Raw genomic sequence first — 56,349 nt, forward strand, 5'->3', positions numbered from 1 at the left:
GCATCTGAAACGGTAACAAAAGCGCCAGTGGCAGGAGCAATCACAGTAGTGAATAATAAAACTGGTGTGAAAGATGTAGTGACAGTGACAGGAGTCAAAACAGGCGACGTAGTCAAAGTATATGACGCAGCAACAAAAGGAACGGAACTAGGAACAGCAACAGTGGGAGAAAATGCGGTAGAAGCAAAAATAGAAATTGATCAAATCGCAAAAGACGCAAAAACAAAAGGAAATGTATACGTAAGTGTACAAAGTAAAGGTGAGTTAGAAAGTACGCGTACAGTGAAAGCATATGATGCAGAAATCACAGTAACGCCAGCGGCGTCAGTAATTAAAACAGCGAACAACGCAACAGGAGAAGAAGACACAATCACAGTAAGTAAGTTAGAAGCCGGTGATGTAGTCAAAGTATATGACGCAGCAAAAGAAGGAAAAGAAATCGGAACAGCAACAGTAAAAGCAGATGAAGCAGAAGCTGTAATTACGAAAAAAGATTTATTCGTAGCAACAGGTGGTACAGTGTACGTAACAGTGACAAAAACGAATAAAGAAGAAAGTGCTCGTGTGGCAGTGAAATATGCATCTGAAACGGTAACAAAAGCGCCAGTGGCAGGAGCAATCACAGTAGTGAATAATAAAACTGGTGTGAAAGATGTAGTGACAGTGACAGGAGTCAAAACAGGCGACGTAGTCAAAGTATATGACGCAGCAACAAAAGGAACGGAACTAGGAACAGCAACAGTGGGAGAAAATGCGGTAGAAGCAAAAATAGAAATTGATCAAATCGCAAAAGACGCAAAAACAAAAGGAAATGTATACGTAAGTGTACAAAGTAAAGGTGAGTTAGAAAGTACGCGTACAGTGAAAGCATATGATGCAGAAATCACAGTAACGCCAGCGGCGTCAGTAATTAAAACAGCGAACAACGCAACAGGAGAAGAAGACACAATCACAGTAAGTAAGTTAGAAGCCGGTGATGTAGTCAAAGTATATGACGCAGCAAAAGAAGGAAAAGAAATCGGAACAGCAACAGTAAAAGCGGATGAAGCAGAAGCTGTAATTACGAAAAAAGATTTATTCGTAGCAACAGGTGGTACAGTGTACGTAACAGTGACAAAAACGAATAAAGAAGAAAGTGCTCGTGTGGCAGTGAAATACGCATCTGAAACGGTAACAAAAGCGCCAGTGGCAGGAGCAATCACAGTAGTGAATAATAAAACTGGTGTGAAAGATGTAGTGACAGTGACAGGAGTCAAAACAGGCGACGTAGTCAAAGTATATGACGCAGCAACAAAAGGAACGGAACTAGGAACAGCAACAGTGGGAGAAAATGCGGTAGAAGCAAAAATAGAAATTGATCAAATCGCAAAAGACGCAAAAACAAAAGGAAATGTATACGTAAGTGTACAAAGTAAAGGTGAGTTAGAAAGTACGCGTACAGTGAAAGCATATGATACAGAAATTACAGCCGCTCCAAATGCAAATAATATTGTTGTATTAAATAATGATGCTGGTGAAGATGATATTGTTCGAGTGACAAGCTTAAAAGCAGGAGATGTAGTAAAAGTATATGATGCGGCAAAAGAAGGTAATGAGCTGAAATCAGCAACCGTTGCTGACTCAAAAACGGCAGTAAATGTTAAAATTCCTCAATTAGGTGAGGAAGCAGGAAAAATATACATTACAGTAACAAACGTGAATAAGGAAGAAAGTGTACGTGTAGCAAAAGATTTTATAGGCGAATAAAAGGGTAGAATATTAAAAATTAGTAGTTAAATAGAGAGCGCCAGGAAGATGTAGATCTCTTGGCGTTCTTTTTTGGGGTTAAGTAATATAGATAGTAATAAAAATTTCGTTTTGAAAAATGGAGATATTTAAATTTGAGGGCAGAATGCTTTTTCTATAAATGAAATAGCTGAATCTTATTTTATATTTGTTATACTTTTTATATCTTTTTGTATGTTAATTATTTGACAGACAATTTCGAAATGTTATAATATGGATATGTTAAAATTTCTATTTTCTTAAAAGACATGGGAGTCATATGAGAATTGTGAAAGGATGAGGGGGAGTGACACATAGTATGTATCACCACACAGCAATTAATGTATTAAGTCTTTTACAAAACATGTCAAATAATAAAATAAACGATATGAAATTAGATGCGGAATTCAAAAAAATAGAGAAACAATTCCAAATAAGGTATGAAGAGCTCGTTGATTTATACAATCGAATGGTATTATTTCAAATAAATATAGAAAAAAATGGCGGTATGCGAGCATATGAAAAATCGGCAATTACATGGCTGAAATCTGAGTTAGAACTATTATATGAAGTGTATCAATTTTGTCAACGTCACGGTTTAAACATCGCAAATATTTCAAAATATGTTAGTAAAAGTGAATTGAATATTTTTCCGAAAACAGAAAGCCAATTACAAAATACGTATTATAAATTAAAAAAACAAGAGATGTCGTTTGAAAATATTGAAAAACAAAAACCAGGTCGGAAACGAAAATATAAACCTGTGAAAGAGAAGATTGTTGAGACGAAACAAGAAAGAAAACAAGAAGTAAAAGAAGACGTTCAAAGTAAAGGGGATGAAAAAAATCTCGTAACAGTTATATCGGGTATCGTTGACAACTTTGAAACAATTAGTCAATGTAGTGAAAGGGAAGAAGACGAACTACATCAGTTTATGGAAGGTATTTATAAGCTTTCTAGCATGGCAGCAGGGCGTTCTAGAGAAGTAAAGAATACACGTAGTCTAGAAGGTGAATTACAGTCGTTACAACTAGAAAATGAAAGGCTAAAACGAGAAAAAGAAGAGCTTGTACAAGATATTAAAGATATGACGCAGCTTTTAATTCATTTCATTACAAGTTCTGATATCAATCAAATTCGTAAATTACCAACTTTCGTACAAGATTGTAAAATGGAATTACATAAACTAGGGCTATATAATGCACAAGACGGTAAAATGAAAATTATGGTTGATCGTAGTGGACAAGTTATGACGGTAACACAGTAATAAAATTTGGGTACAAAATAAAAGGGAGATACATAGTGTATATGTATTTCCCTTTTATTTTGTGTGGAATCGTTCCAAAGAAGGAAGGTGAATTTTTGCAATTGTAGTAACTTAGAAACCATTTGCGGAATTTGGTTCGCTTGTGAAGCCATACTAAGCACAACTTCAGTTAATAATTTGAACTTGAAAAAACCACTCATCTCCTGCCGTGCGAAGCATTGATAGCGCCTCTTTGTTATTGCGAATCGCTATACGCATACCACTCGCTCTCGCATTCATACTTAAAATATTTGTACCGATACGCATAATAGATACTCCTTATCTTATAGATTCATATATGGTCTTAAAGCCAATAAACAGCTATGAAAAGAAAAAGGGACTTATGCTTATCTTCTAGTTGTATTTTAATATGGGAGGGATAGAGATAGGTAATGATCGCTTCTACGCAACGTGGATGCTCTCTTACGTCTAAAAAAAAGAAAGCTTTTACAAATAATTCATCTATATAGAAAAATAAACCTCTCCGCAAGCAGAGAGGTTTATTCATGAAACTAACTCAAATGGATTATTGTAATAATTTAGAAACCATTTGTGGAGTTTGGTTTGCTTGAGAAAGCATGCTGATACCAGCTTCGTTCAAGATTTTGAACTTAGTCATTTCAGACATTTCTTTCGCCATGTCAGCGTCTTCGATTTGAGAAGCAGCAGCAGCCATGTTTGTTGCTTGGCTAGTTACGTTGTTTAAGTTATGGTCTAAACGGTTTAATTGTGAACCGAAAGTTGCTCTAGCGTCAGCAATTGATTGGATAGCTGTGTCAAGCTTGTCTAATTCTGCAGCAGCCAGTTCATTAGTAGTTATATCATCGCCTAAGTTTGCAGTTGTTAAATCTTTTGTATTTAGGGATTGAATTACCAATGTATCTCCTGAAGCGTCAGAAAGTTGAACTGAGATATCAGCGTCACCACCAGCATCTGCATTTAAGAATGCCTTACCATTGAAATTTGTTTTTTCAGCAATATGGTCAATTTCCGCCTTTAATTGAGCATATTCTTTACCTACAGAAGTAACATCGGTTGTACCATTTGTACCACTTGATGCTTGTGTTGCAAGATCACGCATACGAAGTAAGATGTTTGACATTGATTGTAATGCTGAATCACCAGTACGTAATGCTGACATAGCGTCTTGTGTGTTACGAGCACCAACAACTAAGCCGCCCTCTTTTGCACGCATACGAGTAGCGATTGCTAGACCTGCAGCATCATCAGCCGCACTGTTGATTGATTTACCGCTTGATAAACGATTCATAGCTGTATTCATTTTGTCTTGGTTTTGGCGCATGTACTCTTGTGTACGCATGCTATTAATGTTTGTATTAATTCTCATAATTAAAAACCCCCATTTTTTTATATTGACTTTTCTGCAAATTGAAAAACGGTAATATGCGAAAAAATCAATTTCGAGATTTATTGTAATCCTTGTCATAGCGGGTGTCAACTAAAAATTCGAATTAATAAATATAAAAAAATAACAGTTTAACAATATATTCATTTTTTTATTACATAATTATTAAAAGGATTATTGCAAACTTTAAAAAAAAACTCTAATATTAGATTATCTTTGTTTACCGAAAAGGTGATATTATGATAGTTGGAAATATAGTAAAAGAAGTGCTTGCATATAAGAAAGGGCAAATTCAGCAAAAGCTAAGTAGTCCACAAGCATTTGTTAGTAGTCGTTTTCAAGAGAAGTTGCAGAGTGAACCTGCGAAGGAGACGAAGGCTACTACGCAGCCGGCAAACATAGAAGATATGAGTCAGCCGGTACAGTCTACGAAAATAGAAGCGGTTGTTAATAAACCGGTAGAAACTATTAATAAAGTAGAGGAAGCGAGTAAGCCTGAAGAAAAGGCTGAAACGAAGGAAGCAGATGAAGTGCAAGTTGCGCAAAAAGGGTTTGAACGACGTTTCCCAGAAACGAAAAATGAGGCTGCTGATACGTGGGAATTAACGAAGAAGTATAATATTCAAAAAATACGTTCTTCCAATGAAGGGAAGTATGAGGATATTATTGATCGTGTAAGTCGTACATATGGAATTCCGAAAACGTTAATTCAAAAAATGATTGAAGTAGAGTCTAATTTCAATCCGAAAACGGTGTCACATGCCGGTGCGATGGGACTTATGCAGCTTATGCCAGCGAATGTGAAGGAGATGGGTGTGAAGAATCCCTTTTCACCAGCTGAAAGTATTGAAGGTGGCGTGAAAGAGTTAAGCGGTTATTTAAAGAAAAATAACGGCGACTTAGTATTGGCGCTTGCTTCTTATAATGCTGGTCCTGGTAATGTGAGAAAGTACGGAGGCGTACCGCCATTTAAAGAAACGCAAGGATATATTAAAAAAATATTAAATATCGACGTTTCAAAATAAGAAGTTTCATATATAGAGAGAACATGAAATTTTCGTGAACATGATATGGGAGTTGGCTAGATTGAAATTACAAGATGATATTCCGTTAACAATTTATTTTGAAATCGGAAATACGAAAAAGAAAATTGAAGATTTGCTTCATATTACGAAAGGTACATTGTATCGTCTTGAAAATTCAACGAAAAATACGGTGCGTCTTATGCTTGAGAATGAAGAGATTGGAACCGGAAAGATTTTAACGAAGAATGGGAAGATGTACGTTGAAATCGTTGAATTGAAAAGGTAGGGAAGGGGATTGTCATGAGTGGCGAAAAATTAAGCCAAGAGCAAATTGATGCCCTGCTGAAGGCGGTAAATGAAGGCGAGGAAATGCCAGCTTTCGCACAAGAAGCAGGAAAGCAAGAGAAATTTCAAGAGTATGATTTTAATAGACCAGAGAAGTTCGGTGTTGAGCATTTACGTAGTTTGCAAGCGATTGCTTCTACTTTTGGAAAACAGACGTCACAGACGTTATCAGCGCGTATGCGTATTCCAATTGAACTAGAACCTTCAACAGTTGAGCAAGTTCCATTTACGAGTGAGTATGTGGAGAAAATGCCGAAAGATTATTATTTATATTGCGTAATTGATCTCGGTTTACCAGAGCTTGGAGAAATTGTTATTGAGATTGATTTAGCATTCGTTATTTATATTCATGAATGTTGGCTTGGCGGAGATAGTAAGCGTAACTTTACGATGCGCAGACCGTTAACGGCGTTTGAGTTTTTAACGCTTGATAATATATTCTTGCTTCTTTGTAAAAATTTAGAGCAATCATTTGAAAGTGTTGTTGCGATTGAACCGAAATTTGTAACGACAGAAACAGATCCGAATGCATTAAAGATTACGACAGCGAGTGATATCATTTCATTACTTAACGTAAATATGAAAACAGAGTTTTGGAATACGACGGTGCGTATCGGAATTCCATTCTTATCTGTTGAAGAAATTATGGATAAGTTAACGTCTGAAAATATTGTCGAACATTCTTCAGACAAGCGTAAAAAGTATACGTCTGAAGTGGAAGTAAAAGTAAATCAAGTGTACAAACCTGTTCACGTTGCGATTGGTCAGCAGAAAATGACAATGAGTGAGATTGAACAAATTGAAGAAGGCGATATTATTCCGCTTCATACGAAAGTTTCGGATGAATTACTTGGTTATGTAGATGGAAAGCATAAATTTAATTGTTTTATTGGAAAAGATGGAACGCGTAAGGCGCTCCTATTTAAAAGTTTTGTAGAGTAGGAGGATCCATATGAAGCATGAAGTATCTCCCGTGTCATTAATGGGATTAGAAGATTTTGCAGGAAAGCGAAATGAAGCAGGTAAAGCACATATTGATACTGTTTCAGATATTTCGATTGAACTTGGTGTAAAGCTTGGAAAGTCATCTATTACACTTGGTGATGTAAAGCAGTTAAAAGTTGGCGATGTTCTGGAAGTAGAGAAAAACTTAGGACATAAAGTAGATGTGTATTTAAGTAATATGAAAGTCGGCATCGGTGAAGCAATCGTAATGGACGAGAAATTCGGTATTATCATTTCTGAAATTGAAGCTGATAAGAAACAAGCGGCGCTTATGAAAGCGCAAAGTCAAATGCAAGATAAAGAGTAGAGGAGGAGTCATATGTCGTATATGACGACCTTATTTCAAGTCGTTTTACTGTTTGGTGCGCTCGGCTACGGTGCATATTATATGACGAAAAAGACGCGCAAACAGCAGTTTTTTAAGCAGGGTGAAAATGGCCATATTCAAGTAAAAGACGGTGTGTATTTAAATCATCAAACGAGTGCCTTTTTATTTGAAGTGGACGGAAAGCAAGTGTTCACTGTTATTAGTAATAACGGTGTGCAGTCTGTGCAATTAACCGGAACAGGAAATCAGTTTCAACAAGCACTAGAAGACGCGGTGAAGAGTGAAACGAAAAAAGTAGAGGATCCATCATGAGAATAAAGAAACAGTTATCATTATTAGCCGTTATTTTCGTATTTTCTATCGTTTTTTCAATTATTTTTGTAAATCCAGCGTATGCAGCCCCGAACGGTTTTATTAATTTCGAAAATGGAAAAGAGTTCACGAGTAATTCAAGTGTACAACTATTTGCGCTCGTTACCCTTTTGTCATTATCTTCTTCTATCGTTCTATTATTTACACATTTTACTTATTTTATGATCGTTCTAGGGATTACACGTCAAGGACTTGGGGTAATGAATTTACCACCAAACCAAGTGCTTGTTGGACTTGCATTATTTTTATCACTCTTTACGATGCAGCCTGTACTTGGGCAACTGAAGAGTGATGTGTGGGATCCGATGACGAAAGAGAAAATAACAGTAAGTCAAGCTGCGGAAACGACAGCTCCTATTATGAAAGAATATATGTCAAAGCATACGTATAAGCATGATTTAAAAATGATGCTGAAAGTACGCGGAGAAGAGTTGCCGAAAGATTTGAAAGATCTTTCACTATTTACGCTCGTACCATCCTTTACGTTAACGCAAATTCAAAAAGGTTTACTAACAGGGATGTTCATTTATTTAGCGTTTGTATTTATAGATTTGATTATTAGTACACTTTTAATGTACCTCGGGATGATGATGGTACCGCCGATGATTTTAAGTTTACCGTTTAAAATACTCGTTTTCGTATATTTAGGTGGATATACAAAAATCGTCGACATTATGTTTAAAACGGTCGCCTGAAGCGTTTGATGCTATGTGATAGGAGTCATATAAATGAATACGTCACCAATTATAGATATTTTTCAAACCTTTTTTTATAAAGGGGTTATGATTTTAATGCCGGTTGCCGGCGTAAGTATGATTGTCGTTATTATCATCGCTGTCATTATGGCGATGATGCAAATTCAAGAGCAAACGCTGACGTTTTTACCGAAAATGGCGAGTATTGTCCTCGTTATTATCATTTTAGGTCCGTGGATGTTCCAAGAGTTAACGACACTTATTTTAGATTTATTTGATAAAATCCCATCGCTATTGCGTTCGTACTAAGATAGGTGAACTGAAATGAATATGGAATTATGGGCGGCAACGTTTTTTGCGTTTTGCCGCATTACTTCATTTTTATATTTTTTACCGTTTTTCTCAGGACGATCCATTCCAGCAATGGCGAAGGTTACAGTTGGACTTGCCCTTTCAATTACAGTGGCTGATCAAGTGGATGTCTCTCACATCAAGACAGTTTGGGACGTTGCAGCTTATGCAGGAACGCAAATTGTAATTGGATTATCACTTTCAAAAATTGTAGAAATGCTGTGGAACATTCCGAAAATGGCCGGGCATATTTTAGACTTTGATATCGGTTTATCACAAGCAAGTTTGTTTGATGTAAATGCGGGCTCACAGTCTACTTTACTATCAACCATTTTTGATATATTTTTTCTCATTATTTTTATTTCACTTGGCGGCATTAATTATTTCGTTGCCACGATTTTAAAGTCGTTTCAATATACAGAGGCGATTTCAAAATTGCTGACGACTAGTTTTTTAGATAGTCTACTCGCAACGCTATTATTTGCGATCACATCAGCGGTTGAAATTGCTCTTCCGCTCATGGGAAGTTTATTCATTATTAACTTTGTTCTTATTTTAATTGCAAAAAACGCTCCGCAATTAAACGTTTTTATGAATGCATACGTAATTAAAATTACGTGCGGTATTTTGTTTATTGCGATGAGTGTACCGATGCTCGGTTATGTGTTTAAAAATATGACGGATGTATTACTTGAAGAGTATACGAAACTATTTAACTTTTTCTTAACGAAGTAGGGGGACGCGCATGGCAAAGGATAATAAAACAGAAAAGGCCACCCCGCAGAAGCGTAAAAAATCGCGTGAAGAAGGGAATATTGCCCGGAGTAAAGATTTAAATAATTTATTTTCCATTCTCGTATTAGCAGTTGTCGTTTATTTCTTCGGAGATTGGCTAGGGTATGAGATTGCGAATTCCGTAGCGGTGCTGTTTGATCAAATTGGAAAAAATACAGATTCAACCGAGTATTTTTATTTAATGGGGATTTTATTACTGAAAGTATCGGCTCCGATATTAATACTCGTATACGCTTTTCATTTATTCAATTATATGATTCAAGTCGGGTTCCTATTTTCTTCTAAAGTCATTAAACCGAAAGCATCACGTATTAATCCGAAAAACTATTTCACGAGACTGTTTAGTCGTAAAAGTTTAGTAGATATTTTGAAATCACTGTTTTATATGGGATTAATCGGTTACGTCGCTTACGTTCTTTTTAAAAAGAATTTAGAGAAAATCGTGAGCATGATTGGATTTAACTGGACTGCGTCACTTACTGAAATTATTAGGCAAATTAAATTTATTTTCTTAGCAATTTTAATTATTTTAATCGTTCTTTCTATTATTGATTTCATTTATCAAAAATGGGAGTACGAGCAAGATATTAAGATGAAAAAAGAAGAAGTGAAACAAGAGCATAAAGATAATGAAGGGGACCCGCAAGTAAAAGGGAAACGAAAAAACTTTATGCATGCAATCTTGCAAGGAACAATTGCGAAGAAGATGGATGGCGCAACATTTATTGTAAACAACCCGACTCATATTTCGGTCGTACTTCGTTACAATAAACACGTTGATGCAGCACCAATTGTCGTTGCAAAAGGGGAAGATGAGCTCGCATTATATATACGAACGCTTGCCCGTGAACAAGAAATACCAATGGTGGAAAACCGTCCGCTTGCTCGTTCTTTATATTATCAAGTCGAGGAAGATGAGACGATTCCAGAAGATTTATACGTAGCTGTAATTGAAGTTATGCGCTATTTAATTCAGACGAACGAACTTGAAGTATAATAGCGCGTTTGGAGGAGATCTCTTTGTTTAAGATAGAGTCTGCAAGAACCTATTTTTCTATCTTTTTAGCAGCGTCATTCGTAGTGGCGCTCTTAATTCCACTTCCACCATTTATACTTGATATCATTATCGTTTTTCTACTAAGTATGTCAGTGCTTATTTATATGCGAGCGACAAGTATTAACGAGTGGGATGAATTAAAGTCATTTCCAACGATGTTGTTATTAATCGGGATTTTCCGCGTATCGATTAACGTTTCGACGACGCGAGCGATTTTGACAGATGGAAATGCAGGTCATGTTATTGAAGAGTTCGGCCAGTTCGTAATTGGCGGAAACTTATTAATTGGTATCGTTATTTTTACAGTATTAATCATATTCCAGTTTATCGTTGCAAACGGTGCGTCTCGTACAGCTGAAGTAGCAGCTCGTTTTACACTTGATTCTTTACCAGGGAAACAAATGTCTATCGATGCTGATTTAAACCAGCGTATTATTTCAGAAAAAGATGCACAAGCAAAACGAAAAAAATTAAATATGGAAACAGAGTTTTATGGGGCGATGGATGGTGCCGGAAAGTTCATTAAAGGGGACGTTATTTTCGGGATTGTCATTTTATTCGTAAACATTATTTTCGGTTTAATTGTCGGCATGATGCAGCAAGGGATGAGCTTTGCAGATGCGGCTCTTCATTACACGCAGCTAACTGTCGGGGACGGAATCGTAAACCAAATTGGATCGCTAATGCTTGCAATTTCAACAGGTATTATCGTAACTCGTGTATTTGACGGCTCACCAGATACAGTAACAGAAGGTATCTTTAAAGAGTTATTAGCGCATGAAGTCGTTGTATATGCGCTCGGTGGTTTATTTATCGCAATGGGTATTTTTACTCCGCTACCGTTTCTACCATTCGCACTCGTTGGCGGAACAATTATCTTCTTAGGAATTCGTAATAAAAATCGAATAAAGAAAGAAAAAGAAGACGAGCTTCAAAAAGAAATAGAAATGATCCAAGGCGAAGATGAGCAACTGCAACAAGTGGAAGATTCATTCGGAGTATTTACGGACAAATATCCAATTATAGTAGAACTCGGTTTAGATTTAGCGGCACTTGTAAAGCAGAAAATTAACGGGGAAACAGCGCGTGATAAAGTTGTTCTTATGAGGAAGTCGATTATTACTGACCTTGGTATTAATGTTCCTGGAATTAACTTTAAAGATAATACGAGTTTTAGACCACGCGGACGTTACATTATTCGGATTAAAGGTGCGAAGGCGGCTGAAGGTGTTTTAAAATCAGGTTATTTATTAGCACTGAAAACACCAAACGTAATGGCTGATTTAGATGCAGAGCCAGCGAAAGATCCAATTTTCGGTGAAGATGGATATTGGATTTTAGAGCATATGGTGCAAGATGCACAAATGAAAGGCTATCAAGTGTTAGAGCCACTTAGCATATTAATTACACATTTAGATGTTGTCGTTAGACGTAATCTTCATGAATTAATTCAGCGCCAACATGTAAAAGACTTAATTAACTCGCTTGAAAATGATAATGGCGTTCTATTAGAAGAGATTAAGAAAAAAGAAATTGATTTATCACTCGTTCAAAATGTTATTAAACAACTTCTAAAAGAAGGTATTTCTATTCGTGATTTACCAACAATTATTGAAGGTATTATTGACGGCAAAGAAATTTATCAAAACCACGTGGATGGTGTAACATCATTTGTTCGTGAATGTATTTCAAAAGTTATTTGTGAAAATGCGAAAAATCCGGACGGAAAAATATATGCAGCGCTCTTCTCTGATTCAATCGAGTTAGATGCGGATGTTGTGAATAATTCATATCAAGGTTACTTATTAAACTGGGATTTAGATTTAGAAACACGTGTCGTTGAGCAAGTGCAGCGCGTCTTTAAGCAAGCACGTTTAATGGGAAGAGAGCCAGTGTTATTAACACGTAGAAAAGATTTTAGATTTGCGATTGTAAGACTGCTAGAACGTTATCAAGTGGAAGCACAAGTACTTTGTATTAGTGAATTAGCACCAGAAATTGTTGTGGATCAAATTGCCTATATTGAATAGTAGGGGGTGAAGTAATGGAAAGTACAGAAAAGAAAGAAGCGTTAATGCGAATAAAAGCAGCTTCGAAAAATGAATTGTATCGAAAGTTATTTGACCAATATGGTACAGATTATTATTACGTTGTCGATGAAAGTGTAAAACGAAATATACCGTTTTTTTGGAAAAAGGATTATGAAATGTTAGTTGCTTTTCCAGAAGAAAAACAGGAAGAAGTGAATGAAGGTACAGCTCAATTTCATGAACAGTTAATGGATGTTGTGAATGATCCTTCAGAACAAATTGTGAAGGCGAATGGAATTCAATCAGTACTGCACAATTTAGAAAACGTAACGACTTCTATGTCATACGCGGCGATGCAAACAGGAAATAGTGAAGAATGGGCAAGAAAAAAAGAGAAACTATTAAAGCTGTTTGAAAAAGGAATCGTCGTTGTGAAACCGATGAAAGAAACGGAAGTAACGAAAGTAACGAAAAAGAAAAAAGTTGTGAAACAAGTCGTTCCAGTAAAGAAAGAAGAAGTAGTTCCAAAGAAAGAAAATCAAGAATCTGTACCGTTTATTATTCAAAAAGTAATTCGGATGCTAGAACAAAACGATGTGGAACAATATTTCATTCATGCATATGCTGAAAAGTTAAAAATAAAGTTTGAAAATGCAACGATGATTACGGAAGAAGAAGTTATCAGGTACATATTGGAAGATATGAAATCTCATTTCAATACGGAAAACGTCTTTGAAAAAGAAGTACAAACAATTGCATTAATCGGTCCAACTGGCGTTGGTAAAACGACGACACTCGCGAAAATGGCATGGCAATTTCACGGTAAGAAAAAAACAGTTGGTTTTATAACGACAGATCATTCGCGCATAGGGACAGTACAGCAATTGCAAGATAACGTAAAGACAATTGGATCTGAAGTAATTGCTGTGCGTGATGAAGCTGCAATGACAAGAGCGCTTACGTATTTTAAAGAAGAAGCACGCGTCGATTATATTTTAATTGATACAGCAGGGAAAAATTATCGTACGTCAGAAACAGTGGAAGAAATGATTGAAACGATGGGACAAGTAGAACCAGATTATATTTGTTTAACGTTATCAGCTTCAATGAAAAGTAAAGATATGATTGAAATTATTACAAACTTTAAAGATATTCATATAGATGGTATTGTGTTTACGAAATTTGATGAAACAGCAAGTAGTGGCGAATTGTTGAAAATTCCAGCAGTATCATCAGCTCCTATTGTATTAATGACAGATGGCCAAGACATAAAGAAAAATATACATATCGCTACAGCTGAACATTTAGCAAAACAAATGTTACACACATCGTAGAAAAGAGGTGAAGAATAAGGCGCTTGCCTTATTCAAACGAATATGAACGGTCTTTATATAGGTTCTATGGGCATGATGAATTACATGCAGCGCATTAATGTTCATTCGAATAACGTTGCAAATGCTCAAACGACAGGATTTAAAGCAGAAAATATGACGTCTAAAGTATTTGATGTACAAGACACATATCGCCGCGGAGATGGGGCGGTAACAAATATCGGTTCGGTCGATTACGCTGTAGTACCAGCTGCGACGCATGTGAATTTAGTACAAGGAAATATACAAATGACAAATAGCGCTACAGATTTCTTTTTAGATGACGGCGCGGCCGGCACAACATCATTTTTCGTTACTTCTAAAAATGATGAAACGTTTTTAACGAGAGATGGTAGTTTCACATTAAATAGTGATCGTTATTTACAAACATCTTCAGGTGCTTATGTGATGGATGTTAATAATGAGCGTATTCGTATTCCAGAAAATGTTGAATTCTTCGTATCTAATAATGGAGAAATTTATAGAGAAGTTAACGATGGAACTTTGCAAAAACCAGATATTAAGAGAATAGTAATTGCACAGTTACAAACAAAAACAGTAGATGCAGAAACGAATGCACGTCTCGTGCAACGTGAAAACAAAAGCTTTACACTAGCAGAAGGAAACATTGCTAATTTACCGAACGGAACAGGAATAGTAAAAAATCATATGCTAGAAAATTCAAATGTAGATATGACGAAAGAGATGGCAGATCTTATGACAGATCAAAAGATGATTCAAGCATCACAGCGTGTTATGACGTCATTTGATAAAATTTATGAAAAAGAAGCGAATGAAATATTGAGATAGTGGACTCCTAATAAAGGAGTCTTTTATTAATTTTAAATTTCAGAATTATCAATTGACTTTATGGAGCTTCTTTTTTATATTAGTAGGTATAACTATAACTACTAAAGAGGTGAGAGTATGGCAACGGCATTATATTTAGAAGATGCATACAAAACGAGTTGCGAAACAGAAGTGATAAGAGTAGAAGGGAATAAAGTATTTGTAAAAGAAACAATTTTTTATCCAACTGGTGGAGGACAGGAATGTGATACGGGTGTCATTGTACAAGATGGGTCTGTATTTGAAGTTGAAAAAGTAAAGAAGGAGCAAGGAGAAATAGTTCACTATATAAAAGATGAAGCACAAGTAAAGTTAGGTCCAGTTAAATTAGAGATAAATTGGGAAAGGCGTCATAATTTAATGCGTCATCACTCTTTACTGCATCTTATCGGAGCTGTTGTTTATGAAAAGTATGGAGCTCTATGCACTGGAAATCAAATTTATCCTGATAAAGCACGTATCGATTTTAATGAGTTACAAGAGTTATCGAGCGTGGAAGTAGAAGAAATTGTTGAGGAAGTGAATAAACTTATTAAGCAAAATAAAGAAATTTCCACTCGTTATATGAGCCGCGAAGAAGCAGAAAATGCTGTAGGAATGATTAAAACAGCAATAAATCTCCTGCCAACTACTATCCAAGAAATCCGCATTGTTACAATTGAAAATTTAGACGAACAAGCTTGTGGAGGCACACATGTGAAAAATACGAGTGAAATAGGAACACTTGTTATTGATAAAGTAAAAAGTAAAGGGAAGCAAAATCGTCGTTTTGAAGTAAGGGCGATTTAGATTGTGAGGGGTTACCGATGGATGAAATTATAAAGGAATTACAAAAGTTAGGATTTTCTCAGTATGAATGTAAAGCGTATATTGGACTACTAAAACATTCCCCAGTAACGGGCTATGAAGTGAGTAAACAAACAGGAGTACCTCGTTCTATGATTTACGAGGTACTCGGTAAGTTAATGGATAAAGGAGCAGTGCATATTGTACCTTCTGAACCAGTTAAATATGTACCAGTACCAGCTACCGAATTAATGAATCGAATGCGAAAAGACTTTGAAAAGTCCTTTGAATTTTTAGATGAGAAATTAAATTGTTTAGAACAAGAGCGACAAATAGATGTAATTTCGCATATTCGTTCAAATGATCGTGTTTTGAAAGAAATATGCAATATAATTAGTAGAGCTAAGGAAGAGTTATGGGTTTCTGTATGGGAAGAACAAGTGCATGAAATTGAACCATACATTCATCAAAAGGAAGAGGAAGGCGTACATATATTTTCAATCTTATTTGGAGCTCCAGAAACAAAAATAGGAGCGACGTTTCATCATAATTATATGACGCCCCACGTTGTTGAAAAGAGAATGGGTGGTCATTTAACTGTTATTGCTCGTGATGGAGAGGAAGTATTAATTGCGAACTTCTCAAATGATAGCACTTCATGGGCCGTTACAACGTATGACCCAGCGCTAGTTCTCGTTGCTACAGAGTATGTGCGGCACGATATTATGGTTGAAGAAATCACAAAGGAATTTGGAGCTGATAAGTTAGATACGTTATGGCGTGAAAATATAGATTTAGTTCATGTCGTAACAGGAAAACGAACTTTAGAAGGAATGGAGGATGATAGAGATGAGTAAAGCTCAGGCACATGTAGCTTTGCAGAGTGACGATACATTTCAGCAAGGAGTAAAAGATTGTTTACCAACTGTATTTGGTTACTTGAGCATCGGTATAGCAGCTGGTGTAATTGCAAAAACAGCTGGTTTCTCCATCATTGAAATTGCGTTTATGTCCACTTTAATTTATGCAGGTTCTGCCCAATTTATATTAGCTGGTATGTATGCAGCGGGTGCTCCTGCTTCCGCAATTATTTTTACTGTATTTTTTGTTAACTTGCGCCACCTTCTTATGAGTGCTGCACTTGCACCGTACTTTACGAAAATTCCTCTATTTAAAAACTTAATCATCGGTTCGCAAATTACAGATGAAACTTTCGGCGTTGCAGTGCAGCATGCTGCGCAAAAAGGATATTTAGGTGAAAGATGGATGATAGGGCTTAATGTAACAGCGTATTTAAATTGGATTCTTGCTACTATCATTGGCGGGCTATTTGGTGAGTGGATACCAGATCCACATACATACGGCATGGATTATGCATTACCAGCGATGTTTATCGGATTATTTGTTCTTCAGCTCATAAGTAGTAAACCGAAACTAGCAATTCATTTAAGTGTTGCAATTGTAGCGATTATTATCGCATACGTTTCACACCTATTTATGCCAAATAGTATAGCGGTTATTATCGCAACCTTACTAGCTGCGACGATTGGAGTGTTGATTGAAAAATGGAAATGAGATTAGATGTATTATTACTTTTACTAGCAGCAGGAGCTGTTACACTCGTGCCACGTATTTTACCTCTACTTGTATTTAGCAAACTACAAATTCCTGACTGGGGTTTAAAATGGTTAAATTACATACCAATTGCGATATTAGCAGCGCTTTTAGCACAAGTTTTATTTATGCATGAAACGATGCAGTGGGATTATCTTATTGCAGCAATTCCAACATTTCTTGTAGCGATATATACTCGTAGTTTATTAGGTACAGTATTAACGGGAGTGATTGTGATTATTTTGTTACGTTTCCTTTTCTAAAAAGGATTACGCTCATATCATAGCGAAAAGTGTAATAACATGAAAAATATAGGGGTGGTGTTATGATACTTTTAACGATAGGAGCAATTTTGTTAACGTTATTTATTTTCTTTATTATCGGCTTTATTACGTTTATGATGTTTGTTGATAAGGCGACACCTCAAATATATTATACACCTTGTGAATCAGTGACAGTGAAAACTAAAGGTAAACATAGAAGGAAGAAAAGTTGAAAGTTGGCTTTTCTTCCTTCTTCTATTACATCCCCGAAAGAACTAACAACAATAACCCAAATAAAAAACTAGTCAAGGAAAGAAAACCGATACATATTGAGAATACACGATTATTCCCCATTCGCGCCAGAAAGTTATAAAACCTAAAATACAAAGGAAAAACCAAATGGGTAGGAATAGGAACTCACTAACTTTTGCGGGGAGTAGCGAATAAAAAGTTGTTACATATAAGATCCAATTAGTAAAAAATAAAATGCAAACGATAATAGATTGTAAGTAGAGGCGGTTGAAAAATCTCCTTTATAAGATTGTTTTTATCACGCATTAACAGCCCGATTGGTGAGGGGGAATAATCAGTGGAGTATTAACCCACCCCACTGATTGAAGTTTCACTTTACAAGAAATGAATCTATTAAATTGTATGCTTGTTTTGTAGAGTGCTCGTTATATTTTTCAGTGTACGGATTTAGAAATCCATGTTCACCGTGTAGTTGTTTTATTTCTAATAAAGGATTCTTTTGTTGCTGCAATGTGTGAATTAAAGAGGATACTGAAAAACTAGATTCTTTTTCAGGGAAAATAAGTAAGGTAGCACATGTTGGTTTTATATGAATATAGTCACGTATACGAGAACCGTAACATCCGATAATAAAATCAATTTTCGGATTGTTACTACATAGCCAGGAGATGGTAGCTCCAACACTAAAGCCCATAAGTCCAATATGTGTATAACTACTAGAAAGATGAGAAATGAATTCTTCAATTTGCTTTTTTCCATAATCAAATCCAATATGATTTACAAAATGTTCATATGCTTTTTCTTCATCACTATAATGAAATGCATGTTGTAATTGTAGAAGATTAGGACAGAATACGTCTATATGAGATGAAGTAAAGTGCTGGGTAACGTGATGCATATGGTCGTTCACACCATATATTTCATGAACAATAACGAGAGCTACTTTTTTCTTCATAGTTATAAATCGCCTCTATGAAACTTAAATTCTTTCTCAACAAGGCAAATACGCAGGTGGAAGTTTTCATACCAGTGCTCACGACCTCTTTTTTTCGCTTCTTTATGTAAGGTGTTCTTTTTCCAATTTTCAATTGCATCAAGTGATTCCCAATAAGAAATTGTTATCCCGAGCCCAGAATTACCTCGTGCACTTTCTACACCTAAAAATCCAGGTTGTTGCTTTGCGAGTTTTTCCATTTCTTCGGCAACGGTATTATAGTCAGTTGTATCATTTGATAAATTAGAAGTGAATATAACTGCATAATAAGGCTTGTTTTTTTCTAAATTAGATGCCATTATTTTTCCCCCTTAATCTATAGTACAAATAATTAATCCATAGTTTGTATTTTAGCAGGTCACAAAAAGAAAAGAAGTAGAAAATTCTTATTTTTTCAGCTCATGTAAAATAAAGGATAGAAGAAATTTATAATAAGTAATCTGAAAGAAGAAAAATGCCACTTCAAAAGAGAAGTGGCATTTCTTATATTTCCTCTAAGCTATTAACTGGAACAGTTAATTCGCGTCCTGGGTTTTTTACTTCATATATGCGGGCGGTTTCATTGCTTTCATCGACGTGTTGAATCATAACAGGCATGCCTTGAAAATTGACATTGGCTTGTTCTGCTGACATAGAAAGCTCTATTGCACGTTGTATATTCATTTATATTCCTCCCATCATTATTATCTTTGCTAAAAAAGAGGAATAATATACCATTTAGAGACATTCTTAAAGTTTTTGTATTATTTGTAATGTTTCTTTAATAAATGAAGTGAAGATGGAATCAGGATAGGCCTGTACGATTTCATATGCTTCTGTTACTTCTTCAAGAGCTCTTTTTTTATCATTAAGTTTCACATAACAAAGAGCGCGATATGCCCCAGCTGTTGTAAGCCGTGCGTGATCAAGTGGATGGTTTATATAATCTGGTATGATAGCGCGTTGCAATGTTTTTAAAGCTTCTTCGTATTGTTTTAAACCATACAAAGCTTTTCCTTTTTCAAGATAATATGATCCATCATCTTGAAAAATTGGCTCATCTTTTAATTTTTCTCGAAATTGTTCTAAATGTTCTAATGCAATTGTATATTCATTAGCAATTGTGTTGTAGTAGAAAGCTTTTAAAAGATCAATAACCGCCGCAGAGAAATTATCTTCTGTAAAAATGGCGAATTGCTCTGATTTTTTTATGTAATGTAAATATTGTTCTTTATCAGCCGTGATTACTTTTTGATAAGATAAAATACGATAAAATTCATCTGTTTTATAATACACTTGATGTTTTTTTGAAAATGCAAGTGCATCTAAAATGACACTTTCACATTGTTCGTAATCACCACATGCAAGAAAAATAATTGCTTCATATAAATATAATTCGATATGTATAATGAGATCCATTTCTAAATGTTTCTCTTCATAGTCATTTCGGATACTAGCTATAAGTTGTAAACATTCAGCATATTTTTTACGTGTGAATATCGTAAAGGATAATTTTAATTTTGTTTCCGTACTATCCCGGTATAACGTATATTTCTCAAAAATAGAAGTAGCCTTTTCAACGTAATATTCAATATTGTAATCTTTCATTTTAGCCGCAGCTGTTACAAACTGTTTATATAAACGAGCAGTATTCAAAGTGGGAGGTAGCTCTTTTTGAACGATCGGTAGTAAAACCTCATATACTTCATCGTACTTGTTTGCTTTTATTAGTTTCTCCGTTTGTTGAATGAGTCCTACAATTTCTACATCATCTTCTTCTAATAAAAAACTCGTTTCACATTCAAGTTTGTCAGCGATATATTGTAGTGTTTTCATAGAAGGTGTAGCTTTTCCATTTTCAATTTGACTTAGCATACTTTTTGTGAGTTCTGAACCTGCTAGATCAGTTTGAGTAAGCTTTTTTTCTTTTCGTAACGTTTTAATTTTTTCACCGAGAGTAGCCATATAATTGCTCCTTTATAGTTAGAAAGTTAAATGTCATTAAACTTTTTGTTGTAAAAATTGGAAAGTTAATTATATAATAAGTTTAACACAATTTAACTTTTAAGGGGAGAGTGTCAAAAATGGGGGATATAAGTATAGGACAAAATGATTCAAGAATGAAGATTGCAACGAGAAATATTATTTTAATAATGATTGGGAAAATGACGTCTTTATTAGGCGCAGGTATTTATACGTTTGCAATGGGATTATACGTATTAAAGACAACGGGTTCAGGAATGGGGTTTGCAACTACGCTTATTTGTGGATCGATTCCAAGGCTAATCTGTGGACCAATTGCTGGTGCTGTAGCTGACCGCGTCAATCGAAAATGGCTTGTCATCGGTACCGATTTGTTAAGTAGTTTAACAATGTTTATTATGTTTATCCTTGCAACTACTTTTGGGCCATCACTTCTGTTTATTTATGTTTCAGCAGCATTATTATCAATTTGTGCGAGTTTTTACTCTGTTTCATTAACTTCATCTATTCCAAGTTTAGTAGATGAAGGACGTATTCAAAAAGCGAGTGCCTTGAACCAGACGGCAGCATCTTTATCAAATATTTTAGCACCGATTATTGGCGGAGTTGTATTTGGTTTCTTTTCAATTAAATCGTTTTTCCTATTGAATAGCATTACATTCTTTTTAGCGGTTGTTGTGCAATTGTTTATCGTATTTGATTTATACAAAAAAGAAGTGGCTGAAAGTAAAGAGCATTTCTTGACGAGTATAAAAGAAGGGTTTTCATATGTGAAAAGACAGCATGAAATATATGGTTTAATGAAAATTGCAGTAGGGGTAAACTTTTTTGCGAGTGCACTTTTCGTTTCACTTCCATATATTATTGTTCAAAATTTGCATCTATCTTCGAAACAACTCGGTGTTGTAGAGGGAATGTTAGCAGTTGGGATGTTAATTGGTGCAATTGCGTTATCAGTACGTAAAGAAGTGAATAATCCGTTTCGCTCTGTTTATATTGGGTTGTTTTTATTTGCGAGTTTGAGTTTATGTACAGTGTTTCCATTAGTAGTCACCATCCCGAAAGTAGCAAGTTTTATTTACTATATCGCTTTTATGATGTTAACTGGTATATCAATGATGGTTGTAAATATCCCGATGCAAGTACATTTGCAAAAGACGACAGATCCAAGTTATTTAGGACGCGTTTTCGGCTTACTTGAAACAATTTCTACTGCAATCGCACCACTTGGTATGATTGTATATGGACTACTATTAGATATGTTGCCAACTAGCATTGTTATGATGACAATAGGCGGAGGTTTATTGTTAGTTGTATTAGTTGGAGTAAAGCAACATATGGCGAAAAAACAACTAGATGTGTCCGCTTAAAAATAAGAAAATAATAAAAATTTGACTTATCATTATAAAAATGACTAAATTAGTATTTTAGTTTTTGAAACTCTTTTTCATGTATGTTAAAGTAAAGTGAGCTTGCAAAGAAAAGGAGACAACAGCATGAAAAAATTAAGTTTTGTTATGCTTTTTCTATTAGTTGTAATGGTTGGATGTAGCAATTATGACACATATATTGAAACAGGTATGCAATCATTGAAAGATGAAAAGTATAGTGATGCAACTATGTGGTTCGAAAAAGCAGAAAAAGAGAAATCAGGAAATGAAGCCAAATCATATAAAGAAGTTGCTGAGAAAATGGATCACGGAGCAACAGCATTAAAAGACGGTAAGTATTTAGAAGCGAAAGACATTGCAAATGAAGTGTTACAAAAGAAAAAAGATGATGAACTTGAAAAAGCTGTAACATCAAATGCAGAGAATATGCTTCAAAAAGCAAAAGATGTGGAAGAGAAAGTAAATGAAAGAGTGGCAAAGCGTAGAAAGGTAGAAGAAGAAGGAATCGATAAAATTATTAAAGCTGTCGATAGTATAGATGAAGTGAAAGAAAAAGAGAAGAAAGTATCAGAAGCATTAGATAAGGCTGAAGAGGCGCAAGCAAAAATTGAGGCAAAGAAAAATAAATAGATTTATAGTTTAAAAGGCTGTCGTGCATAACGACAGCCTTTTAATTTTTTGTTGCAAATGAAGTGATGCTCTGTAGTAAAAAAGAAATGATTTTAGAATTCCATCTGTCCTCATGATGAATCGTATAAATATTACGCTGAAATTCAAATTCAGGGATTGGTATATAGCATAGCTCATTTCGTTGTATTTCTTGTTCGATAGCAAGTTTAGAAATCAAGGCAATTCCATTACCATATTTTAAAATTTGTTTCATCGTTTCTAATGAGTCTAATTCAATTTCTGATTGGAATGTAATGTTATGCGCTAACGTCCATTGTGTAAGTAAATCTCTTGTTGTAGATGGGTTACGATGCAATAGTATGCGTTCCTTTTCTATATTTTGTAACGATACATTGTCTTTCTTTGAAAAATGATGTTCTTTGGAAAAGGCAAGAACAAGTGTATCGGGCATTATATTCGTTTGTTTTAAAAGTGGTTCATCAAATGGAGCAGCGGAAATTATCCCAAGATCGATTTCGTGATTTTGTAGCATCATTCGAATTTCAGGGGCTGTTTTAACTAGTAGCGTTATTTTTATATTGGGAAATTCACATTGAAATTGATGAACGACTGCTGGCAAAAGATAAGTCGCTGGTACATAACTAGCGCCGATTGTTATAGCACCTTTATGAAAATCTTTAAACTCTTGCGTGACACGTCTAGCTTCTTTCATAAGTGCATCTATTTTACAAGCATAATGGTGCAAAGCCTCACCAGCCTCTGTTAAGAAATACCTTCCAGAACGTAATTCGAATAAAGACACACCGAGTTCTTCTTCTAAGCTTTTTATATGAAAAGTAATAGTTGGTTGTTTAACGCCAAGTTTTTCTGCAACGATTGTAAGCTTTTTGTATTTCTTAATAAGTACTACAATTTCTAATTTCAAGAGATTCATTATGAATTGCCGCCTTTTTTATTTTAACTATAGAAAAAATCTATAGAAATAAATAGTTTATTAGAAGTTTTTTAATTTAATCTTTACAGTACATTAACATTCAGTATAAATCTTCCATATAGAATGAAAGCAGGTTAAGAATGAGGGGAGAGAGGTGAGACGATGGATATTAAAATTAATGGATTAGAAAAAACATTTGGAAAAACACAAGCGTTAAAGCCGTTGCAGATTGTAATGAAACAAGGGGAATTCACTACACTTTTAGGACCTTCGGGATGTGGGAAAACGACTTTACTTAGAATGATAGCAGGACTTGAAGAACCGGATAAGGGAGAAATATATTTTGGAGACCAGTGCATATATTCTGCTACAAAAAAGATAAAGACATCTCCTCATGAACGGAATATCGGTATGGTATTTCAAGATTTTGCTTTATGGCCGCACATGACTGTTTTTGAAAATGTTGCATTTGGTTTAAGGGCTACAAAGCAAACGAATCATTTAAGAGAAAAAGTAGAGGATGCGATAAAGCGAGTTCGCCTGCAAGGTATGGAGAAAAGGTATCCACACGAACTTTCTGGTGGACAGCAACAACGTGTCGCATTCGCTAGAGCAATTGTAACAAAACCTCATTTTATTTTGTTTGATGAACCGCTAAGTGCACTCGATGCAATTTTGCGAGAAGAAATGAGAATAGAGCTTATGGATATCGTTCATTCCATTGGTTTAACTGCACTGTATGTCACTCACGATCAAACAGAAGCAATGTCAATGTCAGACCAAATTATTGTCATGAAACAAGGAGAAGTATTACAAAAAGGAACACCGGAAGATATTTATGTGAAACCGTCTCATGAATTTGTTGCCAAATTTGTTGGTAAGGCGAATTGGCTTGTAGAGGGGAAAAGAATGATTCGTCCAGAGCATGTGAGTTGGACAAAAAATGATGTGTGCGAAATGTATACAGGTGAAATTCAGCATGTTACATATGTAGGAGAACGTTATGAAGTGAAAGTAAATATGGGGACTTTAGGCATCTGGACAGCCTATCACAATAGTAAGCTAAGCATCGGGAAACCAGTATCGTTATATGTACCAAAAAAATGTATTCATCATATAGGGGGAGAATCGTATGAAGAAATTCAGTTCGCTTAAGTCTTTATTTGTATGTACTTTACTATTTTCTACTGTAGTAACAGGTTGTAGTTCAAAGACAGGTAATGCAGATGCAAAAAGTAAAAATATGAATGAAAAGAAAATTGTTGTATATAGTGCAGGGCCAAAAGGGTTAGCAGAAAAAATTCAAAAAGACTTTGAAAAGAAAACTGGTATAAAGGTGGAAATGTTTCAAGGGACAACTGGTAAAATTTTAGCGAGAATGGAAGCTGAAAAGAAAAATCCAGTCGTTGACGTTGTCGTACTCGCTTCCTTACCAGCGATGGAAGGATTAAAGAAAGAGGGTCAAACGTTAGCTTATAAAGAGGCGAAACAAGCTGATAAGCTGCGTTCTGAATGGTCAGATGATAAAGGCCATTATTTCGGGTATAGTGCTTCAGCATTAGGGATTGTGTACAATACAAAAAATGTGAAGACGGCGCCTGAAGATTGGAGCGATATAACGAAAGGAGAATGGAAAGGGAAAGTGAATCTTCCAGATCCAGCACTTTCAGGTTCAGCTTTAGACTTTGTAACAGGATACGTGAAAAAGAATGGACAAGATGGATGGAATTTATTTGAGCAGCTTAAGAAAAATGAAGTTACAGTAGCAGGAGCAAACCAGGAAGCGTTAGACCCAGTTGTAACAGGTGCGAAAGATATGGTCATTGCGGGTGTTGATTATATGACGTATAGCGCAAAAGCAAAGGGTGAACCTGTTGATATCGTATATCCAAAAAGCGGAACAGTTATTAGCCCACGTGCAGCGGGGATTATGAAGGATAGTAAAAATGTTGAAGGTGCAAAAGAGTTTATTGATTATTTATTATCCGATGATGTACAAAAACAAGTTTCTAAAGCGTATTTATTGCCTGGTAGAACAGATATAAAAGCTGAAAATAGACCAAATGTAGAAGAGATTCCAGTATTAAATATTGATTGGAAAACAGTTGAGAAAGAGCAAGATGAAATAGGGAAACAATTTAAGAAAGTATTTCAATAAGATGGTGATTCCATGGTAAATCGATTCGTATCAGTAAGACAAGTTGGAATGACGGTAGCGTTATTACTTGTGGGGATGTTAATCGTCATTCCACTTTTTCTTATTTTATTTTCTAGTGTATATGAAAATAGCAGTTGGAATTTTTTAAAGCCTTTTGAAGTGATGCAGAGTGGTGGATTAGCGGGGATTTTTCTAAATTCGATGCTTCTAGGTGTACTCGTTGTAATAGGTGCTACAATATTTGCATTTCCATTGGCATTTATTATGAGCAAAACAGATGTAGGAAAGTATAGTAAGTTAGATATTGTTTTTATGATTCCATTTATGACACCGCCGTATATTGGATCGATGGGCTGGATTTTGTTCATGCAACCTAACGGCTATTTTGAACAATTTTTCCCGATGCTAAAGACAGTTTCATCATCGTTTTTTAGTTTAGGAGGTATGGTATTAATTATGAGTCTGCATTTATTCCCATTCCTTTATTTTATGCTGAAAAACACGTTACTTCAGATTGGGAGTAGTAAAGAAGAAGCTGCAGCAGTTCATGGCGGAAGTTTTTTCTATCGCTTAAGAAAAATAATATTGCCGTTATTAGTATCAAGTTATGTAATGGGTGCTTTACTCATTTTCGTAAAGACGATTGCTGAATTTGGAACACCGGCTACATTCGGACGTAGAATAGGATTCCACGTGTTAACATCAGAAATTCATAAATTTATTTCGAGTTGGCCAATTGATTTCAGTAGTGCAACAGCATTATCTTCTTTATTACTTAGTGCTTGTATGCTCATTTGGTATATGCAAAATGTATTGAATCGAAAGTATTCATATGCAATGGTTAGTGGAAAAGGTGTGAAATCTAAAAGATATACTTTGTCTATATTTACGCGCGTTGTAGCATGGATGTATGTAATTGGTTTATTAATCGTATCAATTGGAATTCCATACTTTTCTATACTTATTGCTTCTTTTTCAAAATTAAGAGGCGGCGGTTTACATGTAAATAACTTTACAACAAGCCATTATGAGGCATTGTTTACAATGGGATCTCCGGGATTAGAGGCTTTATGGAATAGTTTTCTTTTTTCACTCGTAACAGCGATTATTGCGGTAATTATTGGAGTCTTTTTGGCACTTATGATTCGAAAGGGGAAAAAAAACTCTGAAAAATGGCTTGATATGTGCGGTATGTTACCGAATATGGTACCAGGAATCGTTATGGTTGTAGGTCTTATTCTATTTTGGAATTCACCATATATGCCTATGTCAATTTATAATACACCAATTATGGTTATCATAACGTATGTTGTTCTGTTTTTACCTTACACGGTGCAATATGTAAAATCATCACTCGGACAAATTGATGATTCTCTCGTACAGGCAGGAAGTATTTTTTCGGGAAATTATATTTATATTTTTAGAAAAATAATATTGCCTCTTATTATCCCAGGCATTCTTGCCGGATGGGCGATGACATTTACAATTTCAATAAGAGAGTTAGTAGCATCACTTCTCGTATTACCTCCATCAGTAGAAACGTCAGCAACGTTTGTTTTTGCTCAATTTGAACAGGGTGAAGTATCTATAGGAATGGCGATGGCCGTTGTTTCTGTTGGACTTACAACAATGTGCTTATTACTGCTGCAACATATGGAGCAAAAACGAAAAGGGGTAGCATGATGAGAATGGAAGTATGGGGAGGAGCAGGGGAGTACGGTCGCTCCTGCTATTTTGTAAAAAATAAAGAGACGAAAATATTATTTGATTGTGGTATTAATCGATCATATGAGAATAGTTATCCAAAAATAGAGGGAGAAGTTGTTCCATTTTTAGATGCGGTATTTTTATCACATATTCATGAAGATCATACGATGGGTTTACCTTTATTGGCGAAGTATGGATATAAGAAAAAAATTTGGACGACTCGTTATACGAAGGAGCAACTGCCGTTATATTATGAAAAATGGAGAAACTATAATGTGATGCAAGGGTGGAAGTTACCTTATAGCGACCAACATATAAAAGATTTAAATTATGTATGTATTGATGAGATTAGTAATCCAAATGAATGGATACAAATTACTCCTACATTGCGGTTTCAGTGGGGGTATAGTGGGCATGTATTAGGAGCTGTTTGGTTTTTAGTTGATATGTGTAATACATACGTATTTTATTCAGGCGACTATTCAGCAGAGTCTAATATACTACGAGCTAATTTACCTGAGAAATTCGGCCACAATATAAAAGTTGCAATTGTAGATGCCGCTTATCACACAGATGATGTTTCGCAAAATGAAAGATTAGACGATCTATGTGCAGAAATTGAACGAGTTATGCAAAATAAAGGAATAGCATTATTACCGCTGCCACAACTTGGTAGGGCGCAAGATATAGTATTGTATTTATATGAACGATATAAAGAATTTCCGCTTATAGTAGATAAAGAAATTTTGGCTGGATTTGAAGAGATGTTCATATATAAAGATTGGATAAAAAATAATGAAGAACTTAAACGGATTATGGAGAGTTTAAAAAGAAGCATAATAGTGATGGATAATGACATTAGTATGCAAAATAGTTACGGAATAGTTGTAATGAGTGATGCGAATATGCAAACGAAACGAGCACAGTTATACTATGAACAACTTCGGAATGAAAAACGGAATGCCGTTATTTTTACTGGGCATATTGCGAAAGGGAGTTTTGCAGAAAAAGTTATGAAAGAACATGTAAGGAGTACATGTAGGGTGAAGCGAGTTCCGTATAAAGTTCACCAAAGTATAAGAGACGTTAAAGAGATGTTAAATACATTATTACCAGAACATACGGTGTTAGTGCACGCTTTGAAAGAGGATACGGATCGATTACAACAAAAGCTAAGTACAGCAGGGTATGAAAATGTATATTCACTTGCAATGGAACGTATAGAAGTCATTTGAAATGTAAAGGGGATAGGTATATGAAAAAAGTATTTGTATTCGTCAGCATTTTCTTTTGTTGTTTCCTTTATAACGTTAAGGAAGGGTTTGCAGCTAGTCCAATGAAACCTAGTTTTGAAGTAAAGTTATTATTGAAGCCAGAACAAGTATTAGGTGATAACAAAGAGATGAAGCAAGAGGTGCTAGAACATTTCCAGGCTGGTACAAAATATGAAAGAATACAAGTGCAATTTTTAGATACTGCGAATAAAAGTTTAAGCGAGGAAGGTTGGTTTGCTAGAATTCGAAAGAAAGAATTTAGTAAAGATTTTGAATTAACATATAAAAAAAGATATCCTATTCCAAATGGTGTAATTCAAGATGCACTAGAAGTAGCTAAAAAAGAAGGATTCGATAGTAATACGGATAGTTATGAGGCGGAAATAGATTGGGGATTTGAGAAGAAAACATTAAGCATTTCAAATAAGAAAAGTTACAGCGCTAAAGGATATGGGATACTTGATTTACCAAATGAACAAGCTGCTCAAAACATGTTAATAGAAAAATTACCAGGGAAAATGAACAAATGGTTGTATACAAATTGGGGAGAGGAAATGTTAAAGAATTCCCGTATTTACGGTCCTGTATTAATGAAACGATATACAGGAGAGTTTGAAAACATAAAAGCAAATATTGAAATTTGGCCATTAAGTAATACCGGAAAATTAGAAGATGACTTCGTAATAGAAGTGTCATTTAAAACAAATGAAGAAAGTATTGCGACAAAACAAAGGGAATTATTAATGGCGAGTTTAGAGAAAAAAGGCTGGTTATTACCGAAAGATAGTTTGAAGACAGAGCTTATTTTTCAGTAAATGAGAAAAAAAGGAATCCATATTTCTTGGATTCCTTTTTCTAATATATGAGTATTAAGCTAAGTCAGCTGACACGAACATATCACTATTTTGAAGGTTTTTAGAGCGTAAACTATAAGCAACTACCTTCTTTTTATATTGTTTTACAACATCAACATGCTCCTCGTGACTATAAATATAAAATGTAAAATTCTTTTTGCCACGTTTTGCATTGATAATTAAAGGCGTACCCTCATTGTGTGGTGGTGCATAATAGCGATCTAAAAATAAACCTTCGTTAAAATCATGAATAATTTTTGATTTCTGTTCGCCTTCTACGTTATTTCCATGAATTGTAATAGTCACATTCTCTTCTTCAAGTTTTGGATGTGTTTCGTACTTGCTAATAATGGATTCAATAACAGTGTTAGGAAGGCTAGAAACGATAATTTTAAATGCTCCAAATACAACTAACATTACAATAAACCAAGTCGTCATAGTATATCATCCCCTTTATTCTATTTAATAATATAACTCATATGGTAATAGTACATATGGTGAAGTTTTGTATAATTTGTGAAAAATATGCCATTTTCACGAACGAAATGTTAGAAAAATCAATTTTGTTACAAAAAGTTGAAATCGAAGTATTTTAAAAGAAAAAGGTTTATAATAAAAATATAACTAATAACCACATTACTAATTATAAGGAAGTGTAACTATGAGTACTGTAGCAATCGTATATGGTATTATTCTTTCCACAATTATTGTTTTGTTTTTCGTTGGGGTTTCACGTTATATTCATAAATGGAAAGAAGGCGTTGCGAAATTAAATCACATTGAAGAAGAACTTAGTGATTTAATGTTACATCATGGTAAGTAAACATTTATTTTTTAACTAAACAATGTGAAGAATATCACAAAACGTGCTTTCCTAATGAAGGCATGTTTTTTTGTTGTTTAAGAAAAGAGGTATTTTTGTATAAATAATCTAATTATTACTTAAAAAGGGAAATTTATTTAGTATAATATATAATATGTTTATTTTAGGGGGAGTATCATGAGGGGATTAAAAGTTGTTGGAATTATAGCTGGAATTACTATAGTAGGCTGTATAGCTTTCTTTTCAGTGAAGGAATATGTCAATTCCAAAGAAGACTCTAATTATGTGCTAAATTACATAAAAGAACATAAGGATGATAAAACAACTTCTTTAATTGTTAAAAGAAATGGTGAAACATTGACATCAATAAATGAAAAAGAAAAATTACCGCTAGCAAGTATGTCGAAAATCGTTATAGCAATTGAATATGCTAAGCAAGTAGCTGAAGGGAAAATAAGAAAAGACGAGAAAATTTCATTGAAAGAATTAGAAAAATACTATGTGAAAAATACTGATGGTGGTGCACACCCTGCATGGCTAGATGATGTAAAAGGTAAAGAGTTAGTGAAGGGTGGTCAAACTTCTTTAGAAGAAGTAGTGAAAGGAATGATCCATTATAGTTCGAATGCGAATGCATCATATTTATTGGACAAGCTTGGAGCAGCGCGGATAAATGAAAGTTTGAAAGAGTTAGGCTTAAATAGTCACGATGAATTTTATCCAACGTATACAGGGGCATTATATATGAGGGGCTATGTTGAAAAAGAACTGCATATTCCTCAAAATAAAGCATTGGACAAGCTACGTAATATGTCTAATGATGAATATGTTAAGCATGTATGGCAAATACATGAATGGATGAAAGACGAGAAAGAATGGACAAAACGCGAGATATCGTTAAAAGCCGATATGGATTTTCAGCGTATTTGGTCAGATCGGTTTATAGGTGCAAATGCGAAGGATTACATGAGTTTATTGGAAAAGATAAATAGCAGAAATTATTTTACACCACAAATGCAAGGTGAGGTTGAGAATATATTTAAAGGAACCGTAGGAGAGGGTATATTCGAATTTGCTGGACAGAAAGGTGGTTCTACGGCATTTGTATTAACAAATAGTTTCTATGGTACTGATAAAAAAGGGAATAAGATTGAGATTGTCTTTATGATGAACAATTTGAGTGAAAAAGCATTTGAAAAACTTCTAAGTAATATGGATTACTTTATTCGAGATATTGTCATAAGTGAGGAATTCAGAAATAAATTATAATGAAATAATTTTATTATGTAAACAAAGGGGCACTTATGAAAAGTGCTCTTTTGTAATACAGGATTTTCCAATCTTATTATTGAATATAGATGGAAAATAAGAAAGGAGGTTGAAAAATGACAACAATATATTTCGTTCGCCATGCCCATTCTACATATACAAAAGAAGAACGGGAACGACCTTTATCTGAAAAAGGGCACTGTGATGCAGAAAATGTAACGCATTTATTAAAAGATAAACATATTGATGTTGTTATTTCTAGTCCTTACAAAAGAGCAATCCAAACTGTACAAGGAATTGCGAATACATATAAATTATCAATACAAACTGAAGAAGATTTGCGTGAAAGATTATTGAGCACAGAGCCAGTATCAAATTTTAATGATGCTATGCAGAATATGTGGAAAGATTGGAGTTTTGCATACGAAGGCGGAGAATCAAATACTGTAGCACAAAAGCGCGCTGTAATATGTATACAAAATATATTAAAAAAATATGAAGGTAAGAATATTGTAATAGGTACGCATGGGAATATTATGGTATTACTAATGAATTATTTTAATTCGAAATATGATTTGGAGTTTTGGAAAACACTTCATATGCCTGATGTGTATAAATTAAATTTTGATAAAAATCGTTTCATTTCTGCTGAAAGAATAGAGAAAACAGGTCATCGGTTAAATATTTTGTAAAAGTTTATCAAAAAAAGAGGAAAGAGAGAAGTTATTGTAGAAGTATGACTTTGTAACATAAAAAATATATGTTAAAGGAGGCTGTTTACATGTTTGAGAAAGAGAAAGAAGGGCTTATTGAAGTTCACAACGTATATGAAATTGCACCAGCAGATGGAACAATTATTGGTATGGCAACAGAAGAAGAAATGGAAATTGCTGCTGAACTAGAGCTGCAGTACTATGCCCATTCTCGTTTGCTAGAAGCAAATATTCAGTTAGACGGTTCCTCCTATAAAGAGTTACTTCAGGAGTTCCAGGAGTACGAAAGAAAATCAATGAGCTTTTGGCGAGCAATACATAAGCGTTTAGCTGTGCCATGGGCATGGGTATTACGTATTGATGTTGCGAATGGCCCTATTTATGTAAGTAATGGGAATGCTTATTACGAAGAAATCGATGATGAAGAAGATTATGAATAGATAAGTAAGGAAGCAACTTTAGTTGCTTCCTTTTTTTATTTATAGAGATTGAACAGCCCCAATAATAATATCAGGCCGATCAATTTCGATTCCGTGACCAGCATGTTCGGCAAGTATATATTGGCTATGTATTGAGAGTTGTAATTGTTCATGGATCAGTTCTTGCCACATTGCTTCAAGTTGTGTTGCTTCCTCTTCTGGCATGCCACCATTAGTCAATTGAGTAATAGAATATTGAGGATCTCTACCGATAACGATTAATGGTATTTCTAATGTTTTACATAGCTCTTTTAGTGAGAGAGCACAGTTTTTCCACTCCGATAGTTCAGAAGCTGTCGCTTTATATAATGAAGGCGAGGTAGAGAATCCAATTTGCTGTTTTGATTGATCGGTGAGAATAGGTTTTAGTTCATTATAAAGTGTGTCTACATCCATTTTGGAGTATGTATTATATTTTTTAAGCCACATATCATCCGAGTCAGTTTGATCAGAAATTGGTAAATGAAGTTCATCTAAACGGTGTAAGTTCATCGAAGTAGAATCAACTAAAATAAGTGCTTGCAGCTTATCTTCATGTAACATTGCAAAATGTTGTGCACATAATCCTCCATAGGAATGACCGATTAGAATAAATGGCTCTTGAATAGCTAGTTTGTTTAGTAACATATGTAGCTCTTTTGTAACTTGCCTTATTGTACGTGGCTGATTGCCTAAATCACTTTTCCCGTAACCTGGGCGATGGTATGAAACGACTGTAAAGTGCTCTGAAAGCTTTTCTATAATAGGAAACCAATCATAAAATGAGCAACTCATTCCGGTTTGAATGACTACAGTTTGTTTACCAATTCCTTTTATATGTACTTCTATATTTTGCCCCATTATTTCTACAAATTTATGAATGTTAATTCCCCCTAAGCTTGAAATAATTTTTGAAAAGCAAAAACGATACACCAAACACCTATACCGAGTAGGACAGATGTACTAAGTGTAAATGAATTTTTTAAACCAATATAGACGATAAATAATAGTAGTGCTGATGCGGGGAATCCATATAATACCCCTAAAGCAAATTGACTCAATTCTTGTTTATTCCCGCCTTCAAATGAAATCCAAAATAGACTAATTAAACTCACGAGAGGAAGGGCAGCAATAAAGCCACCTATCGTACTGTAGTGTTTAGCGACTTCAGTGATAACGCCGATAATAAGTGCCGAAACGATTACTTTAACGAGGAAATGCATATTTTGCCTCCTTCGCTAATAACGAAAATGCTTTTTCAATTAATTGTTGTTCTTCTTTTGATAACTGTGATTCTAATATTTTTATCTTTTCTTTATCTAGTAAAGTATGTTTTTCTAATACTTCAATTCCTTCAATTGTTAATGTAAGGTTTACCACTCTTTCATCTTTTTTATTTCTCTCTTTAACGATGAACCCCTTTTGAATAAGGCGCTTTATATGTTCAGATGCTGTGTTATGAGAAAGGCTAAGCTCAGTAGCGACTTTTCCAATTGTTATATCTTTCTCACGAGAAACGATTTGTAAAATACGAATTGCTTGGTGGGAAAGATTGTCCTCGTATTCGTATCGTAAGTGATAATAAATGCTCTCCCAATGTTGATTAATGTTGTTCATAATAATAAATCCCCTTTTTTATATCGTATAGTAAGATATATTCGTTGTTTTAGAAATAAAATCCTTTTATTTGGATAAAAAATGTTGAAAAAGTTTATTTTTATTGAAATATAAGGTAATCTATGTGTAAAGGTATACATTTAGCAAGAGAGAGGATGATAGTTGTGAATACATTCAAATGGATGAGTCATGAACAGATGTATGTAGATGAAATACATGTTGAAAAATGTGGTCCTCTTTCAGTCGGCGTATATGGGGGAAATCAAGAAAGTGATGCCTATGAACGAGGAGATGCGGTACTTGCTTGGTGGGACCCTGAATTACAATTTGAATTTGTTATGATTTTTGATACACACCACAAAACAAAAAATATTGATTATATAATAGAAGCGATTTCAGAAAGAAAAGAGAAATTAAAAGAGTTATTTTCCTATCCAATACATTTAGCTTTTCATCATACACATATGTACTTATTAGCGTTATTTACAGATGAGTTATTTATTAAAAAGTGTGATCAAGATGATGAGGAACTCGCTTGCTTAATTTGTTTACGAAAAGGCGAATTTTTATATTGGTTATCAGTTGGTGATTGTTTCGCGTATTTATTCCATTCTGAGAAAACGAAAAATGGAAAAGGACGATTAAATAAACGGAAAAATTACGAATATATTGGCAGGAAAAATATTTTTGCAGCAAATACACCTTGCTTTACGTCAGGTGTAAGAGGATTAGAAAAAGGAATGAATCACATTGTAATGGCAACGGACGGTATTTTAGAGTGTGACAAACGAAGGTTTGATGATGATCAATCTTTAGTAGAAATATTACACGACGGAAATAGCTTGCAGATTGAGCCCGTATTAACAAATGTACTGCAGTGGAAAGGTAGAGACTGTGCCACGATTATTGGATGGTCTATTGATACTGATAATAAACAATGTGCTAATTAATATAAAAGGAGTTCAAGGTTTTTATCCTTGAACTCCTTTTTGTTAAGCAATATGGATGTGATATGTTTTCAACCATTCATTTACTTGTAGCATATACTCCATGGCACTTCTTGCTTCAAAATTGTTAATCACTTTATTACTTTGATCAGCAATTGAAAGTAAGATGGAATGGTTAATAAGTGAGAAAATAGGATTGTTTTTATTGTTACACATATCAAGTGTTAAATTACGGATTGTTTGTAAGTAGTGTGGATCTTGTGAAGTTGGATAAGCGCTTTTTCTTCTATTGCGTACATCGTCAGGTAAAGCTGGTTGTAGTGCTCTACGTAAAATGCCTTTTTCAATATTATCAATACTTTTTATGTTGAAAGGAACATTCCATAAATATTCAACTAATCTATAATCGCAAAACGGTACACGAACTTCAAATCCAACAGCCATACTCATACGATCTTTACGGTCAAGTAAGAAAGGAAGGAATCTTGTTAAAAATAAATAAAACATTTGACGTTGTTTCGCGGATTTTTTACTTTCGCCTTCAAGAGTAGGTACTTCAAGTATCGCTTCTTGGAATCGTGTATCAATATAGTCTTCTAGATTACATTGGTTACTTACTTCATTTAGTAGAAGAGGAGATGTATTTTTCCAATTTGTTAGCCAAGGAAACTTATCTACATATAGTAGTTCTTCTTGATGAAACCAAGGATATCCACCGAATACTTCATCAGCCGATTCGCCGGATAAAGCTACGGTCGCATCTTTTTTCATTTCGCAAAATAGTAAATATAGTGAAGTTTCCATTTCACCAGCACTCGGTAAATCTTTTGCATGAAGGGGAACGAATAAGTGATTTGCTAATTCTTCAGCATTCACAATAATATCATGATGCGCTGTCCCGACATGTTCAGAAACGCGTTTTACCCAAGGAGCGTCTAAACCAGTGCGAGCAAATGTCAGTTCGAAATCTTTTGCGCTATTTACAAAGTCAACAGAATACGTATGAAGTGTTTTATTTTCAGCAGCAAATTCTTTACCCGCAAGTGCAGTAATACCGCTAGAGTCTAATCCGCCTGATAACATACAAACGAGAGGAACATCGGCAATTAATTGTCTTTTTACTGTATCTTGTAAAATAGATAAAATATGCGAAGATGTATCTTCTATAGAGTCTGTATGGAACTTACTTTCTAAATGCCAATACTTAGTAACTACTTTTTTATGACGTGTAAATGTTATAGAATGTCCAGCACGTACTTCTTGAATATGTTTAAAGACGCCACATCCTGGAGTGCGAAATAAGCCTAATCCAAATATTTCATTTATTCCATTCGCATCAATTTCAGCAGGGACAGATGGATGCGCTAATAATGCTTTAATTTCAGAGCCGAAAATAATACTGCCATTTCTTTCTGTAAAAAAGAGTGGTTTTACACCTAAATGATCTCGTGCTAAAAACAATTGTTGCTTCTGATCATCCCATAAGGCAAAAGCGAAAATTCCGTTTAAATGTCGTACGCAGTCTTCTTTCCATTCTAAATAAGCATGTAGTAATACTTCTGTATCTGAATGGGTTTCAAATGCATGCCCACATTTTTGAAGCTGCTCTCTCAGTTCACGGAAATTATAAATTTCTCCATTATAAGTAAGAGCATACGTATAATCACCAGCACGAAATGTCTTAGGCTGTGTCCCGCCTTCTGGATCAATTACAATTAAACGCCGGTGTGCAAAGGCCGCATGAGGTGAAAACCAAAATCCTTCAGCATCCGGACCACGATGCTCAATACTATTTGCCATCTTTTTTAAAATAACATGTTGATTTGAAAGGTCTTCTTTCCAATCTACCCAACCTGTAATTCCACACATACACATCTCATCTCCTAATTTTTAAAATAGATTAATGAAATAAAATGTACACTAAATTAAAGAGTGACTATATAAATAGTGTACTACATGAATTAAATTACAGACTTGAGAAAGTTTTCTTTGAATGCATAGTTATGTGAGAAAATGGCTAAGGGAAAGTATTCCATTACATACAAAAAATAAAAAAGATGAGAGAAAAAATTTTCTCAGACGTTATATAGGGTGTAAAAGCTTTTACAAAACAATAAGGGGAATCGCTACATGAAATCAAATGAGAAAAATTTTATAAAAAGATTACAGCGGCAAAAAGAAGACGCGTTAGAATTCGTTGTCGATACATACTTACCACTCATAAAGGGGATCACGCATAAAGTTCTACTTCCCATTCAAAATGATGGACTCATAGAGGAATGTATAAACGATATATTTCTTTCCATTTGGAATAACGCAAATAAATTCCATGGAGAGCCGAGTGATTTTAAAAAGTGGATTGCAGCGATTGCGAAGTTTAAAGCAATTGATTATTACCGGAAATCGACTAAAACAGTAGAAATCATTTCAGATGAGTTTCATATCAGTACAGAAAAATCAGCAGAAGACGAATTAATCGTTATGGAAGATAGGGAAGAATTATTGAAGCTCATTAATCAATTAGAACCGCTAGATCAAAAGGTGTTCATTATGAAATATTTACTTGGTATGAAGACAGAGGAAATAGGTGACAAGTTAGGATTAACTCGGGCAGCAATTGATAATCGAGTGTACCGGGGGAAAAAGAAACTACAACAAAATGCTACGAAAATTAGTTTTGGAGGTAGTGCAATATGAAAGACATTTATGAACTATTAAATGATATTGATATAGATGAAAAAGAATTAGAAGAAATTGAGGCTTCTGAAATTGAAAAGGAAAAAGTAAAACGAAATGTAAAACAATCGATACGTACGAAGAAAAAGATGAAAAGTTGGAAGAAGGGTGTCGCTGCTGCATCAATTTTAGTAGGGTTATCGGTTGCAACTCTTGGTATCGGATTTCCTACATATGCCGGGGGATTGCCAATTGTAGGTGACATATTCCGATTTTTAGATAATGGTAGAACAGGGTTATATGAAAATTATAAGGAATTTTCGACTGAGTTGAATATGACAAAAGAGAGTAATGGGGTTAAGGTTACAATTAATGATGCTGTATTCGATGGTAGAACAATTACAATTACATATTCTATTGAGAGCGAAAAAGATTTAGGAGAGAAACCGTTCCCATTTGGAAGTCCGCAAGTTATGGGCTTTAATGGCGGAGGAGGTAGTTCGAATGTTACAAAAGTTGGAGAGGGAAAATATGTAGGTATGACTACGATGAGTGGTCATGGTAGTGAAAGGTTAGATGTTGCAAATGTTTGGTGGGATATAGAGGCAATTGAGTTGGATTATGAAGGTAATGTAATAAAGGGAAACTGGAATTTCGCGCTTAGTTTAAAAGCAATGGATAGTAAGGAAGTAAAAGTTAATGGGGTTTCTGAAAATGAATTAATAAAAGTAAATATAGACAAAATGGAAGTAACTCCGATGTCATTTATCGTTTTTTTCAATCAGGAAGAATCTAAGGTATTAAGAAGTATATGGGATAGTGCGGATGTTGAGTTAGAAATAAAAGATGATTTAGGAAATCATTATGCTGGTGAAGGAAATGGCGGAAGTAGTACAGTAGCAGAGCCACATAAAAGTAGTTGGAGTGCTACATTCCAAAAGTTAAACGAAAATGCAACAAAGCTTATCGTTACACCACGCGTACACTTACGAGTGCATACACCTGAAAATCATGGTGGAGTGGAATATGTGAATGGAAAAGAGAAGAAAATTGAAGTGCCGAAAAAAGAAGCGAAGAGTAAAGATATTGTTCTAGATGATATCGTAATTGATTTAAAGAAATAAAAGAGAGACTGCCTAAAACAAGTAGGCAGTCTTTTTTCGTTAAGAACTAGTTACGAGTAACGCATGGGGATGCTGCGTTTTATATTCATCTTTCCAAGGAATATTTAGTTGTTCCCACGATTTGCCGCTATCATTGGATTGAAACACGCCGTTGTTATTTAAAGTGTAAAATGTATGTGGTTCTGCAGGATTTGTCGCAAACATTGAGATGACTGTGCCGATTGCAGATGGTAGACCTTGTTGTACTTGCTCGAAAGGAGTATCTTTCGTTTTACGATAAATATAAGATTCATAAGGAATACGGTGATGAGCGAGGTCAGCACTTGGTGCGGCAGAAACGAGAATTGTATCGCAATCAGCCGGATCAATAGCCATGCTGTATAAATAATGATGTTCAAGTCCTGCACTACATGAGATCCAGCTGTTTCCATTGTTATAACTCTCAAGATAAGCACGATCAGGTCCGCCCATAAATCCGTCACCACATGATGCATAAAGGCGATTTGGTGCTTCAGGGTGCATAAGTAATTGATGAGCATCGATAGGAGCACCGAATTTTTTATCAATCCATGTATGCCCTTTATCATTACTTTGAATAACAGCACCAGCTTCGATTGAAACGTGTATTGTATTAGGGTTGTTTGGATCAACTGTAATCCAGCGTACGTGATGGGTAAAAGGTCTAGGCGGGAAAGCCCATGTATAAGAAGATAATAATGATTTCATATTTTTAAGTTCAGTCCACGTTTCACCACCATTTTCAGAGCGAAATAAAGCGCTCGGTTCTGTGCCGACATAAACGACCCCATATCCGTTAACTTGTTCATTTGAGCTTATTGTTATGGAAGTGATAGAGGAGTGCAAAATACCATCTTCTTTAGGGAAATCAAAGTAACGATAAGAATCTCCAATTGGTCTCCATGAATCCCCACTATCGTCACTTAACCATAAACCTCGTCCAAATGTACCACAATATACACGGTTTTGTTGGAATGGATCAACTGCAATACAGGTAGGTTGCATATTTTGTAAGTGATATGTTGTTTCAAAGTGACCATATAGTTCTTTCACTACAACAAGTTCACGCTCCATACAGAGAAACAGTCTTTTCAATTTCGTCCCCTCCTTAAAAATTCTTTCATTAGTAAACAATATGAAAATAAAAAAGAAGTAGTCTTGTTTTATTTGAGAAAAAGGGATTGTTTAAAAAATAGCGAAGTGTGTATACAGAGGAAGCGGGCGTTTACAATCAGTCAATTCGGGATAAAGATGGGGAGTTTGTTTCATACTAACATACAGATATTGTACTTAAAGGAGTATAAGTATGGGACATTCGCATGATCATGGTCATTCAAAAAATAAAAAGGCGTTACTAATTGCCTTCCTACTAACAACAAGTTTTATGATTGCAGAAGTTGTTGGTGGATTTGTAACAAATAGCTTAGCACTACTATCTGACGCGGGGCATATGCTAAGTGATGCAGTATCTTTAGCTTTAAGTTTACTTGCGTTTAAACTCGGAGAAAAAACAGCAACAACTGCGAAAACATACGGGTATAAGCGAGTCGAAATGTTAGCAGCATTATGTAACGGTGTCGTTCTTATTGTCATTTCGGTATACATTTTTATTGAAGCAATCCGTCGTTTTAAAGAACCAGTTGAGATTGCTAGTAATGGGATGCTCATTATTGCAGTCCTGGGTCTGCTTATTAATATTTTATCAGCTTGGATATTAATGAGAGGCGGAGATGTGAAAGGTAATTTGAATTTAAGAAGTGCTTTCCTGCACGTACTAGGCGATCTATTGGGTTCCGTCGGAGCGATTATTGCTGCGTTACTTATTAAATTTTTCGGATGGACTGCTGCAGATGCGATTGCTAGTATTCTTGTGTCTATTTTAGTCATTATTAGTGGATGGCGTGTAACACGTGATACGGTTCATATATTAATGGAAGGTGCACCACAGCACATAAATGTTGAAGAGGTAAAAAGTACGTTATTAAATATTCCGATTGTCAAAGAAGTTCATGATTTGCACATATGGTCTGTCACATCAGATTTTCAAGTATTAACATGTCATCTTATTATTAAAGGGAATGAAACGAAAAGTGTATTAAAAGAGGCTACGTATGTATTAAAGGAGAAATTTCATGTAGAACATGTCACCATTCAAGTAGAAATAGATGGTGAATTTAATCATGATGAGACAACTTGCAAAGTATGAAAGAAAAAGGATAAGAAAAAGTGTCATAACATTTTTCGCACGGCATACATATATATAATGTGGCCACAAGTACTTTGCAAGGTAAATATTTCATGAAATTACTTTACTTATAAAGAGTCATCTTTTATAATCAAAAGTGGTAATTGATAGAGATTATCATTTTCAATGATCGTAGAAAGGAGTTTTTTAAAAGATGAGTAGTCAACTCCGTTTTGCTGTTGAAAATCGTAAGAGGCATTTAATTGATGAGTTAATTGGAGCAGGTGTGTTTAAGATTCGCGACCGACAATTATACGAGCTGTCTTTAGAGGAATTGGAAAAAGAGTACGAAGATATGGAAGATTATGCGAATATTCAGGCGTAGCTATATAGATTAGTAAAAGGAGAGCTGGTTACGATTTTGTGTAACCAGCTCTCTTTTTATTTCGTAGAAATTATTTTTTGTATTTCTTTCATGGGACGGAGCCAGTTTTGGGTCATTATTTGTTCCATTTGTTTTTCGTCCTGCTTCTGTAATGCTTGAATGATAGAGTGATGTTCTTCAATAGATTGACTTGCTGGAACAAAGTTTTGGAAAAACAAATATTCAAGACGTAAAACGTGAAGTTGCATATTTTCTAGAAAGGGTTCAATATATTGGTTTTTAGCAATAGAAGAAATTGTATTGTGGAATTGTATATCTAATTCTAAAGCTTGTTTTGCGTTTTTTTTCTCTATAGATTGCTGAAAATGCTCATTTATTTCAGAAAGTAGTTGAATATCAGCGTTTGTAATGTTTTGAAGAGCTTGCTTTCCTATAATAGAGTGAAGACCAGCCATCGTTTCATAAATGATAGATACGTCGTCTAACTTAATAGGAGCAATTTTCGTTTTTTGCCCTGGTACCATTTCCACTAATCCAGAAAGCTCTAATATTTGAAGTGCTTCTCTTACAGGTGTTCTGCTTACTCCTAGTGCCTCAGCCAATTCCCCATCATTAATTTTTTCATTGGGCTTCAGTACACCTTCAATAATCCAATTTTGTAGTTGATTTAAAACGAGTGATTTTGCTGAAACTCTTCCTGGTTTTTTATAATTTTGAGGGACAGGCATAGTGAATTCAATCCTTTCATTGTATATTTTCCTTTTTTGCATGAACAAGCTTTAATTTTTGTTTCCCTTCATCCGGCTTTTGGCTTAAGATGAGCACCATTACAATGACACAAAAAGCGCCTAATAACTGAAAAGATTGAAATGGCACTTGCAATATAAGTACAGAAGAAATAATAGCTGCGAGTGGTTCTGTGCAACCAAATAATGTTGTTTCTTTCGGAGTCAGGTATCGTATGCTGTCTAAGTATAAATAAAAGGCAATAAGTGTCCCGAAAATGACGACAAATGTGATGAGCGGTAGGGTACTTAGTTTTACATATTTCATAGTTGATAATAAAATGAATTCGTTTGTAGAAATAAAGTGTACAATCGTTACACCAATACCCCCAATAATCATGCCCCATCCAACGATAACGGAGGAAGACCATTTTTCTAACAATTCCTTTGAATATAAACTATAAAAAGCGAGAGATAATCCAGATAAAATCCCCCAAATAATAGCTGGTGTAGAAACAGCCAAGTTATGAACAGACCCGTTTGTTAGTAAGAGAAAAGTGCCTACTAATGAAAGGGTAATTGAAATGAAATCAATTTTTGATGGACGAACGTTCCATTTGAAAAGTAAGTATACAGTGATGAATATAGGAGCTAAATATTGTAATAATGTTGCCACGGCAGCATTTCCTTCTTTAATTGAAGCGAAATACGTATACTGTACAGCAAGCATACCGAATAGACCAAACAAAATCATTTTAATAGCATCAGATTTTTGTTTCCAAATGCTAAATATCTCTTTTTTTCTCGTTCCGAATGAGGAAATAATGAGCAAAATAATTCCAGATATAAGTAAACGGATCGTAACTAACCATTCGGTTGAAACATTGTCATATTGAAAAAGTTGTTGTGCAGCTGTACCAGACAAGCCCCATAAACAAGCACCGATTATGACCATTATAATTCCTTTTAATCGATTTGAATCCATATGATCTAAAATTCTCCTTTCTAAAAATACAAATTGAATACAATATGCAATATATCACAGAATGACGTGTTAATAAACTGAAATTTCTAATTTGTTTTTTATGTATAGTAAAATATTGTAGAGGAGGGGGAGGATATGTTAGCTGGATTTTTAGTTTGTTTATTTGTTGGGTTACTTATCATTTTTTTAGGGTATCAAATACATGTGAAAAAGAGGTTGTTTTTGTTAGCAGGATATCAAGAAGAAACGTTTGTTGGAGATAAAAATAAATTAGCGAAGCTTTCAGGAGCATTTTCTTATATAGTTGGAGTTGCTACTATAATATTACCGCTTGGCTTAGAAAAAATAGGTAATGTAGTTGGTATCGTATATGCTATATTAATTGTTTTAGGTACAATTGTATTCATAATTAAAGCAAACCTATTAAATAAGAGTGCTATAAAGTAAAAAGGCTTCATTCTACTGAAGCCTTTTATTAATTGTTATGAAGTATAAGTAAAAGCCGGGATAGGATCAATAAATGTATTCCAGTTTTGTTGCATTTCTTTTTCTGTTAATAAACAATCATCTAATGATTGTTCAATTAAAGAACAGTTCATATCAATTCCGATAAATACGAGTTCGGTTATTCGATCTCCATATTGTTTATCCCAGTTTTTCAATACTTCTGGTTCTTCTGTAATCATTTGATTTTTTTCAGTTTCAGGTAATGCCGCTATCCATTCACCGGCTCCTTGAATTGTAATAGAGGAGCCTGCTTGAGATAGAAGCCCTATCATATTATTACGAGATGCCAACCAGAAGAATCCTTTCGCTCTTACAACATCTAAAGGCCATTTTTCTAGCCAATTCATAAGGCGCTCGGGATGGAAAGGATATTTGCGGCGGTAAACAAAAGAAGTGATACCATATTCTTCTGTTTCCGGTGTATGATGATCACTGTTTAATTCTTGTATCCAGCCGGCCGATTGACTAGCTTCTTCATAATTAAATAGATTTGTGTTTAAAATTTCTTGTAATGGTACTTTGCTAAACGAAGATTCAAGAACTTTTGCATTAGGATTTAATTTTTTTAGTAAATGATGAAGCTCTATCACATCTTCTTTTTCTAGCAAATCTATCTTATTAAGAATAATTACGTTTGCAAACTCAATTTGATCTATTAATAAATCAATAACTTCTCGGGTATCATTCTCATCGATTGCTTGTTTTCGGTCTAATAAACTTTCTCCATCTGCAAAATCATCCCAAAATCTATTTGCATCTACAACTGTAACCATCGTATCGAGGCGACAATTTTTCGTTAAATCAATGGTAAGAACTTCGTCTGTATAAGTAAACGTTTGAGCAACTGGAATAGGCTCACTTATACCAGAAGATTCAATAATAATATAGTCAATATCACCATTTTCCACAAGACGATTCACTTCTATCATTAAATCTTCTCGTAGTGTACAACAAATACAGCCATTTTGAATTTCTACTAGTTTTTCCTCCGTACGTGAAAAACCACCCTTTTTTATAAGAGATGCATCAATGTTTACTTCGCTCATATCATTAACGATAACAGCTACTTTTAAGTTATTCTTATTAGTCAAAATGTGATGTAGTAAGGTAGTTTTTCCAGATCCTAAAAAACCACTTAATACAGTGATAGGTACTTTTTTCATGAAATGATCTCTCCTTTAAATCGTAATGATTACGTTTTATATTAAACGATAGGAAAAGAAAAATCAATAATAAATCATAATGATTACGATTTAAGAATAGAAATAGACTATAAAATTTGTGCTGTAGTATGAAGGATTTGGACAAGCACATGTTTACATATAAATAAAATGGAGGCGAGAAGCTTGGTCTTTAATAGAGTTTCAAAAGAATTAGTAGGCATAGCTCTTATCGCTATGTTTCTCTTTTTATTATTTTTTGTAGATTTTACAAGTCTAGTAAATTTGCACAAAAATATACCGCAGGAATGGCTGAATGTGAATACGGTATTTTTAAGTATCATTTTTGAAGCAATACCTTTTATTTTATTAGGGGTAATTGTTTCTTCATTTATTCAAGTGTTTGTGACGGAAGATATGATTCAAAAAGTAATGCCGAAATCTCCAATTGTTGCAATGATTCCAGCAGTATTTGTGGGAGTTCTTTTTCCAATGTGTGAATGTGTCATTATACCAATTGTAAGAAGGCTCATTCAAAAGGGGTTACCACTTCATGTAGGCATTGTTATTTTACTGAGTGCACCCATTATGAATCCAGTCGTTTTTTTATCTACTGTATATGCGTTTCAAAAAAATGATTACGTTGTATATGCACGCTTTGGGATAACAATTCTAGTTGCTCTATTCATAGGTCTAATTGTGTATTATTGCTATCGCGAAAGAAATGTTTTAAAAGACTTAGAGGTTTCAGTTCAAACAAGCAAAAAAAAGAGTTGGAAAGATGTTATGAATCACACTGTAGATGAGTTTTTTGATACTGGTAAGTATTTATTGATTGGTGCTTTTTTAGCAAGTGTATTTCAAACGTTTTTTGATCGGAATGTACTGGATGCAGTAGCACATAACGAAGTAATTGCTCCCATTATTATGATGGGGTTTGGTTATGTTTTATCAATTTGCTCTGCAGCCGATGCTTTTATAGCTGCGTCTTTTGGACATGTTTTCTCGATAAAGGCACTTCTCGCATTTCTTGTGTTTGGGCCTATGCTTGATATGAAAAATACGTTAATGCTATTTGCGTATTTTCAAAAGAGATTTGTATTCTTTTTGATGGGAATTGTCATTGTATCTGTGTATACCATCGTGCAAATCATAATGTTATAGGAGGTGAGAAAGAATGGAGAAAGAGGAGCAGAAGGCATATCATCGCTATATTCGTGGCATTATTTTAATTGGTTTAGCAATGCTCTTATTTAAACTACTTGTAACAGGGAATATTTATAATTTTATCGCTCCAAAAATGATCAAATTTACGTATATAGCTTTTGTAGTAATTTTAATTTTTGGTATTGTACAAGTTTGGGGGGATGGAAGAGAAAAACAGCATGATTATAATTGTTGTAAACATCATACAACATCAAAATCAGGGATAAAAAGTTTCTTTGTATATGTTTTATTTGTTGTTCCGATAGTTAGTGCTTTTCTCTTTGGAAGTGTAACAATTGATGGAAGTTTAGCAGGAAAAAGGGGTATGAATCAAAGTGTACAGGCGAGAAGTCTGGAAAGAAACGAAAAAGAGGGGAAACAGGTTAAGTTTGATGAGCGAGAAGTATTAGTTGATTCAGAAGAAACATCAAATTTAGCAACGACTTATAAAACGGAAGAGCAAGTAATAAAAAGTATGTTAGGACAGCGTAAACTACAAGTAAAGGATAAGGATTATGTTCAAACAATGAATGTAATTGGTCAAAATGTTAATTGGTTTAAAGGGAAAGAAATTACATTCTTAGGGTTTATATATAAGGATAAAGATGTGACGGGTAATAAAGCAGTAGTGGCTCGATATGGCATAACTTGTTGTATTGCGGATGCATCAGTCTGGGGTATGATTGTTACCGGGAAAAATATTGAAAAAATTCCAGAAGAAACATGGGTGAAAATAACAGGATTATTAGATGAAACGACATATAAAGGAACAGTTTTTCCACTTGTAAAAGTAAACAAAATCGAGAAAATTAATAAGCCAACTGACCCATATGTATATGATGCTTTACCTCAATAGAAAAGAATAAATTCTTCATATTTTCATGAAATAGAATCATAATCAAGGCGATAAAAAAATAAAGATAAGAGTAATTTGGTTTGTTAAAAATATGTGCAGAAGGAGTTATGCGATGAACTGGGTTACTCATAAACCATCATTTGAATTTGAAACATTTAGTCCTATTATTCGGTCACAATCTGCGTGGAGTGGACATTTAGATTTTGCATATGACTTAGTACGATTTGAAAAACCAGAAACTTTAGTTGAGTTAGGTACACATTTAGGAGCTTCCTTTTTTAGTTTTTGTCAGGGAGTAAAAGATGGAGGGTTATCGACTAAATGCTTTGCAGTAGATACTTGGGCTGGAGATGGGCATACAGGTCCATATGGAGAAGGGGTTTTTCAAATAGTAGAAAAAGTAGTGAGCGATAACTACCTTAATATAGGAAATTTAATTCGATCTACTTTTGATGATGCTGTAGACCGGTTTCAAGATGAAACGATAAATCTTTTGCATATTGATGGCTATCATACGTATGAAGCTGTTTCTCACGATTATAATACATGGCTACCGAAAGTCGCGAAAAACGGTATTGTATTATTTCATGATATTGAAGTTAGAAGTAGTGATTTCGGCGTATATAAGTTTTGGGATGAGGTAAAAGCGAAGTACCCTCATTTTCAATTTGCGCATTCATATGGACTGGGAGTGTTATTTCCGAAGGGTTGTAGTGATAAGTTTGAGGAAATACTTGAAAATAAAGAAGAAATACAAAATATGTATAAATAAAGATAGGGCATGCATCATTTTAATGATGTGTGTCCTATTTTTGTGTGGAAAATAATAGTGTGAATTAAAAAGTGAAGATAGTTGTAAAAAGTTTTATTGCAGCAAATATTAAAAAAGTTAGTATGGGATTTTTCTTTGTAAATAAAGTGAAGCTTTAATACGTTCATATCAATTCGGAATTTTACAGTAGTTAATTTCTTACCTAAGTGCTTTGCACTTACTGAATTTTGAGACGGGGGTCTTATTGGCCGAAAATATCGGGATAAATAAAAATACAACATTTTTTATATTTTTCATTGCGAAAAACGTAATCTACTTTTACAATAGAAAGGGTTGTGAATATATTATACTGGAAAAATAAATCGAAATAATATGAAAATTTTGTTTTGTCTTCGCTAATTGTATATTACATACATGTAAGACGACATACGTCATGTTATCGACTTGTAAGGAGAGAAAAAAATGAAAAGTGTAAGATTACCATCGATGCTAGAAATCATAGTTCTTTTATTACTATTTCTTGCTGTTGTCTTTTCCTTCCAAACGATTTTTGATCTCCCAATTCAATTAGCGCTATTTATTTCATGGTTTTTAGTAATTGCGCTTGGATTAAGATTAGGATTTCGTTATCAAGAATTGCAAGATGCAATTACGAAAGGGATTTCTAACGGATTAGAAGCGATACTGATTTTAGTTGCAGTAGGTGCTTTAATTGGAACATGGATTGCTGGTGGGGTAGTACCAACATTAATCTATTATGGATTAGAATTTATTCACCCTAGCATATTCCTATTAGCAACATTAATTATTTGTTCTATAACTTCTATCGCAACAGGAACGTCTTGGGGAACAGTGGGAACAGCAGGTATTGCTATGATGGCGATTGGTGAAGGCCTTGGTTTACCACTTCCGCTTGTTGCTGGTGCAGTTCTTTCAGGAGCTTATTTCGGCGACAAATTATCACCACTTTCTGATAGCACAGTTCTTGCAGCTTCTATGGCGAAAGTAGATGTTATTGCTCACGTTCGAGCTATGCTCGTATTAGATGTTCCAGCTTATATTATTACTAGTATTATGTTTACTGTAGCTGGTTGGATGTATGGCGGCGATAATGTAGATTTGAATCGAGTAGAATTTTTAAAAGAAGCTTTATTAAAGCAATTTGATATTAAAATATGGATGCTTGTTCCGGCGGTCATTGTTATCGTTCTATTAGCGATGAAGAAACCGTCTATGCCAACAATTGCAATGGGAGCTTTAATTGGTGCAATTTGGGCAACCCTTTTCCAAGGGATGAACTTTGGAGAGGCGATTGGAACAGCTTATAACGGATTCTCAATTCAATCTGGTGTTGAGTTTGTTGACAAGTTATTAAACCGTGGTGGAATTAACGGCATGCTTGGCTCAGTAGCCGTTATTATTTTCGGTTTAGGATTTGGTGGATTACTTGAAAAACTAGGTGTTTTAAAAGTAATCGTATCAAAATTTGAGAAGAAATTAAATTCTGCAGGTAATGTAACATTGTCTACATTAATCGTGGCATTCTTAGCTAATATATTTGGTTGTGCGATGTATGTATCACTAATTTTAACACCAAAAATTATGGAAGATAGCTATGATAAATTAAAAATAGACCGTCGTGTATTAGCGCGTAACTCAGAAGTAGGTGGAACGTTAACTTCAGGTATGGTTCCATGGTCTGATAATGGTATTTTTATGGCTGGTATTTTAGGTGTAGCAACGTTCTCATACGTTCCGTTTATGTGGTTAAGCTTCGTATCGTTAATTTTAGCAGTTATTTACGGATATACAGGCAAATTCATCTGGTATGTAGATGATGCAGATAAAGGAAAGCAAGCATCATAAAATAAAAATCACCTTCTACAATATGTAGAAGGTGATTTTTTTATTTTTTAATAGCATTTGCTGAAGTTATTTCATTCTCATATTTAGCAATTTTTTGTTGTATCTTTTTTAAGTTTTTTTCAGTGTCTTGAATGAGCTGTAAGACATTGGTCTCCTGTTGTTTCATTAATTCTAACCTTTGAAGGATGGTAGATTCTCCTTCCATAGACCAGTCGATAAATTGTTTTATTTTTTGAATTGGCATACCAGTGTTTTTTAAACACAAAATCATCTCTAAATATTTCAGTGCTTCTTCATCAAAAACTCGATCTCCTTTTTCGTTTCTTTGCAGAAAAGGGAACAGTCCTTGTTTATCGTAATAACGTATTTGAGAAATTGTTAAGTGTTGCATCTTGGCGACTTGTCCAATTGTATAATACATATCATTCATCCTTTTATTACCAAGGTATAATGCCATCTTTATTTAGTATTTTGCCATTATAGTTTGTTTCACTTAATGCATATTTAATAATAATTTTAGCACTTTCAGTGGTTGTATGGCCACCGGGGGAATTTCCATTAAGATCCGTAGTTGTAAAACCAGGAGTTACTCCAAATACTTCTGGACCGTTAGTGGCAAATTCTTTACTAAAAGCTAATGTTAAAGCATTAATAGCTGTTTTGGAAGAATTATATCCTAGTGTATTAATTGGATGTGTTTCACCATTAGCAAACATTGTTAGTGAGGCCATGTCAGTTGTTAGATTTATGATTTTACTGTTGCTTGATTTCTTTAATAATGGTAAAAAGGCTTGCATCATTTGGAAAGTTCCAAAAAAGTTAACTTCAAATCCTTGGCGTAAAGTTTCAATATTTAATTCACTAGGTAGCGTATTGAAGTCTAGCGCTATGCCTGCGTTATTAATTAATAAATGTAAGTGGTCAGTCGTTTCGTAAATTTTCTTTGTTGCTTCTTGAATGGATTGTGAATTTGAAATATCTACTTGAATATAGGAAACGTTTGAAACATTTAAAGATTCTACGGCTTGTTGTCCAAGTTGTTCATTACGAGCACCTAAAAATACGTGATAATCTTTTTCTGCTAATTGACGAACAAGTTCATATCCAATTCCTTTATTCGCACCTGTTATAAAAGCATATTTTTTCATATTGAATTCCTCCAGTAGTGTTATAGTAGGTTACAATGGAAAGGATACAGCCTAAACTTAAGTTTAGGTCAAGAGGAATTTTTTTAAATAAATATAGAATATCTATATATAAGAGTGAGAATTCTTATCATTTAAGAGAAAGTCTGTTATTATAAGAGATGTAGGTATTATATTTTCAAGGGGATGAAAACATGGAGTACAGAATTGAAAGAGATACATTAGGAGAAATAAAAGTTCCAGCTGATAAATTATGGGCAGCACAAACACAACGTAGTAAAGAAAACTTTCCGATTGGAACAGAGCAAATGCCGCTTGAAATTGTAAAAGCATTTGCAATTTTAAAGAAGAGTGCAGCGCTTAGCAATCAAAAATTAGGAAAGCTATCAGAAGAAAAAGCAGAAGCAATTGTAGAAGCTGCGGATGAAGTGATTGCAGGGAAATGGAATGAACATTTTCCGCTTGTCGTATGGCAAACAGGTAGTGGTACACAGTCAAACATGAATGTGAATGAAGTAATTGCAAATCGTGGGAATCAAATTTTGAAAGAGAAGGGATCTGACGTACATATTCATCCGAATGATGATGTGAACATGTCACAAAGTTCAAATGATACATTTCCAACGGCTCTTCATGTAGCTTGTGTAATCGCAGTAGAAAATCACGTATTACCAGCAATTACGAAATTAAAAGAAACTTTAGCAGAAAAAGTAACTGCATTTGAACATATTATAAAAATTGGTCGTACACATTTACAAGATGCAACGCCGTTAACTTTAGGGCAAGAAATTAGCGGATGGCACCGTATGCTTGAAAAAACAGAGCGTATGATTGCAGAGAGCAATACATATATGAAAGAGTTAGCAATTGGTGGAACTGCGGTTGGAACAGGTATTAATGCTCATCCTAAATTTGGTGAGATGGTATCAGAGGAAATTAGTCAATTTACAGGTAAACAATTTGTTTCTGCACCAAATAAGTTCCATGCATTAACGAGCCATGATGAAGTTGTATATACTCACGGTGCATTAAAAGCATTAGCTGCGGATCTAATGAAGATTGCTAACGATGTACGTTGGCTTGCAAGTGGTCCACGTAGTGGTCTTGGAGAAATTATTATTCCAGCAAATGAACCAGGGAGCTCTATTATGCCTGGTAAAGTAAATCCAACGCAAAGTGAAGCATTAACGATGGTTGTAGCGCAAGTGATGGGGAATGATGCAACAATCGGATTTGCTGCGAGCCAAGGTAACTTTGAGTTAAATGTATTTAAACCTGTTATTGCTTATAACTTCTTACAATCAGCTCACTTATTAGCGGATGCAATTGTTTCGTTTAATGACAATTGTGCAGTTGGTATTGAAGCAGATGAAGAAGTAATTAATGAAAATGTGAATCGTTCACTAATGCTTGTAACAGCGCTAAACCCACATATCGGATATGAAAATGCAGCGAAAATTGCGAAGCATGCTCATAAAGAAGGATTAACTTTAAAAGAAGCAGCGTTGCAATCTGGACTACTAACAGAAGAGCAATTTGATGAAATTGTAGATCCAAAGAAAATGATTGCTCCAAAAGAGTAATAGAAAAAGCCAAGATTCTTAGTATAGAATCTTGGCTTTTTTGATGTCCATTTTTAAGTTTCATCTACTTGCAATAATGCAAGCTTCAAAATATATTATTTGTTAGCAGGCGTATTCATTACTTTCATCTGTGGGCAGTTCTCTTTTAAGAGTGAAATGAATTTTTCTTCTTCTTGTGGTACGAAAGTGGTCACTGAGTCAAATAAATTATAATTAATTTCTAATTGTTGCCTAGTCCATTTTTTTGAACGAAGTTTTTTGCCAGAGTACTTAATATGGCGAATGTCTTTAAATGGGATTTCAGTACGAAGTATGAAACCGTGTTTTACAACAAGAGATGATTCCGTTACGTTGTAGTGAGAGAAATAGAATGAAGAAAGATTCACGATATTTAATAGCATCATGAGAGTGAAAAAAATAGAATTTTCATTTTGGAAGAATAACGAAACGAAAAAAATAATTATAAATAATGTAATGAAAATGACGTGGAATGGATTTTTTTTCGCTTTAAACTTCAAGTTAGTCACCTCGGTATACTTGTTCTTTAACTAAATTAAATCATAACATTGTGATAAAACGTGTGAATATGCAGAATTGCATATTCGCACGTTTTATTATTCATGTAAAATTTCTTGATGGGATAAATTCAAAAGAAGTTTTGTAATAGTGGAGTGGCATGAAGTGACTTACAAGAATAGAAAGATAGCGTTAGTCATAATTAGTTGTATGATGATTATGAGTAGTTGTGCTAATAAATTTGTTGAAGATAGAAATCGAAAGCATACATTTGTAAAAGCAAGTAAGGTTTTAGTAGAGACTGTAAATAGAATATATAAAAAGTAAAGGATGTTTTCTTATACGAAAACATCTTTTTTGTAGTTAAAATTGAATACTGAAGTTTTGGAATGAGTGAATACCAGTTCCATATTCACTAATCGCATATGTATTCTGTGCAATTTGTTTAACGGTAAACTAAGGGTCTTGAAGAATATTTATGTTCTATTTCACATCCTATAAAATGAATTTGTATAAACTTATTCGCTTTTCGTTGTATTAAACCCTTTTGTTAGATGTTTTTATAAAAGTTTATAAAATGGGTAAACGAAACATTGAAATGTTTGTTTGCGTTGTGATAAGATGGTGAAGTGATAATAAACGTTATGCTTATTTGTTTGGTTTTAAATAAACATTTTAAAGGAGTGTTTAGTATGAGTGATATTTCAGAGAAGTTTTGGGATGCGTCAATAGAGGAATTAAAGAAAGGGTATGTGTTTGATGAAGAAAAAGAGGAGTACATTTGCTTAGCTTGTGGTGAAACATTTATTAAAGGTGTTATTTATCAAGATAATCAAGTTTTGTATGAAGCAGAGAAGTTCGTCCAATTGCATATTCAAAATGAGCATACGTCTATGTTTGATTATTTGCTAAATATGGATAAGAAATTTACTGGATTAACGGATTTACAAAAGAAAATGGTTCAGTTTTTCTATATGGGACTGAATGATAAAGAAATTGTAAAAGAGTTGGATGGCGGAAGTACATCAACAATTCGTAATCATCGATTTACACTGCGAGAGAAAATGAAGCAAGCAAAAGTATTTTTAGCGCTAATGGAATTATCAGAAGAAAAATCAAAAGTACAAACGAAATTTGTACCAATTCATAGAACAGCAACGATGGTGGATGATCGATACAATATTACGGAAGAAGAAAATGATGAAGTATTAAAAGCTCATTTTACAGAAGGGTTAGATGGACCTCTCTCTAAATTTCCGAAGAAACAAAAGCGTAAATTAATTATATTGCGTCATTTAGTGAAGAAGTTTGATAGTAATAAAAAGTATACTGAAAAAGAAGTAAATACAGTGATAGAAAATGTATACCCTGATTTCGTAACGTTAAGAAGATATTTAATCGAATATGGATTTTTAGATCGAACAGCCGATGGAAGTCAATATTGGGTGAAGTTATAATCATATGAAAAGAAAATGAATAGAAGCACAGTATTATAACAACTATACAAAGAGATAGATATTGAAAATAGATTTTTAATAAAAGGAGAAATGAAATTTGAAACCACCTGCAGATAACAATAAAGAAGGTGCGGAGTCACATAAGTTGGAAAGTGAGAGTAAACCAATTTGGAAATCGATGTCGATGTTTTTAGTACCGTTATTATTAAGTAATGTACTACAATCAGTTGGACAATTATTTGGTATGGTAGTAGTAGGAAGATGGCTTGGAGTTAATGATTTAGCGGCCATATCAGCATTCTTTCCATTATTTTTCTTGCTCGTTTCATTTGTAATTGGTATCGGTTCAGGGAGCTCTATTTTAATTGGTCAGGCGTTTGGTGCTAAAAACGAAGATCGTTTAAAAGCTATCGTTGGTACGACGCTGACATTTACCTTTATTATTGGAGTTGTGTTGGCGATAATAGGAAGTATTTTTGCGATGGATATTATGCGTCTAATGGGAACGCCAGAAAATATTATTGAAATAAGTGTACATTATGCACGGATTTTATTTATATCGATGCCAGTATTATTTTTATATTTCGCATATACAACATTTATGAGAGGTACAGGAGATTCTAAAACGCCATTTTACTTTTTAATTGTAAGTACAGCACTAAATATGATTTTATTACCAGTTCTTATTTTTGGATGGTTAGGAGCTCCGAAATTAGATGTGTATGGAGCAGCCTATGCATCTGTTATATCTACAGTTATTACGTTTATTGTCATGCTTGTGTATTTAAAGAAGAAAAATCACCCATTACAACTAGATGGAACGGTTAGAAAATACCTTCGAATGGATGGGGAGTTATTAAAGCTATTGCTAAGGCTCGGTATACCGGCAAGTATAAATATGATATTAGTTTCATTATCTGAGATTGCCGTAATCGCATTTGTAAATCGTTACGGTTCGGATGCAACAGCTGCTTACGGCGTTGTGAATCAAGTTGCAAGTTATGTACAAATGCCAGCAGTTAGCCTTGGTATTACAGTTTCTATTTTTGCAGCACAATCAATTGGGGCGAATCAATTTGATCGATTGCAGAAAGTTGTGAAGGCCGGAATTATTATGAACTACGTCATCGGTGGTGTGTTAATATCTCTTATTTATTTATTCTCAAGAGACATTTTATCACTATTTTTAACGAGTCAAACTACAATTGAAATTGCTCATAGCTTAGTTATGATTACGTTATGGAGTTATTTAATTTTCGGTCATGCACAAATTATTAGTGCGACAATGCGAGCGAGCGGTACAGTACTTTGGCCAACTGTTATTGGAGTTGTTTCAATTTGGCTTGTAGAAGTACCCGTAGCATATTATCTTTCTTACCATACAAGTCTTGGAATAGAAGGCATTTGGATCGGGTATCCAGCAGCATTTATTGTCAGCTTACTATTGCAGTATGCATATTATAAGCTTTCATGGCAAAAGAAACGAATTACACGATTAGTTAGTTAAATAGAAAAATGTCCCTAAGTTATTAGACTTAGGGACATTTTTTCGTAAGTGCAGGTTTACAAATAGCTTTTTAAAGTTATATCAAAATGTTGTCTAATGAGTGTTTTATCACTCATATAAAACTCCCACGCTTTTTCCGGTTCACCGATAATCTCAAAGGATTCCTCTGTAATATATAAAGCGCAATTATCCTCCAGTGCAATTCCTTCTATATTCCCTTGATGATTTTGTAAAAAGGAATGGAAGGCGTTCATTCTGTTTAATTGATTATAATGTGGACAAAATCTTTTATTAACAATACCCCAGCCGTTACTCTCTATATAACCAGAACCTTCATAATCTGATCGGATACTAGACGTGAACCAACACATA

Annotated in this window: 63 protein-coding genes and 4 pseudogenes (1 of these 67 cut by a window edge); 45 read left to right on the forward strand and 22 right to left on the reverse strand. The window is 34.4% G+C overall.

Features of this window, described 5'->3' with window-relative positions; genetic code table 11:
* Together EBQ15_RS31615 and EBQ15_RS16125 are read left to right on the forward strand one after the other, a co-directional pair.
* A pseudogene (locus EBQ15_RS31615) lies at positions 1-1,746 on the forward strand (hypothetical protein); the annotation flags it as partial.
* Between the two features lie 337 nt (positions 1,747-2,083).
* A complete protein-coding gene (locus tag EBQ15_RS16125) occupies positions 2,084-3,031 on the forward strand; it encodes a DNA-binding domain-containing protein (RefSeq protein ID WP_000274716.1) in 948 nt (315 codons plus the stop codon).
* A gap of 101 nt (positions 3,032-3,132) precedes the next feature.
* On the opposite strand, the pseudogene EBQ15_RS32050 reads toward EBQ15_RS16125, so the two are convergent.
* The 3 genes and pseudogenes from EBQ15_RS32050 to EBQ15_RS16135 all read right to left on the reverse strand — a co-directional run.
* Positions 3,133-3,237, reverse strand: a pseudogene (locus tag EBQ15_RS32050) (flagellin N-terminal helical domain-containing protein); the annotation flags it as partial.
* Positions 3,236-3,319, reverse strand: a pseudogene (locus EBQ15_RS32055) (flagellin N-terminal helical domain-containing protein); the annotation flags it as partial. The pseudogenes EBQ15_RS32055 and EBQ15_RS32050, both read right to left, overlap by 2 nt.
* Before the next feature lie 277 nt (positions 3,320-3,596).
* Positions 3,597-4,418: a flagellin N-terminal helical domain-containing protein gene (locus tag EBQ15_RS16135; protein ID WP_001222380.1), complete on the reverse strand. Its 822-nt coding sequence runs from the start codon at positions 4,416-4,418 to the stop codon at positions 3,597-3,599.
* Positions 4,419-4,675: 257 nt separating this feature from the next.
* Between EBQ15_RS16135 and EBQ15_RS16140 the strand changes: the two genes are divergently transcribed.
* The 17 genes from EBQ15_RS16140 (at position 4,676) to EBQ15_RS16220 (ending at position 17,554) form a co-directional block, all read left to right on the forward strand.
* Entirely contained in the window at positions 4,676-5,461 is a 786-nt protein-coding gene (locus EBQ15_RS16140; protein WP_000635228.1) for a lytic transglycosylase domain-containing protein, read from the forward strand.
* A 61-nt stretch (positions 5,462-5,522) separates the two neighbouring features.
* Complete coding sequence (locus tag EBQ15_RS16145; RefSeq protein ID WP_000775712.1) at positions 5,523-5,747, forward strand: flagellar motor switch protein FliN; 225 nt, start codon at positions 5,523-5,525, stop codon at positions 5,745-5,747.
* A gap of 14 nt (positions 5,748-5,761) precedes the next feature.
* Positions 5,762-6,748, forward strand: a complete 987-nt coding sequence (fliM, locus tag EBQ15_RS16150) for a flagellar motor switch protein FliM (protein ID WP_000012363.1) — start codon at positions 5,762-5,764, stop codon at positions 6,746-6,748.
* A 10-nt stretch (positions 6,749-6,758) separates the two neighbouring features.
* Positions 6,759-7,118 carry a flagellar motor switch protein FliN gene (fliN, locus tag EBQ15_RS16155; protein WP_000680010.1) on the forward strand — a complete coding sequence of 120 codons (360 nt, stop codon included), beginning with the start codon at positions 6,759-6,761 and terminating at the stop codon, positions 7,116-7,118.
* A gap of 12 nt (positions 7,119-7,130) precedes the next feature.
* Positions 7,131-7,451 (forward strand): hypothetical protein, encoded by a 321-nt coding sequence (locus EBQ15_RS16160; protein ID WP_000121176.1) that lies wholly within the window; start codon positions 7,131-7,133, stop codon positions 7,449-7,451.
* On the forward strand, positions 7,448-8,206 hold the full coding sequence (locus EBQ15_RS16165) for a flagellar type III secretion system pore protein FliP (RefSeq protein WP_001220582.1): 759 nt from the start codon (positions 7,448-7,450) through the stop codon (positions 8,204-8,206). The genes EBQ15_RS16160 and EBQ15_RS16165 overlap by 4 nt, the downstream gene beginning before the upstream one ends.
* 33 nt (positions 8,207-8,239) lie before the next feature.
* Positions 8,240-8,515 (forward strand): flagellar biosynthetic protein FliQ, encoded by a 276-nt coding sequence (locus EBQ15_RS16170; protein WP_001098085.1) that lies wholly within the window; start codon positions 8,240-8,242, stop codon positions 8,513-8,515.
* Between the two features lie 15 nt (positions 8,516-8,530).
* Positions 8,531-9,292 carry a flagellar biosynthetic protein FliR gene (locus tag EBQ15_RS16175; protein ID WP_001055718.1) on the forward strand — a complete coding sequence of 254 codons (762 nt, stop codon included), beginning with the start codon at positions 8,531-8,533 and terminating at the stop codon, positions 9,290-9,292.
* Positions 9,293-9,302: 10 nt separating this feature from the next.
* Positions 9,303-10,349 carry a flagellar type III secretion system protein FlhB gene (gene flhB / locus EBQ15_RS16180; protein ID WP_001040114.1) on the forward strand — a complete coding sequence of 349 codons (1,047 nt, stop codon included), beginning with the start codon at positions 9,303-9,305 and terminating at the stop codon, positions 10,347-10,349.
* Positions 10,350-10,372: 23 nt separating this feature from the next.
* A complete protein-coding gene (gene flhA / locus EBQ15_RS16185) occupies positions 10,373-12,439 on the forward strand; it encodes a flagellar biosynthesis protein FlhA (protein ID WP_000472585.1) in 2,067 nt (688 codons plus the stop codon).
* 14 nt (positions 12,440-12,453) lie between these two features.
* Positions 12,454-13,773, forward strand: coding sequence for a flagellar biosynthesis GTPase FlhF (gene flhF, locus EBQ15_RS16190; RefSeq protein WP_000446173.1), 1,320 nt, complete (start codon positions 12,454-12,456; stop codon positions 13,771-13,773).
* A 42-nt stretch (positions 13,774-13,815) separates the two neighbouring features.
* Positions 13,816-14,619, forward strand: coding sequence for a flagellar basal-body rod protein FlgG (locus EBQ15_RS16195; RefSeq protein ID WP_001013939.1), 804 nt, complete (start codon positions 13,816-13,818; stop codon positions 14,617-14,619).
* 117 nt (positions 14,620-14,736) lie between these two features.
* Positions 14,737-15,447, forward strand: a complete 711-nt coding sequence (locus EBQ15_RS16200) for an alanyl-tRNA editing protein (RefSeq protein WP_000179557.1) — start codon at positions 14,737-14,739, stop codon at positions 15,445-15,447.
* A 17-nt stretch (positions 15,448-15,464) separates the two neighbouring features.
* Entirely contained in the window at positions 15,465-16,301 is an 837-nt protein-coding gene (locus tag EBQ15_RS16205; protein WP_000343362.1) for a TrmB family transcriptional regulator, read from the forward strand.
* A complete protein-coding gene (locus EBQ15_RS16210; RefSeq protein ID WP_000030481.1) occupies positions 16,294-17,019 on the forward strand; it encodes an AzlC family ABC transporter permease in 726 nt (241 codons plus the stop codon). The genes EBQ15_RS16205 and EBQ15_RS16210 overlap by 8 nt, the downstream gene beginning before the upstream one ends.
* Positions 17,010-17,321: an AzlD domain-containing protein gene (locus EBQ15_RS16215; RefSeq protein WP_000425943.1), complete on the forward strand. Its 312-nt coding sequence runs from the start codon at positions 17,010-17,012 to the stop codon at positions 17,319-17,321. The genes EBQ15_RS16210 and EBQ15_RS16215 overlap by 10 nt, the downstream gene beginning before the upstream one ends.
* A gap of 62 nt (positions 17,322-17,383) precedes the next feature.
* Positions 17,384-17,554: a DUF3951 domain-containing protein gene (locus EBQ15_RS16220; protein WP_000602236.1), complete on the forward strand. Its 171-nt coding sequence runs from the start codon at positions 17,384-17,386 to the stop codon at positions 17,552-17,554.
* 25 nt (positions 17,555-17,579) lie between these two features.
* Here EBQ15_RS16220 and EBQ15_RS16225 read toward each other — a convergent pair.
* The 5 genes and pseudogenes from EBQ15_RS16225 to EBQ15_RS16245 all read right to left on the reverse strand — a co-directional run.
* Positions 17,580-17,848 (reverse strand): annotated as a pseudogene (locus tag EBQ15_RS16225) (hypothetical protein); the annotation flags it as partial.
* A 95-nt stretch (positions 17,849-17,943) separates the two neighbouring features.
* Positions 17,944-18,528, reverse strand: coding sequence for a dienelactone hydrolase family protein (locus EBQ15_RS16230; protein WP_000730924.1), 585 nt, complete (start codon positions 18,526-18,528; stop codon positions 17,944-17,946).
* A gap of 2 nt (positions 18,529-18,530) precedes the next feature.
* A complete protein-coding gene (locus tag EBQ15_RS16235; RefSeq protein WP_000157878.1) occupies positions 18,531-18,866 on the reverse strand; it encodes an antibiotic biosynthesis monooxygenase family protein in 336 nt (111 codons plus the stop codon).
* Positions 18,867-19,050: 184 nt separating this feature from the next.
* A complete protein-coding gene (locus tag EBQ15_RS16240; protein WP_001025731.1) occupies positions 19,051-19,230 on the reverse strand; it encodes an H-type small acid-soluble spore protein in 180 nt (59 codons plus the stop codon).
* A gap of 66 nt (positions 19,231-19,296) precedes the next feature.
* Positions 19,297-20,511 carry a transcriptional regulator gene (locus EBQ15_RS16245; protein ID WP_000212386.1) on the reverse strand — a complete coding sequence of 405 codons (1,215 nt, stop codon included), beginning with the start codon at positions 20,509-20,511 and terminating at the stop codon, positions 19,297-19,299.
* Between the two features lie 119 nt (positions 20,512-20,630).
* Between EBQ15_RS16245 and EBQ15_RS16250 the strand changes: the two genes are divergently transcribed.
* Complete coding sequence (locus EBQ15_RS16250) at positions 20,631-21,899, forward strand: MFS transporter (protein ID WP_000502487.1); 1,269 nt, start codon at positions 20,631-20,633, stop codon at positions 21,897-21,899.
* A 126-nt stretch (positions 21,900-22,025) separates the two neighbouring features.
* The gene (locus tag EBQ15_RS16255; protein ID WP_000736449.1) at positions 22,026-22,550 is read left to right on the forward strand and encodes a DUF4398 domain-containing protein; all 525 of its coding nucleotides are present in this window, start codon (positions 22,026-22,028) and stop codon (positions 22,548-22,550) included.
* A gap of 40 nt (positions 22,551-22,590) precedes the next feature.
* Here EBQ15_RS16255 and EBQ15_RS16260 read toward each other — a convergent pair whose 3' ends face one another.
* Positions 22,591-23,484: a LysR family transcriptional regulator gene (locus EBQ15_RS16260; protein ID WP_001050594.1), complete on the reverse strand. Its 894-nt coding sequence runs from the start codon at positions 23,482-23,484 to the stop codon at positions 22,591-22,593.
* Between the two features lie 162 nt (positions 23,485-23,646).
* Between EBQ15_RS16260 and EBQ15_RS16265 the strand changes: the two genes are divergently transcribed.
* Genes EBQ15_RS16265 through EBQ15_RS16285 form a run of 5 tightly spaced genes read left to right on the forward strand, consistent with a single transcriptional unit; the run spans position 23,647 to position 29,438 of the window.
* Positions 23,647-24,639 (forward strand): ABC transporter ATP-binding protein, encoded by a 993-nt coding sequence (locus EBQ15_RS16265; protein ID WP_000351798.1) that lies wholly within the window; start codon positions 23,647-23,649, stop codon positions 24,637-24,639.
* The gene (locus tag EBQ15_RS16270; protein ID WP_000714717.1) at positions 24,617-25,642 is read left to right on the forward strand and encodes an ABC transporter substrate-binding protein; all 1,026 of its coding nucleotides are present in this window, start codon (positions 24,617-24,619) and stop codon (positions 25,640-25,642) included. Before EBQ15_RS16265 ends, EBQ15_RS16270 begins: the two co-directional genes overlap by 23 nt.
* Before the next feature lie 12 nt (positions 25,643-25,654).
* Positions 25,655-27,325 (forward strand): ABC transporter permease, encoded by a 1,671-nt coding sequence (locus EBQ15_RS16275; RefSeq protein WP_000248188.1) that lies wholly within the window; start codon positions 25,655-25,657, stop codon positions 27,323-27,325.
* Positions 27,322-28,584, forward strand: coding sequence for an MBL fold metallo-hydrolase (locus tag EBQ15_RS16280; RefSeq protein WP_033682806.1), 1,263 nt, complete (start codon positions 27,322-27,324; stop codon positions 28,582-28,584). Before EBQ15_RS16275 ends, EBQ15_RS16280 begins: the two co-directional genes overlap by 4 nt.
* A 20-nt stretch (positions 28,585-28,604) precedes the next feature.
* A complete protein-coding gene (locus tag EBQ15_RS16285; RefSeq protein WP_000755309.1) occupies positions 28,605-29,438 on the forward strand; it encodes a hypothetical protein in 834 nt (277 codons plus the stop codon).
* A 54-nt stretch (positions 29,439-29,492) separates the two neighbouring features.
* Here EBQ15_RS16285 and EBQ15_RS16290 read toward each other — a convergent pair whose 3' ends face one another.
* Positions 29,493-29,915, reverse strand: coding sequence for a YfmQ family protein (locus EBQ15_RS16290; RefSeq protein WP_000214592.1), 423 nt, complete (start codon positions 29,913-29,915; stop codon positions 29,493-29,495).
* Between the two features lie 41 nt (positions 29,916-29,956).
* On the opposite strand from EBQ15_RS16290, the gene EBQ15_RS16295 reads away from it, so the two are divergent.
* The 5 genes from EBQ15_RS16295 (at position 29,957) to EBQ15_RS16315 (ending at position 32,722) form a co-directional block, all read left to right on the forward strand.
* Positions 29,957-30,073 (forward strand): hypothetical protein, encoded by a 117-nt coding sequence (locus EBQ15_RS16295; protein ID WP_001987133.1) that lies wholly within the window; start codon positions 29,957-29,959, stop codon positions 30,071-30,073.
* 65 nt (positions 30,074-30,138) lie between these two features.
* Positions 30,139-30,300 carry a hypothetical protein gene (locus EBQ15_RS16300; RefSeq protein ID WP_000108701.1) on the forward strand — a complete coding sequence of 54 codons (162 nt, stop codon included), beginning with the start codon at positions 30,139-30,141 and terminating at the stop codon, positions 30,298-30,300.
* Between the two features lie 177 nt (positions 30,301-30,477).
* Complete coding sequence (locus EBQ15_RS16305) at positions 30,478-31,569, forward strand: serine hydrolase (protein ID WP_001214673.1); 1,092 nt, start codon at positions 30,478-30,480, stop codon at positions 31,567-31,569.
* Positions 31,570-31,685: 116 nt separating this feature from the next.
* Positions 31,686-32,261, forward strand: a complete 576-nt coding sequence (locus EBQ15_RS16310; RefSeq protein WP_000208264.1) for a histidine phosphatase family protein — start codon at positions 31,686-31,688, stop codon at positions 32,259-32,261.
* A gap of 89 nt (positions 32,262-32,350) precedes the next feature.
* Positions 32,351-32,722 (forward strand): hypothetical protein, encoded by a 372-nt coding sequence (locus EBQ15_RS16315; protein ID WP_000461766.1) that lies wholly within the window; start codon positions 32,351-32,353, stop codon positions 32,720-32,722.
* Positions 32,723-32,761: 39 nt separating this feature from the next.
* On the opposite strand, the gene EBQ15_RS16320 is transcribed toward EBQ15_RS16315, so the two are convergent.
* From EBQ15_RS16320 to EBQ15_RS16330, 3 genes are read right to left on the reverse strand one after another with little or no spacing between them, the layout of a single operon-like run.
* Positions 32,762-33,673 (reverse strand): alpha/beta fold hydrolase, encoded by a 912-nt coding sequence (locus EBQ15_RS16320; protein WP_002098609.1) that lies wholly within the window; start codon positions 33,671-33,673, stop codon positions 32,762-32,764.
* The gene (locus tag EBQ15_RS16325; RefSeq protein WP_000545626.1) at positions 33,634-33,963 is read right to left on the reverse strand and encodes a DUF3147 family protein; all 330 of its coding nucleotides are present in this window, start codon (positions 33,961-33,963) and stop codon (positions 33,634-33,636) included. Before EBQ15_RS16325 ends, EBQ15_RS16320 begins: the two co-directional genes overlap by 40 nt.
* Positions 33,947-34,357 carry a MarR family winged helix-turn-helix transcriptional regulator gene (locus tag EBQ15_RS16330; protein ID WP_001059785.1) on the reverse strand — a complete coding sequence of 137 codons (411 nt, stop codon included), beginning with the start codon at positions 34,355-34,357 and terminating at the stop codon, positions 33,947-33,949. Before EBQ15_RS16330 ends, EBQ15_RS16325 begins: the two co-directional genes overlap by 17 nt.
* 122 nt (positions 34,358-34,479) lie before the next feature.
* Between EBQ15_RS16330 and EBQ15_RS16335 the strand changes: the two genes are divergently transcribed.
* Positions 34,480-35,307, forward strand: a complete 828-nt coding sequence (locus EBQ15_RS16335; protein ID WP_001999549.1) for a PP2C family serine/threonine-protein phosphatase — start codon at positions 34,480-34,482, stop codon at positions 35,305-35,307.
* A 42-nt stretch (positions 35,308-35,349) separates the two neighbouring features.
* On the opposite strand, the gene asnB is transcribed toward EBQ15_RS16335, so the two are convergent.
* A complete protein-coding gene (gene asnB, locus EBQ15_RS16340) occupies positions 35,350-37,173 on the reverse strand; it encodes an asparagine synthase (glutamine-hydrolyzing) (RefSeq protein ID WP_000333935.1) in 1,824 nt (607 codons plus the stop codon).
* A gap of 261 nt (positions 37,174-37,434) precedes the next feature.
* On the opposite strand from asnB, the gene EBQ15_RS16345 reads away from it, so the two are divergent.
* Positions 37,435-38,001, forward strand: coding sequence for a sigma-70 family RNA polymerase sigma factor (locus tag EBQ15_RS16345; RefSeq protein WP_000840006.1), 567 nt, complete (start codon positions 37,435-37,437; stop codon positions 37,999-38,001).
* The gene (locus tag EBQ15_RS16350) at positions 37,998-39,104 is read left to right on the forward strand and encodes a DUF4179 domain-containing protein (protein WP_000653124.1); all 1,107 of its coding nucleotides are present in this window, start codon (positions 37,998-38,000) and stop codon (positions 39,102-39,104) included. Before EBQ15_RS16345 ends, EBQ15_RS16350 begins: the two co-directional genes overlap by 4 nt.
* A gap of 39 nt (positions 39,105-39,143) precedes the next feature.
* Here the strand turns inward: EBQ15_RS16350 and EBQ15_RS16355 are convergent, their stop codons facing one another.
* Positions 39,144-40,217, reverse strand: coding sequence for a WD40/YVTN/BNR-like repeat-containing protein (locus EBQ15_RS16355; RefSeq protein ID WP_001987089.1), 1,074 nt, complete (start codon positions 40,215-40,217; stop codon positions 39,144-39,146).
* A 211-nt stretch (positions 40,218-40,428) separates the two neighbouring features.
* Between EBQ15_RS16355 and EBQ15_RS16360 the strand changes: the two genes are divergently transcribed.
* A complete protein-coding gene (locus EBQ15_RS16360; RefSeq protein WP_000510033.1) occupies positions 40,429-41,328 on the forward strand; it encodes a cation diffusion facilitator family transporter in 900 nt (299 codons plus the stop codon).
* Positions 41,329-41,521: 193 nt separating this feature from the next.
* Complete coding sequence (gene fbpA / locus EBQ15_RS16365; protein ID WP_000098302.1) at positions 41,522-41,692, forward strand: Fur-regulated basic protein FbpA; 171 nt, start codon at positions 41,522-41,524, stop codon at positions 41,690-41,692.
* A gap of 56 nt (positions 41,693-41,748) precedes the next feature.
* Here fbpA and EBQ15_RS16370 read toward each other — a convergent pair whose 3' ends face one another.
* Both EBQ15_RS16370 and EBQ15_RS16375 read right to left on the reverse strand, forming a co-directional pair.
* The gene (locus tag EBQ15_RS16370; RefSeq protein ID WP_001987091.1) at positions 41,749-42,420 is read right to left on the reverse strand and encodes a GntR family transcriptional regulator; all 672 of its coding nucleotides are present in this window, start codon (positions 42,418-42,420) and stop codon (positions 41,749-41,751) included.
* Positions 42,421-42,436: 16 nt separating this feature from the next.
* The gene (locus EBQ15_RS16375; RefSeq protein WP_000378087.1) at positions 42,437-43,402 is read right to left on the reverse strand and encodes a DMT family transporter; all 966 of its coding nucleotides are present in this window, start codon (positions 43,400-43,402) and stop codon (positions 42,437-42,439) included.
* Between the two features lie 135 nt (positions 43,403-43,537).
* On the opposite strand from EBQ15_RS16375, the gene EBQ15_RS16380 reads away from it, so the two are divergent.
* Positions 43,538-43,849, forward strand: coding sequence for a DUF3784 domain-containing protein (locus tag EBQ15_RS16380; RefSeq protein WP_000879375.1), 312 nt, complete (start codon positions 43,538-43,540; stop codon positions 43,847-43,849).
* A 35-nt stretch (positions 43,850-43,884) separates the two neighbouring features.
* Here the strand turns inward: EBQ15_RS16380 and EBQ15_RS16385 are convergent, their stop codons facing one another.
* Entirely contained in the window at positions 43,885-45,072 is a 1,188-nt protein-coding gene (locus EBQ15_RS16385) for a GTP-binding protein (RefSeq protein WP_000757681.1), read from the reverse strand.
* A gap of 168 nt (positions 45,073-45,240) precedes the next feature.
* Between EBQ15_RS16385 and EBQ15_RS16395 the strand changes: the two genes are divergently transcribed.
* The 4 genes from EBQ15_RS16395 to nhaC all read left to right on the forward strand — a co-directional run bounded on the left by EBQ15_RS16395 (position 45,241) and on the right by nhaC (position 49,769).
* Positions 45,241-46,233, forward strand: a complete 993-nt coding sequence (locus EBQ15_RS16395) for a permease (protein ID WP_001999547.1) — start codon at positions 45,241-45,243, stop codon at positions 46,231-46,233.
* Positions 46,234-46,246: 13 nt separating this feature from the next.
* Positions 46,247-47,131, forward strand: coding sequence for a TIGR03943 family putative permease subunit (locus EBQ15_RS16400; protein ID WP_000409937.1), 885 nt, complete (start codon positions 46,247-46,249; stop codon positions 47,129-47,131).
* 112 nt (positions 47,132-47,243) lie between these two features.
* Positions 47,244-47,903: a class I SAM-dependent methyltransferase gene (locus EBQ15_RS16405; protein ID WP_001104672.1), complete on the forward strand. Its 660-nt coding sequence runs from the start codon at positions 47,244-47,246 to the stop codon at positions 47,901-47,903.
* A gap of 462 nt (positions 47,904-48,365) precedes the next feature.
* The gene (gene nhaC, locus EBQ15_RS16410) at positions 48,366-49,769 is read left to right on the forward strand and encodes a Na+/H+ antiporter NhaC (protein ID WP_000843992.1); all 1,404 of its coding nucleotides are present in this window, start codon (positions 48,366-48,368) and stop codon (positions 49,767-49,769) included.
* Between the two features lie 40 nt (positions 49,770-49,809).
* On the opposite strand, the gene EBQ15_RS16415 is transcribed toward nhaC, so the two are convergent.
* Positions 49,810-50,190 (reverse strand): MerR family transcriptional regulator, encoded by a 381-nt coding sequence (locus EBQ15_RS16415; RefSeq protein ID WP_000291861.1) that lies wholly within the window; start codon positions 50,188-50,190, stop codon positions 49,810-49,812.
* Between the two features lie 16 nt (positions 50,191-50,206).
* Entirely contained in the window at positions 50,207-50,917 is a 711-nt protein-coding gene (locus EBQ15_RS16420) for an SDR family NAD(P)-dependent oxidoreductase (RefSeq protein ID WP_000759551.1), read from the reverse strand.
* 191 nt (positions 50,918-51,108) lie between these two features.
* Here EBQ15_RS16420 and fumC point away from each other — a divergent pair, with 191 nt between their 5' ends.
* Positions 51,109-52,497 carry a class II fumarate hydratase gene (gene fumC / locus EBQ15_RS16425; RefSeq protein WP_000456608.1) on the forward strand — a complete coding sequence of 463 codons (1,389 nt, stop codon included), beginning with the start codon at positions 51,109-51,111 and terminating at the stop codon, positions 52,495-52,497.
* A gap of 95 nt (positions 52,498-52,592) precedes the next feature.
* Here the strand turns inward: fumC and EBQ15_RS16430 are convergent, their stop codons facing one another.
* A complete protein-coding gene (locus tag EBQ15_RS16430) occupies positions 52,593-53,015 on the reverse strand; it encodes a PH domain-containing protein (protein WP_000669072.1) in 423 nt (140 codons plus the stop codon).
* A gap of 163 nt (positions 53,016-53,178) precedes the next feature.
* Here EBQ15_RS16430 and EBQ15_RS31185 point away from each other — a divergent pair, with 163 nt between their 5' ends.
* From EBQ15_RS31185 to EBQ15_RS16440, 3 genes are all read left to right on the forward strand, one after another.
* Complete coding sequence (locus EBQ15_RS31185; protein WP_000221431.1) at positions 53,179-53,340, forward strand: hypothetical protein; 162 nt, start codon at positions 53,179-53,181, stop codon at positions 53,338-53,340.
* Between the two features lie 365 nt (positions 53,341-53,705).
* On the forward strand, positions 53,706-54,470 hold the full coding sequence (locus tag EBQ15_RS16435; RefSeq protein ID WP_001280275.1) for a DUF2087 domain-containing protein: 765 nt from the start codon (positions 53,706-53,708) through the stop codon (positions 54,468-54,470).
* Between the two features lie 97 nt (positions 54,471-54,567).
* Complete coding sequence (locus EBQ15_RS16440; protein WP_000804128.1) at positions 54,568-55,977, forward strand: MATE family efflux transporter; 1,410 nt, start codon at positions 54,568-54,570, stop codon at positions 55,975-55,977.
* A gap of 56 nt (positions 55,978-56,033) precedes the next feature.
* Here EBQ15_RS16440 and EBQ15_RS16445 read toward each other — a convergent pair whose 3' ends face one another.
* Positions 56,034-56,349: the end of a peptidase E gene (locus EBQ15_RS16445; protein WP_000762121.1), read on the reverse strand. It continues 383 nt past the right edge of the window; the window shows 316 of its 699 coding nt (coding positions 384-699); its start codon lies beyond the right edge, outside the window; it ends in the stop codon at positions 56,034-56,036.

It is taken from the genome of Bacillus sp. 2D03, assembly GCF_003946765.1.
GTDB lineage: Bacteria > Bacillota > Bacilli > Bacillales > Bacillaceae_G > Bacillus_A > Bacillus_A cereus.

What these genes read in the sequence shown, in the direction of transcription:
- EBQ15_RS16125 (WP_000274716.1), top strand. Translation starts at nt 2,084, where the DNA reads ATGTATCACCACACAGCAATTAATGTATTAAGTCTTTTACAAAACATG.
- EBQ15_RS16135 (WP_001222380.1), bottom strand. Translation starts at nt 4,418, where the DNA reads ATGAGAATTAATACAAACATTAATAGCATGCGTACACAAGAGTACATG.
- EBQ15_RS16140 (WP_000635228.1), top strand. Translation starts at nt 4,676, where the DNA reads ATGATAGTTGGAAATATAGTAAAAGAAGTGCTTGCATATAAGAAAGGG.
- fliM (WP_000012363.1), top strand. Translation starts at nt 5,762, where the DNA reads ATGAGTGGCGAAAAATTAAGCCAAGAGCAAATTGATGCCCTGCTGAAG.
- fliN (WP_000680010.1), top strand. Translation starts at nt 6,759, where the DNA reads ATGAAGCATGAAGTATCTCCCGTGTCATTAATGGGATTAGAAGATTTT.
- EBQ15_RS16160 (WP_000121176.1), top strand. Translation starts at nt 7,131, where the DNA reads ATGTCGTATATGACGACCTTATTTCAAGTCGTTTTACTGTTTGGTGCG.
- EBQ15_RS16165 (WP_001220582.1), top strand. Translation starts at nt 7,448, where the DNA reads ATGAGAATAAAGAAACAGTTATCATTATTAGCCGTTATTTTCGTATTT.
- EBQ15_RS16170 (WP_001098085.1), top strand. Translation starts at nt 8,240, where the DNA reads ATGAATACGTCACCAATTATAGATATTTTTCAAACCTTTTTTTATAAA.
- EBQ15_RS16175 (WP_001055718.1), top strand. Translation starts at nt 8,531, where the DNA reads ATGAATATGGAATTATGGGCGGCAACGTTTTTTGCGTTTTGCCGCATT.
- flhB (WP_001040114.1), top strand. Translation starts at nt 9,303, where the DNA reads ATGGCAAAGGATAATAAAACAGAAAAGGCCACCCCGCAGAAGCGTAAA.
- flhF (WP_000446173.1), top strand. Translation starts at nt 12,454, where the DNA reads ATGGAAAGTACAGAAAAGAAAGAAGCGTTAATGCGAATAAAAGCAGCT.
- EBQ15_RS16195 (WP_001013939.1), top strand. Translation starts at nt 13,816, where the DNA reads ATGAACGGTCTTTATATAGGTTCTATGGGCATGATGAATTACATGCAG.
- EBQ15_RS16200 (WP_000179557.1), top strand. Translation starts at nt 14,737, where the DNA reads ATGGCAACGGCATTATATTTAGAAGATGCATACAAAACGAGTTGCGAA.
- EBQ15_RS16205 (WP_000343362.1), top strand. Translation starts at nt 15,465, where the DNA reads ATGGATGAAATTATAAAGGAATTACAAAAGTTAGGATTTTCTCAGTAT.
- EBQ15_RS16210 (WP_000030481.1), top strand. Translation starts at nt 16,294, where the DNA reads ATGAGTAAAGCTCAGGCACATGTAGCTTTGCAGAGTGACGATACATTT.
- EBQ15_RS16215 (WP_000425943.1), top strand. Translation starts at nt 17,010, where the DNA reads ATGGAAATGAGATTAGATGTATTATTACTTTTACTAGCAGCAGGAGCT.
- EBQ15_RS16220 (WP_000602236.1), top strand. Translation starts at nt 17,384, where the DNA reads ATGATACTTTTAACGATAGGAGCAATTTTGTTAACGTTATTTATTTTC.
- EBQ15_RS16230 (WP_000730924.1), bottom strand. Translation starts at nt 18,528, where the DNA reads ATGAAGAAAAAAGTAGCTCTCGTTATTGTTCATGAAATATATGGTGTG.
- EBQ15_RS16235 (WP_000157878.1), bottom strand. Translation starts at nt 18,866, where the DNA reads ATGGCATCTAATTTAGAAAAAAACAAGCCTTATTATGCAGTTATATTC.
- EBQ15_RS16240 (WP_001025731.1), bottom strand. Translation starts at nt 19,230, where the DNA reads ATGAATATACAACGTGCAATAGAGCTTTCTATGTCAGCAGAACAAGCC.
- EBQ15_RS16245 (WP_000212386.1), bottom strand. Translation starts at nt 20,511, where the DNA reads ATGGCTACTCTCGGTGAAAAAATTAAAACGTTACGAAAAGAAAAAAAG.
- EBQ15_RS16250 (WP_000502487.1), top strand. Translation starts at nt 20,631, where the DNA reads ATGGGGGATATAAGTATAGGACAAAATGATTCAAGAATGAAGATTGCA.
- EBQ15_RS16255 (WP_000736449.1), top strand. Translation starts at nt 22,026, where the DNA reads ATGAAAAAATTAAGTTTTGTTATGCTTTTTCTATTAGTTGTAATGGTT.
- EBQ15_RS16260 (WP_001050594.1), bottom strand. Translation starts at nt 23,484, where the DNA reads ATGAATCTCTTGAAATTAGAAATTGTAGTACTTATTAAGAAATACAAA.
- EBQ15_RS16265 (WP_000351798.1), top strand. Translation starts at nt 23,647, where the DNA reads ATGGATATTAAAATTAATGGATTAGAAAAAACATTTGGAAAAACACAA.
- EBQ15_RS16270 (WP_000714717.1), top strand. Translation starts at nt 24,617, where the DNA reads ATGAAGAAATTCAGTTCGCTTAAGTCTTTATTTGTATGTACTTTACTA.
- EBQ15_RS16275 (WP_000248188.1), top strand. Translation starts at nt 25,655, where the DNA reads ATGGTAAATCGATTCGTATCAGTAAGACAAGTTGGAATGACGGTAGCG.
- EBQ15_RS16280 (WP_033682806.1), top strand. Translation starts at nt 27,322, where the DNA reads ATGATGAGAATGGAAGTATGGGGAGGAGCAGGGGAGTACGGTCGCTCC.
- EBQ15_RS16285 (WP_000755309.1), top strand. Translation starts at nt 28,605, where the DNA reads ATGAAAAAAGTATTTGTATTCGTCAGCATTTTCTTTTGTTGTTTCCTT.
- EBQ15_RS16290 (WP_000214592.1), bottom strand. Translation starts at nt 29,915, where the DNA reads ATGACGACTTGGTTTATTGTAATGTTAGTTGTATTTGGAGCATTTAAA.
- EBQ15_RS16295 (WP_001987133.1), top strand. Translation starts at nt 29,957, where the DNA reads ATGGTAATAGTACATATGGTGAAGTTTTGTATAATTTGTGAAAAATAT.
- EBQ15_RS16300 (WP_000108701.1), top strand. Translation starts at nt 30,139, where the DNA reads ATGAGTACTGTAGCAATCGTATATGGTATTATTCTTTCCACAATTATT.
- EBQ15_RS16305 (WP_001214673.1), top strand. Translation starts at nt 30,478, where the DNA reads ATGAGGGGATTAAAAGTTGTTGGAATTATAGCTGGAATTACTATAGTA.
- EBQ15_RS16310 (WP_000208264.1), top strand. Translation starts at nt 31,686, where the DNA reads ATGACAACAATATATTTCGTTCGCCATGCCCATTCTACATATACAAAA.
- EBQ15_RS16315 (WP_000461766.1), top strand. Translation starts at nt 32,351, where the DNA reads ATGTTTGAGAAAGAGAAAGAAGGGCTTATTGAAGTTCACAACGTATAT.
- EBQ15_RS16325 (WP_000545626.1), bottom strand. Translation starts at nt 33,963, where the DNA reads ATGCATTTCCTCGTTAAAGTAATCGTTTCGGCACTTATTATCGGCGTT.
- EBQ15_RS16330 (WP_001059785.1), bottom strand. Translation starts at nt 34,357, where the DNA reads ATGAACAACATTAATCAACATTGGGAGAGCATTTATTATCACTTACGA.
- EBQ15_RS16335 (WP_001999549.1), top strand. Translation starts at nt 34,480, where the DNA reads ATGTGTAAAGGTATACATTTAGCAAGAGAGAGGATGATAGTTGTGAAT.
- asnB (WP_000333935.1), bottom strand. Translation starts at nt 37,173, where the DNA reads ATGTGTGGAATTACAGGTTGGGTAGATTGGAAAGAAGACCTTTCAAAT.
- EBQ15_RS16345 (WP_000840006.1), top strand. Translation starts at nt 37,435, where the DNA reads ATGAAATCAAATGAGAAAAATTTTATAAAAAGATTACAGCGGCAAAAA.
- EBQ15_RS16350 (WP_000653124.1), top strand. Translation starts at nt 37,998, where the DNA reads ATGAAAGACATTTATGAACTATTAAATGATATTGATATAGATGAAAAA.
- EBQ15_RS16360 (WP_000510033.1), top strand. Translation starts at nt 40,429, where the DNA reads ATGGGACATTCGCATGATCATGGTCATTCAAAAAATAAAAAGGCGTTA.
- fbpA (WP_000098302.1), top strand. Translation starts at nt 41,522, where the DNA reads ATGAGTAGTCAACTCCGTTTTGCTGTTGAAAATCGTAAGAGGCATTTA.
- EBQ15_RS16370 (WP_001987091.1), bottom strand. Translation starts at nt 42,420, where the DNA reads ATGCCTGTCCCTCAAAATTATAAAAAACCAGGAAGAGTTTCAGCAAAA.
- EBQ15_RS16375 (WP_000378087.1), bottom strand. Translation starts at nt 43,402, where the DNA reads ATGGATTCAAATCGATTAAAAGGAATTATAATGGTCATAATCGGTGCT.
- EBQ15_RS16380 (WP_000879375.1), top strand. Translation starts at nt 43,538, where the DNA reads ATGTTAGCTGGATTTTTAGTTTGTTTATTTGTTGGGTTACTTATCATT.
- EBQ15_RS16385 (WP_000757681.1), bottom strand. Translation starts at nt 45,072, where the DNA reads ATGAAAAAAGTACCTATCACTGTATTAAGTGGTTTTTTAGGATCTGGA.
- EBQ15_RS16395 (WP_001999547.1), top strand. Translation starts at nt 45,241, where the DNA reads ATGGAGGCGAGAAGCTTGGTCTTTAATAGAGTTTCAAAAGAATTAGTA.
- EBQ15_RS16400 (WP_000409937.1), top strand. Translation starts at nt 46,247, where the DNA reads ATGGAGAAAGAGGAGCAGAAGGCATATCATCGCTATATTCGTGGCATT.
- EBQ15_RS16405 (WP_001104672.1), top strand. Translation starts at nt 47,244, where the DNA reads ATGAACTGGGTTACTCATAAACCATCATTTGAATTTGAAACATTTAGT.
- nhaC (WP_000843992.1), top strand. Translation starts at nt 48,366, where the DNA reads ATGAAAAGTGTAAGATTACCATCGATGCTAGAAATCATAGTTCTTTTA.
- EBQ15_RS16415 (WP_000291861.1), bottom strand. Translation starts at nt 50,190, where the DNA reads ATGTATTATACAATTGGACAAGTCGCCAAGATGCAACACTTAACAATT.
- EBQ15_RS16420 (WP_000759551.1), bottom strand. Translation starts at nt 50,917, where the DNA reads ATGAAAAAATATGCTTTTATAACAGGTGCGAATAAAGGAATTGGATAT.
- fumC (WP_000456608.1), top strand. Translation starts at nt 51,109, where the DNA reads ATGGAGTACAGAATTGAAAGAGATACATTAGGAGAAATAAAAGTTCCA.
- EBQ15_RS16435 (WP_001280275.1), top strand. Translation starts at nt 53,706, where the DNA reads ATGAGTGATATTTCAGAGAAGTTTTGGGATGCGTCAATAGAGGAATTA.